Below are 55441 nucleotides of genomic sequence, written 5' to 3' on the forward strand. Positions count from 1 at the left end.
TCCCCGCGCCCGGGGACGCGGACGCGGAGGACGCACCCGACACCGCCGCCGCAGATGCCGAGCTGACCGAGGCCGAGGCTGCGCATGTGGCGGCGCAGGCCGACCGCGATGCCGCCGCCGAACGTTTGTCGGACGCGCGCACCGCCGCCGCGACCGCGGAGGCCGCCCTCGAGGGGGCGCGGGGCCGCGCGGGCCGTGCCGACGCCGCGCTGGCGCGGCTGGGCGACGCGACCGAGGAAGAGCTGGCGCAGGGTTTCCGGCAGGCCCGCGGGGCGCTCGAGGCGGCCGAGGCGCTCCTTTCCGAGACGCGCGGCGCGGCGCCCGACCTCGCCGCGGCCGAGGCGGCGCTGAAGCGCGCCACCGCCGTCGACCGGGAGGCGCGCGAACAGGCCGCGCGCCTGCGGCCGGAGATCGCGCGGCTCGACGAACGCATCGCCCGCGCCTCGGGCGAGGCGGTCGAGGAACGGCTGGCCGAAGCGGAACAGGACCTTGCCGTCGCCGCGGCGGATCTCGCGCGCCTCGACCGCGAGGTGGCGGTGCTGGAGCGGCTGGTCGCGGTCCTCGAACAGGCGAAATCCGAGGCGCGCGAGCGCTACTTTGCCCCCGTCGCGGCCGAACTCGGCCCGCTCCTCAACCTGCTCTGGCCCGACGCGGAACTCGACTGGGGACAGGAGACACTGCTGCCCGAGGCGCTGCGCCGCGCCGGCACGACGGAGCCCATCGACATCCTGTCGGGTGGCACCCACGAACAGGTGGCGCTGCTGGTCCGGCTCGCCTTCGCGCGGATGCTGGCCGAGGCCGGGCGGCACGCGCCGGTCATCCTCGACGACGCGCTGGTCTTCACCGACGACGACCGGATCGAGCGGATGTTCGACGCGCTTCACCGGCAGGCGGGCGACCTGCAGATCCTCGTCCTGACCTGTCGGCAGAGGGCCTTCCGCGACCTGGGCGGCCGCGTCCTGCGGCTGGCCGAAGAGGCTATGCCGGGCGCCTGAGCGCCCGGCGCGCGCGGCTCAGGCGATGGCCAGCCGCGCCTCGCGGGCCGCACGCAGCCGCGCGAAATCGTCGCCCGCGTGGTAGGAGGACCGCGTGAGCGGCGTCGCCGACACCATGAGGAACCCCTTGCCGAACGCCGCCTTCTCGTAGCTCGCGAACTCCTCGGGGGTCACGAAGCGGTCGATGCGGTGGTGCTTGGTCGTCGGCTGCAGGTACTGGCCGATGGTCATGAAGTCGACGTCGGCCGAGCGCAGGTCGTCCATCACCTGCAGTACCTGCGGGCGCTCCTCGCCGAGGCCCACCATGATGCCGGACTTGGTGAAGATGCGCGGGTCGAGCTCCTTGACCCGCTGCAGGAGCCGCAGGGAATGGAAGTAGCGCGCGCCGGGACGCACCTCGGGATAGAGGCCCGGCACGGTCTCGAGGTTGTGGTTGAAGACGTCGGGCTTTGCCGCCACGACGATCTCCAGCACCTCGGGGGCGCATTTCAGGAAGTCGGGCGTCAGGATCTCGATCGTCGTGCCGGGCGCGCGGTGACGCACGGCGCGGATCGTCTGCGCGAAATGCTCCGCCCCGCCATCCTCGAGGTCGTCGCGGTCGACCGAGGTGATGACCACGTGGTTCAGGCCGAGCTTCTGCACCGCGTCGGCCACGCGGCCGGGTTCGAACACGTCGAGCGCGTCGGGACGTCCCGTCGCCACGTTGCAGAAGGTGCAGCCACGGGTGCAGACCTCGCCCATGATCATCATGGTGGCGTGGCCCTGGCTCCAGCATTCGCCGACGTTCGGGCAGCCCGCCTCCTCGCAGACCGTGGTCAGGTTGTTGTCGCGCATGATGCGGCGCGTCTCGGCATAGCCCTCGCCGCCCGGCGCCTTCACGCGGATCCAGGCGGGTTTCTTCGGCTGGGCGTTGTCGGGCCGGTGCGCCTTTTCCGGATGCCGCTGGCCCGGGATCTTGAGGTCGCGCATGGGTGCCCCCGGTTGCTGTTCGCTTTGGGGGACCATAGGCCGTCCGCGCCGGTTCCGCCAGTGGGGCGGCCCGCCGCATCGCGGCCTTGTGCGCCGTGCATGTATCTCCTCTTGCCGAACCCGGGATCGTGTCGCGCTCAGCCGATCAGCCGCTGCCCGCCGGCGCCCGGCATCGCGTAGTGGCGCCTGAGCCGCTGGAGCGCGATCCGCAGGACGATCTTGCCCGACCGCGCCGACCATCCCATGCGCCGCTCGGTCGCCTCGAGACCCTCGAGTTCGCAGCAGCAGCGCAGCGCCACGTCCCCGAGCCCCGGCCCGAGATCGCGCAGCGCCTCGCCGATCCGCCGCCGCGCCGCCGCGGGACCGGACAGCGCCGGATCGCCGAAGATCGCCGGGTCCGCGGCGCCCTCGGCGAGGAAGCGGCGCCAGTCGGTGCGCGGCCCCTCGCAGAGCTGCGCAAGCTCGTAATCGGTGCGCAGGCGTTCCCCCGCCATCACGAGGTCGGCGGCCAGGAAGGGCCGACCGGTCTTGTCGCGCCGCCGTGCGAGCGCCGCCATCGGCGTCTCGGGCTGCACCTGGCGTGGCCCGGTGCCGCCCTCCTCGCCGGTGCCCTCGGCCCTGAGGCGCGCCTCGTCCTCGCGCGCCGCGGTCATGCGCCCGAGCGCGGCGCGGCCCTGCGTCGTCACCCGGTAGCGCGACACCCGGCCGGGTTCGTCGCAGGAAATCCAGCCCTTGAGCGCGATCGCCTGGGCAAGCGCGCTGTCGACCACCGCCAGCCGTTCGCTGTCGCCCGTGGCGGTGGTGCGCACGATCACCGACTTGTCCATGTCCTGCGCGACGGCAAGCACCGCGCCCCGCTGGCAGAGCAGGCGCAGGATGCCCGACGCCGCACGGGCAAGTGCCGCGTCGCCGCCCGGGCTGGCCTCGGGCTCCGCCGCGCAGCCGGCGTCGCGCGCCCCCGACCCGGTGACCGATTTCCGTTCCGGCGCCGGGTCGCGGACCGCGCGCAGGTGTGCCCCCCGCGCCTGGCGGGCGGCGAGGTCGCGCAGCGCGGCATCGATCAGCGGATCGTCGCGGCGCTGCTCGATGCGGCGCACCTGGCGCAGCACGGTCGAGGCATGGCAGCCGGATTCGCGGGCCAGCGCCCGGAGCGAGGCACCATGCTCCACGTGCGCGATGTAGCGCGCCGCATCCGCGGGAACCCAGCCCGGAAGGTGCTCCGGACCCGCGAGATTTTCCCCTGAGATCATTCTTGTCCCCAATGTTTTCAACAGACTCATCCACAACCCCTTCGGTCAATCCGCCGGCTCGTCGTTATTATTTCCGGTCGGTTAACGACGGGATCATGATCGGCCATTTATTGCCAAAATCTAAACAGTCTGACCGGCGAATACGGGAGTTTCGTTTGCGCAACACACGCCTCGGGTGTGCCAGCATCGCCAAATCCGGTTAGGGAGCGACGGCGATGACGACAGATATCCACAACTTGTCCACAATGCGGCGGCCGCGCCTGCTGATCCGCACCGCGCGGCTGGCGGCGGACGAGTACCGGCGCGACGTGCACCTGCCCCGGCTGCTGGGCTTCGCCGCCCATGCGGGCGGCCGCGGGCCGCTCGCGCAGCTCCTCGCGGCCGAGGCGCCGCTTGACGCGGCGCGCCGATCTGGCGGCACGGCCTACTCGGTCACGCGGCACGTCGAGCTGCTGTCAGCCATCATCGCCGAGCAGCGGATCGCCCGCGAGCCGCCTGCGGTCATCGCCGCCGAGTGAGCCCGACGGCGCGACATTGCGCAGCGTGCCACGGCGGCGGCGCGCGCGTCGCGGGCGCCCCTTGCGCGGACGTGGGCTTGCGGCTACTGGCACCCCATGGACAGGACCGCCCACGACCGCCTTCTCATCGTCGATTTCGGCAGCCAGGTGACGCAGCTGATCGCGCGCCGCCTGCGCGAACTCAACGTCTACTGCGAGATTCACCCCTACCAGAACGTCACCGAGGACTTCCTGCGGGACTTTGCACCGAAGGCCGTGATCTTCTCGGGCGGACCGGACAGCGTCACCCGCGAAGGCAGCCCGCGACCACCCCGGGCGGTCTACGATCTGGGCGTGCCGATCCTCGGGATCTGCTACGGCCAGCAGGTGATGATGCAGGACCTGGGGGGCCGCGTCGAGGCGGGCGAAGGCACCGCCGAATTCGGCCGGGCCTATGTGACGCCCGGGGCCGACCGCATCGACCTGCTGAACGGCTGGTTCCTCGACGGCACGGGACGCGAGCAGGTCTGGATGAGCCACGGCGACCATGTGGCCGCGCTGGCGCCCGGTTTCGCGGTCTATGGCACCTCGCCCGGCGCGCCCTTCGCTGTGACCGCGGATCTCGCGCGGCGGTTCTACGCGGTGCAGTTCCATCCCGAGGTGCACCACACGCCCAACGGCCGCACGCTCTACGAGAACTTCGTGCGCGATGCGGGTTTCGCCGGCGACTGGACCATGAACGCCTACCGCGAGGAGGCGGTGCAGAAGATCCGCGACCAGGTGGGCGAGGCCAAGGTGATCTGCGCGCTCTCGGGCGGCGTCGACAGCTCGGTGGCCGCCGCGCTGATCCACGAGGCGGTGGGCGACCAGCTGACCTGCGTCTTCGTCGACCACGGGCTCCTGCGGCTCAACGAGGCCGAGGAAGTCGTGGGCATGTTCCGCGACCACATGAACCTCCAGGTCATCCACGCCGAGGAGCAGGAGCTGTTCCTGTCGCAGCTCGAGGGCGTCTCCGACCCCGAGACCAAGCGCAAGACGATCGGCCGGCTCTTCATCGACGTGTTCCAGAAATACGCCGACCAGATCGAGGGCGCGGCCTTCCTCGCGCAAGGCACGCTCTATCCCGACGTGATCGAGAGCGTCAGCTTCTCGGGCGGCCCGTCGGTCACGATCAAGTCGCACCACAACGTGGGCGGCCTGCCCGAGAAGATGGGCCTGAAGCTCGTCGAGCCGTTGCGCGAACTCTTCAAGGACGAGGTGCGCGCGCTCGGACGCGAGCTCGGCCTGCCCGACAGCTTCATCGGGCGCCACCCCTTCCCCGGCCCCGGCCTCGCGATCCGCTGCCCGGGCGAGATCACCCGCGAGAAGCTCGAGATCCTGCGCCGCGCCGACGCGGTCTTCATCGACCAGATCCGGCGGCACGGTCTCTATGACGAGATCTGGCAGGCCTTCGCGGCGATCCTCCCCGTGCGGACCGTGGGCGTCATGGGCGACGGGCGCACCTATGACTTTGCCTGCGCGCTGCGCGCCGTGACCAGCGTCGACGGCATGACCGCGGACTTCTACCCGTTCAGCCACGAATTCCTGGGCGAGACGGCGACGCGGATCATCAACGAGGTGCGCGGCATCAACCGCGTGACCTACGACGTGACCTCGAAGCCGCCGGGAACCATCGAATGGGAATGATCCGGATCGGTCGGGGCATCGTCCCGCATGTCCGGGGCCGTGCCGGCCGATGACCGCCGTCGCGCTCCTGCCCGCCTGCATCGCGGTGCAACTGGCCGTGGCGATCCTCGCCAGCGCGTTCGGGCCCCGCTGCACACGCCGTGACGACGACGCCTCCGCGCAGGCCGGAGGCGACGCGGTCGACTGTGCCGGCATCGCGCACCGCATCGCGGCGATCGCGGCCGAACTCGAGCACACGCGAGAGCGCATGGTCGCCGACCGTGCCCACGCGGTACGGCAGCGCCGGCGCCGCAACGCGGCCATCGCCCTGTCGCTCGCGGCGGCCATCGCGGCCTCGTCGTTCTGGGACGGACCCGGCGGCGCCGCGATCCTCGCCTGCGGCGTCCTCGCCGCGATCGCCGCCGGCCTCACGCACCGCGCGCTCCGCAGTGCCAAGGCGCGCGTCGCCGAGGCCCGCGCCCGCATCGCGCGGCTCGAGGCGCTCGACCAGAGCAACCGCGCGGATTTTGCGGCCCGCCGCAGCGTGCTCGCCCCGTTCCAGCCCGTCCCGCCGGCGCTGCCGGCCTGAGGCCCGCAGACTGACGTCGCGTCCGGCCGGCCCTTGCGGCGGCCCGCGCGGACGGGCAGAACCTGCCTCATGAGTTCCGCACCCACCCTGACCGCCCCCGCCGCGGACACGCTTCGCGCCTGCCTCTGGATGATCGGCGCGATCGCGTCGTTCACCACCATGGCGGTGGCGGGACGCGCGGTCAGCCTCGAGCTCGACACCTTCGAGATCATGCTCTACCGCAGCGTGATCGGCGTCGGCATCGTGGCCGGCGCGGCGGCGCTCACCGGGACGCTCGGGCTCGTGACCATCCGCAGCATGCACCTGCACCTCGCGCGAAACGTCTTCCACTTCGCGGGGCAGAACCTGTGGTTCTACGCCATCGCGGTGCTGCCGCTCGCGCAGGTCTTCGCGCTCGAGTTCACCTCGCCGCTCTGGGTCATCGCCCTGTCGCCGCTGATCCTCGGGGAACGCATCACGCGCATGCGCGCGCTCGCCGCCGCGCTCGGCTTCGCGGGCATCCTGATCGTCGCGCGCCCGACGCCCGACAGCTTCGACCCGAACCTTCTCGCCGCGGCGGGCGCGGCGCTCGGCTTCGCCGGCTCGGCCGTGTTCACCCGGCGGCTGACGCGGACCGAAAGCATCGTCTGCATCCTCTTCTGGCTGACGGTCATGCAATCGGCGTTCGGCCTGATCTGCGCGGGCGCGGACGGCGACATCGCGTGGCCCTCGCTCGCCGCATGGCCGTGGATCGCGTTGATTTCGGTCTGCGGGCTCGTCGCGCATTTCTGCCTGACCACGGCGCTGTCGCTCGCCCCGGCGACCATCGTCATGCCCATCGACTTCACGCGGCTGCCGATCATCGCCATCGTCGGCATGACGCTCTACGGCGAGCCGCTCGACCTGTTCGTGTTCCTCGGTGCCGCGGTCATCTTCGCCGCGAATTATGCGAATATACGCGCCGAGACGATCCATGTTACAAAATAGCGACGTGACGGCACGCAAGAGGTGCATGACGTATCGTCAAAATTGACCGTGTAACAATCCTCACGGTATTTCGATTCCGAGGAGACATCTTATTACCGGGATGAGGGACACACTCATGAAACACCTGTTCTGCACGGCTTCGGCTTTCGCGCTTTCGGCCACGGCCGCCCTCGCGGGTGGCGTCGACCGCTCCGGCCAGCCGATCGGCGTGCTGTTCGAGCAGGGCACCTACGCGGAACTGTCCTTCGGATCGCTCCGGCCCGACGTTTCGGGCAGCGAGGTGTTTCCGCTGCCCCTGCCCGGGGTCGGGGGGTTCGACGACTCGGGCGACATGGCGCCCGACTTCGTCACGTTCTCGGCCGCGTTCAAGCATGACGTGAACGACCGGCTGTCCTTCGCCCTGATCCTCGACAAGCCCTACGGCGCCGAGGTCGACTACGACGATGGCACGGGCTACTTCGCCGCGGATTCGACCGCGACGCTGCATTCCTTCGCGGCCACCGCGATCGGGCGCTACAAGTTCACCGAACGCATCAGCGTGCATGCCGGCCTGCGCTACCAGGAGCTGTCCGCAAAGGCCGTCGTGCCGTTCGTGAACGGCGTGGACCCGTCGACCGGCGGCGGCCTGCCGGGCGTGCCCTCCCCCGGCACTCCCTACGAGGCTTACGGCAAGCAGGACGGCGGCTGGGGCTACGTGCTGGGTGGCGCCTACGAGATCCCGGACATCGCGCTCCGCGTGGCGCTGACCTACAACTCGCGCATCGACCACGAGCTCGACACCACCGAGACATCGGCCCTCGGCCCGGATTTCGAGACAAAGACCGACATCACCACGCCGCAATCGGTCAACCTCGACTTCCAGACCGGCATCGCCCCGGACACGCTGCTCTTCGGCGGCGTCCGCTGGGTGGAATGGTCCGAGTTCGACATCACGCCGCAGGCCTACGAGACGCTGACCGGCGGCGCCTCGCTCGTGTCCTACGAGGACGACACCTACACCTACACGCTGGGTGTCGGCCGCCGCTTCACCGAACAGTGGGCGGGCCAGGTGTCTGTGGGCTACGAGAAGCAGAACGGCGGCTTCGCCTCGAACCTCGGGCCCACGGACGGCCAGTGGAGCCTCGGGCTCGGCGGCAGCTACACCATGGACAAGATCGAGATCTCGGCCGGCGTCCGCTACGTCTGGATCGGCGATGCCGAGACTCAGGCGGGCCCCGCCGCGCCGGTCGCCGAATTCGAGGACAACAGCGCCGTCGGCGTGGGCTTCAAGATCGGCTACACGTTCTGAGCCTCGCCGACCTCGGCGGCGTGACGATCGCGGGCGGGGTCATCCCCGCCCGTTTCGTCTTTGGTGATCCCGGCCTTGCGCAGGATCCGGGTCGCCTTCCGGAATGCGCCGGCGCAGGATCGCCGCCATGACGCCACAGACCTCCCTTTCCTCGCGCACCTGGATCGAGCTCGCCGCCCTGGCCTGCATCTGGGGCGCGTCCTTCCTGGCCATCCGCACCGCGCTCGACGAGATCGCGCCGCTTGCGGCTGTGGTCTGGCGCGTGGGGCCCGCGGCCTGCGTGCTCTGGCTCGTGGTGGCGCTGCGCCGATTGCCGGTTCCGCGCGCGCCGCGGGTCTGGGGCGCCTTCCTCGTCATGGGCCTGCTCAACAACGTCGTCCCCTTCGGGCTGATGGCGTGGGGGCAGCTCCATGTCTCGACCGGGCTCACCTCGATCCTGAACGCGGCGACGGCCATCTGGGGCGTGCTGGTCGCCTCGCTGGTCTTTGCCGACGAGAGGCTGACGCTGCACCGCGCCGCGGGCGTCTCCCTGGGATTTGCCGGCGTCGCCACGGCGATCGGCTGGGAGGCCATCGCCGATCTCGATCTCCAGAGCCTCGCACAGATCGCGATCCTCGGCGGGACGCTGTCCTACGCGCTGGCGGGCGCGTGGGGGCGGCAACACCTGCGCGGGCTCGCGCCCGAGGTCGCGGCCGCCGGCATGCTGACCTGCGCGACGCTCCTCGCGCTGCCGCTCACGCTCGCGCTCGAGGGACCGCCGCCCGTGGACCTTTCCCCGCGCACCTTCGCCGCGATCGGGTACTACGCCCTCGTCGCGACGGCGCTTGCCTACCTCCTCTACTACCGCGTTCTGGCCAAGGCCGGCAGCGGCAACCTCATGCTGGTCACGCTGATGATCCCGCCGGTCGCGATCACCCTCGGCGCGCTCTTCCGCGGCGAGACGCTGACCTCCGGCGCGATCGCGGGCTTCGCGTTGCTCGCGGGCGGCCTCGTGCTCCTCGACGGGCGCGTGCTGCGGCGCCGGACCCGCGTAAGCGTTTGACGGCGCGCGGTGCCGCCGCTACCCATCGCCGGACCAGCAAGGCGGACCGGGGCGCAGATGATCTACGAGACGGCACAGGACTGGCGCGCCGCGCCGCGCAAGCGGGTCCTGCTTTTCGCGATGTCGGGCCTTGGCAAGACCCATGTCTCGAACGTCTTGCGCGAGGCGGGCGACTGGTTCCACTACTCGATCGATTACCGCATCGGCACGCGCTACATGTCCGAATACATCTCGGACAACGCCAAGCGGAAGGCGATGGAGGTACCGTTCCTGCGCGACCTGCTGCTGTCCGACTCGATCTACATCGGCTCGAACATCACCTTCCGCAATCTCGGGGCGGTGTCCGCCTACCTGGGCAAACCCGGCGACCCCGCGCGCGGCGGTCTCGACATCGACACCTACCGGCGGCGGCAGGACCAGTTCGCCCGGGCCGAGCGCGAGGCACTGCTCGACACCGGCTATTTCATCGACCGCGCGGCGGATCTCTACGGCTATCCGCATTTCGTCTGCGACACCGGCGGATCGATCTGCGAATGGGTCGATCCCGAGGATCCCGCGGACCCGATCCTGACCGAGCTCTCGCGCCATTGCCTGATGGTCTGGATCGAGGGGTCCGAGGACCACACCGCCGAGCTTGTCCGCCGCTTCGACCGCGACCCCAAGCCCATGGCCTACCGGCCCGATTTCCTCGACCGGGTCTGGCGCGACTACCTCGTGCAGATGGACGTGGCGCCCGACAAGGTCGATCCCGACGCCTTCATCCGCTGGACCTACGCGCAGGCGCTCGCGCACCGTCAGCCGCTCTACCGCGCGATGGCGCGCAACTGGGGCGTGACCGTCGACGCGGGCGCGCTGGCGCAGGTACGCGACGCCGCCGATTTCGAGGAGGCCATCGCGAACGCCCTGCCCGGCTGAGGCCGCGCCGCGGTGAAACCCGGCATGCGCGCAGTGCGTGGCTGCCCCTGCGTGCGATGCCCGAGACCTTGAGGCCCGAGACCGCGACGTCTACATCCATCCACGCGCCAGAATAGGGTTCCCGATGCCGATCAAGCTGCCTGCCGACCTGCCCGCCTATGCCGTCCTCGACCGCGAGGGCGTCATGGTCATGGCCGAGGACGCGGCGGCGCGGCAGGACATCCGGCCCCTGCGCATCGGGCTCCTGAACCTGATGCCCAAGAAGATCGCGACCGAGAACCAGTTCGCGCGGCTCATCGGCGCGACGCCCCTGCAGATCGAGCTGTCGCTCATCCGCATGACCAGCCACGAGACCAAGAACACTGCCGCCGAACACATGGAAAGCTTCTACCGCCCCTTCGCCGAGGTCGAGGCGAGCGGCGAGAAGTTCGACGGGCTGATCATCACCGGCGCCCCCATCGAGCACCTGCCCTACGAGGAGGTGACCTACTGGGACGAACTCGAACGCGTGTTCGACTGGACGCAGACCCACGTGCATTCGACCATGGGCGTGTGCTGGGGCGGGATGGCCATGATCCACCATTTCCACCGCGTGCCGAAACACGACCTGCCGAGGAAGGCGTTCGGCTGCGTGCGCCACGTGAACCGCGCGCCGGCCTCGCCGTATCTGCGCGGCTTCTCCGACGACATGGTGATCCCTGTCTCGCGCTGGACCGAGCTCCGCCGGGAGGAGATCGAGGCCGCGGGCCTGCCCGTCCTCATCGACAGCGCCGAGACCGGCCCCTGCCTCGTGGAGGATGCGGGCCACCGTGCGCTCTACATCTTCAACCACCTCGAATACGATTCGGGCACGCTGAAGGAGGAGTACGACCGCGACGTGGCGGCCGGGAAACCCATCAACGTGCCGGCGAACTACTATCCCGCCGACGATCCGACGCAGGCGCCGCAGAACCGCTGGCGCAGCCATGCGCACCTGCTCTACGGCAACTGGATCTCCGAGATCTACCGCACGGTACCCTACGAGATCGACCGCATCGGCACCGGGCAGTCCGCGGAGCTGACCGCGTGACCGTCCGGGCGCTTCTCGGCGCGGCGCTCCTCGCGCTCGCGGGATGCGGGGCCGACGATCGCGGCACGACGCGCCGCGCCGCCGGCACGGATGCCGCCTACCCGCCCATCGGCCGGCTGGTCGACGTGGGGGACGGCCGGCAGGTCCATGCCTACGTGACCGGATCGGGACCCGACGTGGTGCTGATCCACGGCGCGAGCGGCAATGTCCGCGACTGGACCTTCCGCGTCGCCGACCGGCTGTCCGACCGCTACCGCGTGATCGCCCTCGACCGGCCCGGGCTCGGCTACACCGACCGCGCGGGGCCCTCCTACGAGGGCGCGTTCACCGCACGCGCGGAAAGCCCCGCGGTTCAGGCAGAGATGCTGTCGCAGGCGGCACGCGCGCTCGGTGCCGAGCGCCCGCTGGTGGTCGGCCACTCCTATGGCGGCGCGGTTGCCATGGCCTGGGGCCTCGACAGGCCCGCCGCGGGCCTCGTCGTGGTATCCGGTGCGACGATGCCCTGGCCCGGCGGTCTCGGACCGCAATACGCGGTGCTTGGTTCCTCAGTGGGGGGCGCGGTGCTCGCGCCGGCGATCTCCGCGGTGGCGGGCCGCGGCATCGTCGATCGCGCGGTCCAGGTGATCTTCGCGCCGCAGCCGGTGCCCGAGGGCTACGTGGACCATCTCGGCGTGGCGCTGACGCTGCGGCCGCCGACGCTGCGCGCCAATGCGCGCCAGATCAACACGCTGCGGCCGCACGTGGTCGAGATGTCGCGCCGCTACCCCACGCTCGACCTGCCGGTCGAGATCGTGCACGGCGACGCGGACGAGATCGTGCCGCCCGACATCCACGCCCGGCCCCTGGCAGAGGTCCTGCCCGACGCGCGGCTGACCATGCTGCCCGGCATCGGCCACATGCCGCACCAGGTCGCGCCCGACGCCGTCGTTGCAGCGATCGACCGTGCGGCGCGGCGCGCGGGCCTGCGTTAATCCCTTTCACATCCGCGCCACAGGGCCTACGTCTTGCCCGAGAGGCACGACAGACGGACGGGCGAGGCATGACCGACAGCGACCTTCCCCTCGACGGCGCGATCAGCGCCTTCCACGACCGCGAGGCACCGGCCGAGATCCGCGCGGCGCTCGCCGAGGCGGACAAGGACGACATCCTCGCCGAGAGCTATCCCTACGACACGCGCATGGACCGCAAGGCCTACGAGGACGCGCTCACCGCGCTGCAGGTCGAGCTCGTCAAGCTGCAGGCGACGGTCAAGGCCACGGGGGCCCGCATCGCGATCGTGTTCGAGGGGCGCGACGCCGCCGGCAAGGGCGGCACGATCAAGCGGTTCCGCGACTACCTCAACCCGCGCGGCGCCCGCGTGGTGGCGCTGCCGAAACCCTCGGACACCGAGGCGGGCCAGTGGTACTTCCAACGCTACGCCGAGCAACTGCCCGCCGCGGGCGAGATCGTGTTCTTCGACCGCTCCTGGTACAATCGCGGCGTCGTCGAACACGTCTTCGGCTTCTGTACCGAGGCGCAGCGCGAACATTTCTTCGCGCAGGTTCCGGATTTCGAGCGCATGCTCACGAGCGACGGCATCCACCTCTTCAAGTTCTGGCTGAACGTGGGCCGCGCCGAACAGCTGCGCCGCTTCCTCGCGCGCGAACGCGATCCGCTCAAGCAGTGGAAGCTGTCCTGGATCGACGCCGAAGGTCTGAAGCGCTGGGACGCCTACAGCGCGGCCATCGCCGAGACGCTGGCGCGCAGCCACACCGACCACGCGCCCTGGACGGTGATCCGTTCCGACGACAAGCGCCGCGCGCGGCTCGCCGCGATGCGGCAGGTGCTCTCGGCGCTCGACTACGACCGCAAGGACCACGCGGCGGTGGGCACGCCCGATCCCCGCGTCTCCGGCGGGCCCGGGATCTGGAATGCCTAAACGCGGCTATCATCACGGCAACCTGCGGCAGGCGCTGGTCGACGCCGCGCTCGAGCTGATCGAGGAGAAGGGGCCGACCGGCTTCACCCTGTCCGAGGCGGCCAAGCAGGCCGGCGTGACGCCGGCCGCGGTCTATCGCCATTTCGACGGGCGCGAGGCCCTGATCGCCGAGGCCGCGCGGCAGGGCTACGCCGTCTTCGCCGACCTCATGGAATACGCCTACGAGAGCGGCCAGCCGTCCGCGCTCGCGGCCTTCGAGGCGACGGGCCGCGCCTATCTCGCCTTCGCCAGGAAATATCCGGGACACTACATCGCGATGTTCGAGAGCGGCATCTCCGTCAACCGCTCCGCCGATCTCGCCGCCGTGGCGCACCGCGCCTGGGGCGTGCTCGAACGCGCCGCGGCGGACCTGTCACAGCACATCCCTGCCGACCGCAGGCCCCCGGCCTCGATGTTCTCGGCGCATATCTGGGCCATGAGCCACGGCGTGGTCGAGCTCTTCGCCCGCAACTCCCCCGGCAACACCTCGCCCTTCCCGCCCGAGGACCTGCTCGAGACCGGGATCGGCGTCTACCTGCGCGGGCTCGGCCTCATCCCTCCGGACAGCTGAGCCGCCTGCAGCGTCTCGGCGATCGTCTCCTCGAGCGTCTTCAGGAGCGCGTCGTTGTCGAAACGCTCCACCGCGACCTCGCGGGCACGCGCACCGAGCGCCTGACGCTCGGGCGATCCGAGCGCGAGAGCCCGCTGCAGGGCCTCGCGGTAGCCCTCGAAATCGTGCTCCTCCACGAGAAAGCCATTCGCGCCGTTTTCGATCGCCTCGGGGATGCCCGCATGGCGCGTCGACACCGTCACGCAGCCGCACGCCATGGCTTCCTGGATCGAGGTCGGCAGGCCCTCGGTGTTCCCGTTGCGGGCCGTGACCGAGTGCTGAAGATAATACTCCGAACGGGCGAGATGCGCGCGCACCTCCTCGTGCGGCAGAGCGCCCGGAAGACTGACGCGGTCGCCGATCCCGAGTTCGGCCACGAGCGCCCGTGCGGGTTCGAGAAGCTCGCCGTCGCCGATCATGGTCAGGTGCGCGCCGGGGCCTGCCGCCTCGGCGAACGTCCGGATCGTCAAGAGCGGAGATTTCTTCTCGACGAAGCGGCCGACCTGAAGGCAGGAACCCGGCACCTTTTCGCCCGGCTGGAACCGTCGCACGTCGACCCCCGACGGAATGGCGTGGGCGTTCGGATGCGTCGCCCCCACGCTCGCAAGGTTGTCGAGAAGGAAGCGCGAGACGGCGAAGACCCCCATGAGCCTCGGCATCATCGCCCTGTAGGCCCGTTGCACGTGGCTGTGACGGATGCGCGACGACGCGTCCGATCCACGGAAGTAGCAGAAGACGGGAATCCCGAGCGCATTGGCGATGGGCGCGATCGACACGCCCTGCGGTCCGAACTCGGCAAGGATAAAGTCCGGCTGCCGGGATCTCAGGTAGTGCTTGAGGCGGGACCGCGCGCTGCCCCACGGCATGCGGCTGGTGCCGTGCCGCGCGTGGTTCCACGCCCGCGCGAAGGGTCTGCGAAGCGCATCGACGGCCGGCCTGTCCCGCGGCTCCATCTCGAAGAAGCGCCCGTCCTGCGGCGCCTCACCGGTCAGGGTGTCCGCGACCACGCAATCCGCGCCACCAAAGAGGTGCTGGATGTGCCGGTTCACGAATGTCTGGCCGGGAGAGTAGTATTTCCCGACGACGATGCAGGCTTTCATCTGCGTCCCCTTCTGGCGGTATGGTCGTAGAGTTCCGTGACGAGCGCGTGCACCTGCCCGGCAACCGTTTCGGGCCCGAGCGCGATGTCCAGCGCGCGCATTCGCTCAAGTGCGAGGGACCATTCCGCGCCCCCGAACCCGGCCTCGGCGCGCTCGAAGACCGGGACCGGATCGTCGCCTTCATGAAAGTAAGGATAATCCGCGCCCAGCAGCCGCTCCGCATCTGGCGTGTCCCGCGCGGCGAGGATAGCCGCGCCGAGCGCCGCGGCGGTTGCACCCTTGACGAAAGGCTTCATGGCGCCGGCCTGGCCGGGCCGCCAGGCGCGCACGGCATAGTGCATCGCGTATCCGGACAGCTTCGGCAGGGCACGGTCGAGCTCGCCCGAAGTCCGCGCGTTCAGGACGTCGATCCTGCTCGCGATCGCAGGCGGAATGGAGGTGTTCTCGGGATCGCCCAGATAGACGCAGCCGAACTCGGACGCGCGCTGCCGTGGCAGGTCCCGAAGCCGCAGGTCGGCGGCGTGCAGCACGAGACGCGCCCGCGCGCCGACTGCCGGCAGCGCCGCGACCGCGTCGAATTGGGCATAGGAACAGCAGACGTGCCGGTCCGCGCCCTCGAGGCGCATGCTGTCCCGGGGCTCGTCCACATGGTCGTAGCAGAGGCCCCGCGTTCGCCAGCGCAGGATCGCCGCCGCGGTGGACCCGAGCGCGCGCACGGCCGTCTTTGACACGAGGTAGACCGCATTGCCCGGAACCGACAGAGCCCAGCGGATCTGGGCGCCGCGTCCGTGGGTCCGACGCTCTGGCAGTTCCAGCACGCGGACGTCGAGGCTTTCGGTCAGGTAGCGTGCGAGAAGGGCCTGCATCTGAAACACGCGCATCGCCGTAGAGCCGGTGTCGCGCTTCCGGGCGGTGTAGACCAAACAGAGGGTCGGGCGGTGTTTCACGGAACGCGAATCCGGTGTCGGAACGCAGTGCGCGCCGATCCGGGGATCGGCGCGCATGTCTGTCTTCGCGAAGAGCGCGGGATCAGCGCTTCGAGAACTGGAAGGAGCGGCGGGCCTTGCGGCGGCCGTACTTCTTGCGTTCCACGGTCCGGCTGTCGCGGGTCAGGAAGCCTGCCGCCTTCAGCGCCGGGCGCAGCGCGGGATCGTAGAGCTGCAGCGCCTGGCTGATGCCGTGCTTGACCGCGCCGGCCTGGCCCGAGAGCCCGCCGCCCTTCACGGTCGCCATGACGTCGAACTCGCCTTCGACGCCGGCCACGGTGAAGGCCTGGTTCAGGATCATCTGCAGCACCGGCCGCGCGAAGTATTCGTTCAGCGGCTTGCCGTTCACGGTGACCTTGCCGGAGCCCGGCTTGATCCACACGCGGGCGGTCGCGTCCTTGCGGCGGCCGGTCGCGTAGGCACGGCCGAGGGAATCGCGCTGCGGCTCGCGGGTCATCTGGACCTCGGGCTGTGCGCTCTCGAGGCCAGCGGCCTGGCCCAGGTCTTCGAGGGAGTTGATCTGATCAGCCATTTACTTCGCCACCCGGGTGTTCTTGGAGTTCATGCCCTTGACGTCCAGCACGGCGGGCGACTGCGCCTCGTGCGGATGCTCGGTCCCGGCATAGATGCGCAGGTTGGTCAGCTGCTTGCGGGACAGCTTGTTGCCCGGCAGCATGCGCTTCACCGCCTGGAACACCACGCGCTCGGGGTGCGCGCCCTCGAGGATCTGCTGCTTGGTGCGCGACTTGATGCCGCCCGGATGCCCGGTGTGCCAGAAGAAGTGCTCCTGGCGCTTCTTGCCGGTCAGCTGCACCTTGTCGGCGTTGATGACGATGACGTTGTCGCCCATGTCCATGTGCGGCGTGAAGCTCGGCTTGTGCTTGCCGCGCAGGCGCATCGCGACGATCGAGGCGAGGCGGCCGAGAACGACGCCTTCGGCGTCGATCACGATCCACTTCTTGTCGATGTCCGCGGGCGTCGCAGAGAAGGTTTTCATGACGGGGTATCCCCTGGTTTGTCTCGTGTCTGTCGCACGGGGTCGCGGCAGGGCCTGCCCCGTGAAATCCGATGGGCGGGTTATAAGCATCCGCAACGCACGGTCAAGCGCGCGTTCTTCCAATTTACCAATGAAAATCAGACACTTGAAATTTAGGTAACTGAATACCCCAAGTTTCTCGACCGCCTCAGACCGCGATGCGCTCGGGCGGCTCGTCGAGAAGCGCGCGCACCCGTTCCATCGCCGCGGCGAAGCTCGCCAGCGACACCTGCGCGTTCACGGCGATCCGCACGGCATGCGGTGCCGCGCCGTCGCGGAGGGCGAAATCGTCCGCGGTGCGCAGCTGGACGCCCTGCGCCTCGGCCGCCTGCACGAAGGCGGCGGCACGCCAGCCTGCCGGCAGGTTGAGCCACACGAACGGCACGTCGTCGCGCCAGGTCAGGTCGAAGGCGCCGAGCACGTTGACCGCGACGCGCACGTAGCGGCCGTATTCCGCACGGATCGCGGACATCACCGCGCGCGTCTCCGGACGGCCGAGGAGGTCCTCGACGAGATCCGCGAGCGGCCGCGAGAGCCCGAAGAAGCCGTGTTCGGCGGACCGCCGGAGCCCCGCCGCCTGGTCGCGCGGCGCGACCGCGAAGCCCACGCGCAGGGCGGGCGTCAGCCCCTTCGACAGCGAGGTGACGTACCAGCCTGTCCCGGGCAGAAGCGCGCGGTAGGCCGGTCCCGCCTGTGGCCCGAGGCGGTAGCAATCGTCCTCGAGCACGTGGAAGCCGCGGCGCCGCGCGACCTCGGCGATGGCTTCGCGCCGGTGGGTCGGCGTCATGAGGCCGGTCGGGTTGTGCACCTCGGGGCTCGTGCACAGAAGCTGTCCGCCCTGCGCCTGCGCGATCTCGTCGAGCGCCTCGGGGACGATCCCGTGCGCGTCCATCGGCACCGGCACGACCTCGGCCCGCAGGAGGTCCGCGGCGCGGCGGAAGCCCGGATAGGACAGCGCCTCGACCATCACCACCGGCCGCGGCCCGCGCAGCACGGTCTGCATGACCATGGACACGCCGGACTGGCCGCCATGGCAGAGAACAAGGTCCTCGTGGTCGAGCGGCCCGAGCGTCACGCCCTCGAGCCAGCGCACCACCGCCTGCCGCGCCGGCGCGTAGCGCGCTCGGGAAGGATAGTTCAGCAGGTCGTCCGCCGGCCGGGCCGCGAGCCGGGCGAAGGCGTTGTGGATCAGCGCCGCCTGCCCCATGTCCGGAACGCTCGGCCCGAAAAGCGCGATCCGGTCGGCATCCTCCGCCGGGTTCGCGCGCGGCACCCATTCGACGGCCGCGCCCGCATCGGGCGGGGCGCGCCGCGCCACGAAGGTCCCGCGCCCCACCTCGCCCTGCACCGTGCCGTCATCGGTCAGGAGCGTGTAGGCCCGCGCCACCGTGCCCGGGGTGATCCCGAGCCTCCAGGCGAGATCCCGGACGGGCGGCAGCCGGTCGCCCGGTGCCAGCGTCCCCGCCGTGATGGCGGTGCGGATCGCCGAGGCAACCGCGCGGTATTTCGGTCCCGCGCTGCAGTCGGTCTCATAAGCGGAGAGAATTGTATCCATCACAATGTTTCCATCGACCGGGGGACGCCGAGAATGTATCAATTTATTGTGGCGATGGCGCTACATTGTGTCAATACAATTCGGCCATGAAAGGATTACGCCGATGTCCCTCGCACCCCATCATGCACAGACGTCCTATCTGGGCCGGCAGAGCCGGCTCGCGCTCCCCGCGGCGATGGCGCTGTCGGTGGCGGTGACACTCGCGAAATGGTCCGAGCGCCGGCGCTCTCGACGGGCCCTCGCGATGCTCGACGACTACATGCTGAAGGACATCGGCCTCGATCGGTCGGCCGCCCGCAGGGAGGCCAGCCGTATGTTCTGGCAAGGCTGATCCCTGGCCTTCCGGAACCTCTTCCTCTGAGCCGCCTGCGGGCGGCTCTTTTTTTTCCGCGGCGCGGCCCGTCCAGCGCCCCGGGGCGGCGGCCCCTTCCCTGCGGCGGCCGAAACCAATAAGACGCCCCCGAGCGACACCAGGGAGCATGGGATGCAGGAGCCGGCCATCACGCCAGAACTCGTGGACGCCCACGGGATCAGACCCGAGGAATACCAGCGCATCCTCGAGATCATCGGCCGCGAGCCGACCTTCACCGAGCTCGGCATCTTTTCGGCCATGTGGAACGAGCACTGTTCCTACAAGTCGTCGAAGAAGTGGCTGCGCACGCTGCACACGACCGGCCCGCAGGTGATCTGCGGTCCGGGCGAGAACGCGGGCGTCGTGGACATCGGCGACGGCCAGGCGGTGGTCTTCAAGATGGAGAGCCACAACCACCCCTCCTACATCGAGCCCTACCAGGGCGCGGCGACCGGCGTGGGCGGCATCCTGCGGGACGTCTTCACCATGGGCGCGCGGCCCGTCGCCGCGATGAACGCGCTGAGCTTCGGCCGGCCCGACCATCCCCGCACCCGGCGCCTCGTGCACGGCGTGGTCGAGGGGATCGGCGGCTACGGCAACGCCTTCGGCGTTCCGACCGTGGGCGGCGAGGTGCGCTTCGACGCCGCCTATGACGGCAACTGCCTCGTGAACGCGTTCGCGGCGGGCCTCGCCGATGCGGATGCGATCTTCTACTCGGCGGCCTCGGGCGTCGGCCGCCCGGTGGTCTATCTCGGCGCGAAGACCGGGCGCGACGGCGTCGGCGGCGCAACCATGGCCTCTGCCGAGTTCGACGACACGATCGAGGAGAAGCGCCCGACCGTGCAGGTGGGCGATCCCTTCACCGAGAAGCGCCTGATGGAGGCCTGCCTCGAGCTCATGGCGACCGGCGCGGTCGTGTCGATCCAGGACATGGGCGCGGCCGGCCTCACCTGCTCGGCGGTCGAGATGGGCGACAAGGGCGGCCTCGGCATCCGGCTCGACCTCGACCGCGTTCCGGTGCGCGAGACGAACATGACCGCCTACGAGATGATGCTGTCCGAAAGCCAGGAGCGGATGCTCATGGTCCTCGACCCCGCCCGCGAGGCCGAGGCGCGCGCCGTCTTCGACAAGTGGGACCTCGACTTCGCCATCGTGGGCGAGACGATTCCCGAGGACCGGTTCGTCATCGTGCATGGCGGCGTGGAAAAGGCAAACCTGCCGCTGTCGGCGCTGTCGGGCACCGCCCCCGAATACGACCGCCCTTGGGAGCCGACGCCGCCGCGCGATGAACTCTGGGAGGTGCCGCAGATCGACCCGCTCGACGCGCTGCGCCACCTCCTGCAGAGCCCCAATTACTGCGGCCGCGCCTGGGTGTTCGAGCAATACGACAGCATGGTCATGGCCGACACGGTTCAGGGCCCCGGCTGGGGCGCGGGCGTGATCCGCGTGCACGGGACCGGCAAGAAGCTCGCCTTCACCTCGGACGTGACGCCGCGCTACGTGCGCGCGAACCCCGAACAGGGCGGCCGTCAGGCGGTGGCGGAAGCCTATCGCAACCTCTGCGCGGTGGGCGCGCGGCCGCTCGCCGCCACGGACAACCTGAATTTCGGCAACCCCGAGAAACCCGCGATCATGGGCCAGTTCGTCGGCGCGATCCGGGGCATCGGCGAGGCCTGCAAGGCGCTCGACATGCCGATCGTGTCGGGCAACGTGTCGCTCTACAACGAGACCGACGGCCGGGCGATCCTGCCGACGCCCACCATCGGCGCCGTGGGCCTCATCGCCGCGGACGAGGAGCCGATCCTCGGCCGCGCCCGCGAGGGCCACGTGGCGCTGCTCGTGGGCGAGACGCAGGGTCATCTCGGCTGCTCGGCGCTCCTTGCCGAGGTCTTCCTGCGCGACGAGGGCGACGCGCCGCCGGTCGACCTCGAGGCCGAGCGGCGCAATGGCGAGTTCGTGCGCGCCAACCGCGACCTCATCCGCAGCTGCACCGACCTCTCGGACGGCGGCCTCGCGCTCGCCGCCTTCGAGATGGCGGCGGCCTCGGGCGTGGGCGTGGTGCTCGACGAGGCCGACACCGCCAAGCTCTTCGGCGAGGACCAGGCGCGCTACCTGATCGCCTGCAACTTCGACTGCGCGGAAGAACTCATGACGCGCGCCGGCGCCGCGGGCGTCGTGCTGCGGACGGTCGGACGGTTCACCGGCGATACCGTGCGCATGGGCCGCACCGAGGCGCCGCTGTCGGAACTGACCGACCTGCACGCCGGGCGCTTCGCCGAGCTTTTCGGCTGAGACGGTCAGACATGCGCGCCCGTCAGGGCGCGCGCATCTCCTGCCGGCGCATCGGCATGGCGTCGATCGTGTCGAAGAGCGTCCGCAGGGCCAGCGGCTCCTCCGACCGCAGCTTCACCCCGCCATCCTTGCCGACCAGCACCGCGAGGAACCCCTCGGGCGCGAAGCGCGCCCGCAGTGTACCGTCGGCGTCGGGAGCGGTGTCGCTCAGCACGACGATGTCCCGCTCGGCGAGGCCCGCCCCACCAGAGCGCAGCGCCGCCATCTGCGCGCGGTAGGCCGGATCGTCGGGCGACGGCGCGAACAGCACCACCGGGCGGTGTTGCCAGCGATGGGCGTCGAGCCCGGCGAGGCCGGCCGGCAGGTCGCGGAACGTGTCGGCGGCAAGGGGGACGCCTGCAAGCGTCAGGGCGGTGACCAGCGTGGCGACGCGGCGCATGGGCCTATCCTCCTGCATGTGGTCCGGTTGTCCGGGCCATGGACGCGACCGCGCGCCCCGCGGAAGGTCGCGGGGCGCGCTTTGGTGCGTAAGGCTCCGGCGGGGATCACCGATCGGCCAGAAGCGGCGTGATCCGGCGCACCACCGCGCGGCGGTTCGCACGTTCCGACTCCTCGGTCTCGACCAGCAGGTCCTGCTCGCCGTAACCCTGCACCACCATGTTCTCTGGCGGGACGTCGAAATATTCCGTCAGCGCCAGCGCCACGGATTCCGCCCTGCGGTCCGACAGGGCGAGGTTCATGCTCGCCGCCCCGGTCGCATCGGTGTGACCCTCGATCAGGAACACCTCGTTCGGCTGCTCGTCGATGATGTCGCGCATCGCGTTGCCGAGCGCCGCCAGCGCCTCCGCCTCCTCGGCGCGGATCACCGCGGAGCCGGTCTCGAAGTTGATCGAGGCCACGTTGATCTCGGGCACGAGGTAGCGCACGCGCTCGATGTTGCGCACCTGGTTCAGCGAGAAGCTGCGCCCGATATCCGCGGCTTCGGTCCGCGCCAGCGCGGCACGCAGCTCGTCCTCCTGCGCGGTCGACAGGTCGATCTGCTGGCGCGCCTCGGTCCGGACCTGCGGCAGCGTGTTCACGTCCACCTGCGAGAAGCTGCGCGTGTCGTCGAACAGCACGACCGTCTCGCCCGAGGCGAGCGTCCGGGTCCGGCGCAGCACGCGGCCGTCCGCAGCGCGGATGGTCTCGACCTCGGTGCCATCCTCCCGCACCACGACGTTGCGGGTCGAGCCGTCGTCGTAGCGGTAGGTGGTCACGTCCGCGCCCGGCTGGCGCAGGAGCGCGTCGTCGTTGCGCAGGACGCGGTACTGCCCGTCGCGTTCGACCACGATGCGGTCGCCGGTATCCGAGACGACTTCCTCGTTCGGGCGCAGGATCTGCTGCACCGCGACCGTGCCGAGCGCACCGAGCGCCGCACCGCCGAGGAGCGAACGCAGCCGCTCGGCATTCTCGCCGTCGTCGTCATCGTCGTCGTCGTCCTCAGCACGCGCCGCGGCGTCCTCGCCCTGGCTGACCGTGGTCTCGAACTCCTCGTCCGAGGACCGCGCGGTCTCGTCGGTCACCGTCTCCTCGAGCACTTCCGCGCCCTCGGTACCGCCGGCGGCGGCCGCGGCCGACTGCGCCGCCTCGTCTTCCTGGGCGACGTCCTCGGCGGCCTGCGTTTCGGTGTCGCCTGCCTCGGAATCGGTCCCGGCGGTCTCCGCATCCGCGTCCGCGCCGGTCTCGGCTTCGGCCTCCGCGTCGGCCTGGGCATCGGCTTCGGCCTCCGCATCGGCTGCGGTGTCCGCATCCTCACCCGCGTTGCCGTCCGCGGCATCGGCAGCCTCGCCTTCCTCCTGCTCGCGGAGCGCGTCCTCGAGCTCCTGCGCGTCGGTGCGCTCGTCCTCGGCGGCGTCGTCCGCGGTCGTCGCCGCGTCTTCCGATCCGGACGCCTCCGGGGCCGCGGGGTCGCGGTCGCCGACGAGGCTCGAACCGTCGTCCGGCGCGCTCTCCGTCTCGGCCTCCGTCTGGGCCCCGGTCTCCGCACTGTCGTCGGCGGCTGCCGCGTCCGGCGCGGCGGCCTCGGCCCCGCTGTCCGTGGTCTGGTCGGGCTCCTGCGCCTGCGCGTCAGCCTCGGCTTCGGCGCCGCTGCCCGCCTCTTCGTCCGTGCCGGGTTCGGCCAGAGGCGCGAGCGACGATCCGCCCTCTGCCTCGGTATCCGCCTGTGTCTGGGTCTCAGCCTCCACCTCGGCGCCAGTTCCGGCCTCGGCCTCCGCCTCGGCTTCGGCGTCGGCCTCGGCCGCCGGCGTCTCGGCAGGCGCCTCCTCCGTGGCGGGGGCCCCGTCCTCGGCGGCCTGCGGTGCGACCTCTCCGGTCGCGGTGGCTGCCGCCGCGCCCGCGCCCTCTTCGGTCGGAGGCGCGTCCGCGGCATCCCCGGTCGCCGTCTCGCTGGTCTCGGCCGGCGCCTCGCCCGCCTCGGGAGCCAGCGGCGTGTCGGGGGCGGCCTCCTGCGCCTCCTGCCCTGCCTCCTCCTGCTGGTCCTCGGCCTCTTCCTCGGCCTGCTCCTGCGCCTCCTGCCGCTGCAGCAGGAGCTCCTCCTCGGTCGGCGGCGTCGCCTGGTCCTGCGCGAGCAGCGGCGCGGGCGCCGCGAGGCTCAGGGCCAGGGCGATGGCGGTCGACGTCTTCAGGATGCCCTTGGTCATAGCGTCTCCTTTCGCTTGCTGCACGCTGCAGCATCGCCATGACAACGTTCCGGCAGGCGCGCCGGTTTCCGCGCCCGTGTCCGCCGTTCCGCAGGAAGTCGCCGAAAGTGTTACAGGTTGCGCAGCAGCCGCGCCTTCTCGCCCACGTCGTCGTCGCGCGAGATCGCCTCGGCCAGCTCCTCGAGCGAGCGGATCGAGTGGCCGGCGCGGAAGCTGTCCACGTGCGGCAGCATCGCCCGGATGCCCGTCGCCTTGGGCGCGAAGCCGTCCCAGCGCAGGAGCGGGTTCAGCCAGATCAGCCGGCGCGCGGAGAGGTGCAGCCGCTCCATCTCGTGCGCGAGCGCCCCCGCGTCGTCCCGGTCGAGCCCGTCGGTGATCAGGAGCACGACCGCGCCCTGCCCCATGACGCGGCGCGACCAGTCGCGGTTGAAGGCGTGCAGGCACGCGCCGATCCGCGTGCCGCCCTCCCAGTCCTGCGCCTCGGCGCCCGCCGCCTTGAGCGCCTGGTCGACGTCGCGCTTGGCGAGGTGGCGGGTGATGTTCGTGAGGCGCGTGCCGAAGGTGAAGGCGTACACCCTGGCCCAGCCCGCCCCCTTGTGGTTCGAGACCGCATGCAGGAAATGCAGCACCATGCGCGAATACTGCGACATCGACCCCGAGATGTCGCAGAGCACCACGAGGTTCGGCCAGCGCGGCCGGGGCGCGCGCCGCGCGAGCATGTGCACCTCGCCGCCCTGCCGCATGGCGGCGCGCATGGTGCGCCGCCAGTCCGGCCGTCGGCCGGTCCGCGACGGCATGGCGCGACGCGAGGCGATGGGTTTGACCGGCAGCGTCAGGCGCGCCAGCATGCGCTTGGCCTCGGCGATCTCGGCGGTCGACATCTGCTCGAAGTCGAGGCTGCGCAGCTTCTCCTCGCGCGACATGGTCTGGCTGGCGTCGATCTCGATCGGCAGTTCCTCGTCGTCCCCCGCGCCCTCGGGCGGCTCGGGCATGTCGGGCATGTGGCCGTCGAGGAGCGCCTCGGCCGCGCGCTTCTCGCCCGCGTCGGCGGCGCGGTCCTCCTGCACGCCGCGCACCGCGGGCAGCATCATCGCCATCATGTGCTCGAGATAGCGCGGATCGCGCCAGTAGAGGCGGAAGACCTGGTGGAACACCGCGCGGTGCTCGGGCCGCGAGACGAAGCAGGCGGAGAGCGTCCAGTAGAAGTCGGTGCGGCTGGTGAAGCCCGCCGCCTCGACCGCGCGGATCGCGTCGATCACGCGGCCCGTGCCGACCGGCAGCCCCGCCTTGCGCAGGGCGCGCGCGAAATGCGTGATGTTGTGCGCGAGCCGCGGCGTCTCGGGGAGCGTCAGGGGGGCGTATTCAGGCATGGCACCGTTCCGTGGGGGCGCTGCCCCCACACCCCCGGGATATTTCGGCCAAGAAGAAGACGGGGGACGGGGACAGGCGCCGCGCGGGGGTCATCAGGCGAGCTGCGCGCGCGCCTCGTCGAGGATGCGTCGCGCCTCCGAGCCGTGCAGTTTCTGGATGTCGTCCTGGTATTTCAGGATCGCGCCGAGGGTGTCCGAGATCACCTCGGGCGAGAGGTCGATGACGTCGAGGGCAAGCAGGCACTTGGCCCAGTCGATCGTCTCGGCGACGCCCGGCTTCTTGAAGATGTCCTCGGTCCGGAGCCGCTGCACGAAGGCCACGACCTCGCGCGAGAGCGTCTCGGAGGCCTCGGGCGCGCGGGCGGCCAGGATCTGCGTCTCGCGCTCGAAGGTCGGGTAGTCGACCCAGTGGTAGAGGCAGCGCCGCTTGAGCGCGTCGTGCACCTCGCGCGTGCGGTTCGAGGTCAGCACGACGATGGGCGGCTCGGGCGCGTGGATGGTGCCGAGCTCGGGGATCGTCACCTGGAAGTCCGAGAGCGCCTCGAGCAGGAAGGCCTCGAACGGCTCGTCGGTGCGGTCGATCTCGTCGATGAGGAGGACCGGCGCGCCGCCCGGCTGCGGGCGCATGGCCTCGAGGAGCGGGCGCTCGACCAGGAACTCCTCGGAGAAGAGCTCGGTCCGGAGCGCGGCGCGGTCGGCGCCGCCCGCGGCCTCGGCGGTGCGGATCGCCACCATCTGCGCCGGGAAGTTCCACTCGTAGACCGCCGAGGAGGCGTCGAGCCCCTCGTAGCATTGCAGGCGGATGAGCCGCCGGCCGAGCGCCTGCGCGAGCGCCTTGGCGATCTCGGTCTTGCCGGTGCCGGCCTCGCCCTCGAGGAAGAGCGGGCGGCCGAGCTTCAGCGCCAGGAAGACCACGGTGGCGAGCGCGCGGCCGCAGACATAGCCGGTGTCGCCGAGCAGCGTCTGCACGTGGTCGATGGAGGTGGCCTCGGTCATGGATCGCTCCCCTTGCAATCCCCCGTTGCTCGCCGCTTGGCCGCGCCGGGTCAATAGCCCGTTGGTCGCAAGCCGCCGCACGCGCGAATTGACTGGACGCGGGCCCGGTGCGATTGTCGCGCCGGTCCGGCCGGTGCCGGGCCGCCCGGCGGAGTCCGGGCCGAGTGCGGGAACGGTGGGCCGGAGCATGGCCCGGGGCAGGCGAAGGCAGCAGGATCATGGCCGGACGCCACATCGCGGAGCGGCGCCCATGCGCGTGACCGCCATCACCTGCGTGAAGAACGAGGGCCCCTTCCTGCTGGAATGGATCGCCTGGAACCGCCTGATCGGCGTGACGGACTTTCTGGTCTACTCGAACGACTGCACCGACGGCACCGACGCGCTGCTCGACGCGCTGGCGGCCGCGGGCATCGTCGCCCATCTGCCGAACCCCGCGCGCGGGCGCCGCTACCAGATGGAGGCGCTGAAGGCCGCGAAGACGCATCCCGCCGTCACCGGCGCCGACTGGGCGTGGATCGCCGACGTGGACGAGTTCCTGAACATCCGCGCGGGCGACGGCACCATCGCCGCGCTCGTCGCCGCCTGCGGCGACCCGCAGGCGATCTCGGTCAGCTTCCAGTTCTTCGCCAACGGCGGGGTCGAGACCTTCGAGGATCGCCCGGTGGTGGCGCAGTTCGACCGCAGCCACAATCCCGACATCTGGGGCACGGACACCGCGATCGAGGTCAAGACGCTGGTGCGCCGCGACTTCCCCCTCGGCTATTACGGCGCGCACCGGCCGTTCCACGACCCCGAGCTGCCGCCGGAGCGCCAGCCGGCCTGGACCGACGGGTCGGGCCGGCCCGTGCCGCGCGCCTTCCGGCTGCAGACCGCGCGCCGGCGGCTGCGTGCCTTCCCCGCCCGCGGCGCCCGCCTGCACGCGACGCTCAACCATTACGCGCTGCGCTCGCTCGAGAGCTACCTGGTCAAGACCGACCGCGGCGACGTGAACCGCGCGCACCGGGCCTTCGACGCGACCTACTGGCAGGCGCGCAACGATCCCGCCCACGAGGACCGGAGCATCCAGGACCGCCTGCCCGCGCTCGCGGCGGAGATCGCCGCGCTGAAGGCGCTGCCGGGCGTGGGTGCGCGGCACGCGGACGCGGTCGCCGCCCACCGGGCGCGGATCGCGGCGCTGATGGCCGATCCGGAGTACCGCGACCTCGCGCGGGCGCTGCGCGCGGCGCCGCGGATCTGCGCGCGGGAGGCGGAGCTCTGCGCGCGGCTCGGGGTGGCATGACGCGGGCCGTCGTCGTCAATCTCGGCCTGCCCAAGACCGGCACCACGACGCTCGCCCGGGCGCTGCGGCGCGCGGGCTACCGCACCGCCGACTGGAAGATAAGGCCGCGCCAGACCCCCCGGACCGAGCTGCACGACGCTTTCGTGGCGCGCATCCTCTACGAGGACTACTTCGCCTCGGGCGACCCGCTGGCGCGGCTCGGCGGGTTCTCGGCCATCACCGAGATGAGCGCGATGGTGCCGCCCGACCACGTGCTCTGGCCGCAGACCGACTGGGGGCTCATCGACGCGATCCGCCGCCATCACCCGCAGGCGCGGTTCCTGCTGTCGCACCGGGCGGCGGCGCTGACGGCGGACAGCATGGTGCGCTGGCGCAACCTCGGCTCGCAGCGGCTGCCGAAACATGGCGTGCCGGGCCTGCCGGCGGGGTTCGGGCATGCGCGCGGCGAGCTCGCGCGGTGGATCGACGCGCATGCGGCCTTCGTGCGGCGGGTGTTCGCGGGCGATCCGGCGCTGCTCGAGTTCGACGTGGGCGATCCGGGCGCGCCGGCGGCGATCGGCGCGCATCTGGGCTGCAGCCTGCCGTGGTGGGGCCATGCCAACCGCACCGCGCCGGGTGCAGGCGACGGAACGGGGGCCGGCGCGGCATGCACGTCCACCTGCTGATCGGGCCGTCCGAGCGGGCGGCGGCGCGGCTGCGCGCGGTGCTCTCGGACCAGGCGGGCGCGCTCGGGCGGGCGGGCATCGTCGCGCCCGACTGGAATCCGGTCCGGCTCTACCTCGCCTGTTCGGACCCGGACCGCGCCGGCGTCGTGCGGTTCGCGCGCGGCTACCGAACCCGCGGCGCGCAGGCGCGGCTTCTCGCGGAACTCGAGGCGCAGATCGACGCGCTCGGCGCCACGGGCGCAGGCACGCTCGTGATCGCGAGCGGCCATCTCGGGCGGCTGATGCCCGGGGCGGAGGAGCTTGCGCGGCTCCGCACCCTTCTCGGGCGGGTCGCCACGGGGTTCAGCGTCACGGCGCATGTGGAGGCGCAGGCGCGCCACCTCGCCCGCACCTATCCCGAACGCGTGGCCGAGGGGCGCATCGCGCCCCTGTCGCGGGAGATCGCGCTCGCGCGTTCGGGCGCGCCCTGGTGGCAGGCGGCGCTGGCGGCGGCGCCGCAGGGGCGACCCTATCTGGGCCTCTTCCCGACGCTCGAGGCGCCGCCGCACTGGCTCGACTACGCGGCGCTGCTCGCCGCCTGGGAAGGCACGTTCGGCGCGGGATCGGTGACGCTGCGGCCGCTCGAGCGCGACCGGCTGGCGGGCCCCGAGGCGGCACGCGTGCTGGCCGAGGCGCTGGGGCTCTCGGTGCGGCTCGGCGTCATGCCCGGGGCGCCGGTCCGCGCGGTGCCGAACGGGCCGACCACGGCGCGGCTGCGGGCGTTCAACGCGCTGCTCCTGAGATACGCGGCGCAGGCCGGGATCCACGTGCCGCGCGAGCTGCGCCGCCGGTTCGCGGGCGAGATGGCCACCGCGGGCGCGCCGCTCGACCCGGGCGCGCTGTCGGCGGTGTCGGAGCGGTTCCGCGACGACAATGCCCGCCTCGCCGCCCGTTTCCCGGGTCTCGGGCCCGCGCTCGAGCCGCCGCCGCCGGCGCCGGACTGGACCGAACCCGATCCGGCCTTCGGTTTTCGCGCGACACAATACCTCGCGGCCTTCCTGCCGGCCCTCGAGACGCACGGGGTCCCGGTCGCCCGGCTGAAGGAGACCGACCGCGCCGAGGATGCCGCCCTTGCCGCACTGGCCGCGCCCGGTGCGGACGCGCTCCTGTCGCCCGGAGCGCGCGCGATCCTGCCGCCGCTCGCACGGATGAACGTGGCGCGGCTGCAGCGCTCGGCCTACGCGCCGCACGACCGGCTGGGCACGGTGGACGAGACGGCGGCCGCCCCCGCCTACCCGGTTGCGCCGCCGCGCGTCCTGCCCGAGGGCAGCACCGGGCGGGTGATCGTCGCCTGCATGAAGAACGAGGCGCCCTACATCCTCGAATGGGTGGCCTATCACCGGGCGATCGGCGTCGACGGGTTCCTGATCTACACGAACGGCTGCGAGGACGGCACCGCCGAGATCCTCGACCGGCTCGACGCGATGGGGATCGTGCACCACCGCCCGAACGACGACTGGACAGGAAAGTCGCCGCAGCAGCACGCGCTGAACCGCGCCCCCAAGGAGGACGTGGTGCGGCGCGCCGACTGGCTCATCCACATCGACGTGGACGAGTTCATCAACGTGCGCTGCGGCGACGGCACCCTCGACGCGCTGCTCGACCGCGTGCCGGGCGCCACCAACATCGCGATGACCTGGCGGCTCTTCGGGCACAACGGGATCACGCGTCTCGACGACCGGTTCGTGATCGAGCAGTTCGACACCTGCGCGCCGAAATACTGCCCGAAGCCCCACACTGTCTGGGGCTACAAGACCATGTTCCGCAACATCGGCGCCTACGCGAAGCTGTCCTGCCACCGGCCGAACAAGCTGGCGCCGGGCGCCGAGGAGCGGGTGCGCTGGGTCAACGGGTCGGGCGCCGACATGACCGGCGAGGCGATCCGTCGCGGCTGGCGATCCTCGCGCGCGTCGATCGGCTACGACCTCGTGCAGCTCAACCACTACGCGCTGCGCTCGGCCGAGAGCTTTCTCGTCAAGCGGCAGCGCGGGCGCGCGCTGCACGTGGACCGCACGATCGGGCTGAACTACTGGATCCGCATGGACTGGTCGGACGTGCGCGACATCACCATCCAGCGCAACCTGCCGCGGCTGCGGGCCGAACACGACCGCCTGCTGGCGGACGACGCGCTGCGCCATCTGCACGATGCGGGGCTCGACTGGCACCGCGCCAAGGCGCGCACCCTGCAGGCCACGCCCGAATTCGCCGATCTCTACCGGCAGGCCGTCGAAATCCGGCTGACCGGGACCGAGCGCGTGGCCTACGCGCTCGCCCTCGACACGGAGAGCTGAGCCCATGACCGCCGATCCCTTCCTGCGCTCGCGCGGGCTGAAGATCCCCAAGGACGGCACCATCGTGCGCGGCCGCATCCGCGGCGCGCTGAAGTCCGGCGGCTACGAGGGCAAGGAGGCCGAAGCGGTCCTGAAGGTCGTGACCGGGGGCGACCGCGTGCTCGAGCTCGGCGCGGGCATCGGCTACATGTCGACGCTGATCGCCAGCAAGCGGCCGGTCGACCGGGTGGTGAGCTACGAGGCGAACCCCGCGCTCATCCCCTTCATCCACGCGATGCACGCGGCCAACGACGTCACCAACGTGACGGTGCACAACGCGCTCCTGTCGGACGGGCCGGGCGACCCGGTGCCCTTCTACGTGCGGCAGAGCTTCCTGTCCTCCTCGATGGACCGCGAGAGCGATCCCGACGGCATCGTGGCGACCGAGATGGTGGCGCGTCACGACATCCACGCGGTGCTGGCGGAGCTGCGCCCGCAGGTGCTCGTCTGCGACATCGAGGGGGCAGAGGCGCGGCTCCTGCCCGCGGCGGACCTGTCCTGCCTGCGCGCGGCGGTGATCGAGCTGCACCCGCAATGGATCGGTCAGGCCGGCGTGCAGGCGGTCTTCGACGCGTTCCACCGCGGCGGGCTCACCTATTTCCCGCGCTGGTCGGACGCCAAGGTCGTCTGCTTCCGCAAGGGCTGGTAGGCAGATGCGGATCCTCGCGATCCTCTGCGTGCGCAACGAGGGGGCATTCCTCCTCGACTGGCTCGCGCACCATCTCGCGGTCGGGGTGACGCATATCCTGGCCTATTCCAACGATTGCGAGGACGGCACCGACGCGATGCTCGACGCGCTCGCCCGGACGGGACCCCTCACGCATCACCGCAACGAGGGACCGCACGGGCCGAAGGGCATCCAGTTCACCGCGCTGAACCACGCGGCCTCAACGCCCGAGGCGGCAGCGGCGGACTGGATCCTGCCGCTCGACATCGACGAGTTCGTGAACGTGCATGTGGGCGCCCGCACCCTGCCCGACCTCATCGCCGCGGTGCCCGAGGCGACGGCGATCACGCTGACCTGGCGGCTCTTCGGCAGCGGCGGGCTGCGCCGGTTCGAGGACGTGCCGGTGCCCGAACGGTTCGTGCGGGCCGCGCCAGACGTCGTGTTCTGGCCCTGGCGCGCGGCGATGTTCAAGACGCTCTACCGCAACGACGGGACCTACGGACGGCCCGGCGTGCACCGCCCCCGCGCGCCCGACGCCGCCCGCATCGCCGGCGCGCGCTGGGTCGACGGCAACGGCCGCCCCCTGCCCCCGGGCTTTGCGACCGCGCGCATCTACTCGGATTTCGGCAAGCCGAATTTCGGGCTGGTCCAGCTCAACCACTACCCGCTCGGCTGCGCCGAGAGCTACGTGCTGAAGGCCGCGCGCGGCCGCGCGGTGCACGGCGCCGACCGGCTGGGGCTCGACTACTGGGCCGAGCGGAACTTCGACGCGGCCGAGGATCGCAGCATCCTCGGCGTGGCAGACCGCGTGCGGACGATCCGCGCGTCGCTCGCGGCCGATCCGGCCCTCGCGCGCCTGCACGAGGACGCCGTCGCCTGGCGGCGCGCGCGCTTCGACGCGCTGATGCTGGACGAGTCGTACCGTGCCCTCTACGGTCGGCTGCTGATGACGCCGCCTGCCCGGCCGCTCGGGGCCGCGGAGGCGCGCGAGCTGCTGGCCTGGGGACGTGCGGCGCGGGAGGCGGACGGGTAATTTCCACACCCGCGGCCCAATTCTGCCCGAAAGCGCGGACAGTTTCCTCGCCAAACGCGCCGACGGAGAACCAGGCGCCAGGAGGACGAGCGCGATGAGCGACGCACAGGACCAGGCCGGGGAAGACCTCCTCGAACTCGACTACCCCGCGTGGCGCGCGCGCATGGCGGCGATCGGCGCCGAACAGGGATTTCACGAGTCGCTGGGCGAGGCGCACCACGCCCATTTCGTCGAAACCGAGGGCGCGACGCTGCTGGTGAGCTTCGAGAGCTTTCCGGCCATCCGCGCGCTCAGCGACAGCGGCCTGCCGCTCGGGGCCGAGGTCGCCGAGGCTCAGGGCTGGTCGCACCTCGCCGTGGTCAGCGCGCGCGACACCTGGTTCCGGGCTCCCGAGATCTACGCCTTTTTCGACCAGCTGAACGACGACGCGTTCTTCGACGAGTTCGACACGATCCTGTTCTACGGCGCGGGCCCCTGCGGTTACGCGGCCTGCGCCTATTCGGTGGCGGCGCCCGGCGCGCGGGTGCTGGCGCTCCAGCCGCAGGCGACGCTCGACCCGCGGGCGACGGAATGGGACGACCGGTTCGTCGCCATGCGGCGGACGTCCTTCACCGACCGCTACGGCTACGCCCCCGACATGATCGACGCCGCGGATCGCGCCTACATCGCCTACGACCCGCGCGAGCCGCTCGACGCCATGCATGCGGCGCTCTTCGCGCGGCGCAACGTGCTGCGGCTGCGGATGCCGTCCATGGGGGCGGCGCTGCAGGCGGACGTGATCGGGCTCGACATCTTCCGTCCGCTCCTCGAGGCGGCCATGCACGGCACGCTCGACACCGCGGCGTTCGGCCGGCTCCTGCGCGGCCGGCGCGGTTACGGGCCGTACCTGCGGCGGCTTCTGGCGCGGCTCGACGCGGACGAGCGCCCCGACCTCGCGGTACTGCTCTGCCGGAACGTCACCAACCGCATGCGCGCGCCGCGCTTCCGCAAGCGGCTCCTCGCGCTCGAGGCGGCGGGCCACGGACGGCCCCGGGCCCGCGCGCCGGAACCGGCGGAGGACGACGCCGACGCGATGCCCGGCACGGCGGTCGCCGGCCGCTGAGGCAAGGCACTGGTGCGCGTCCCCGTGCTCTGCTAACCGCTCGGCCCATGACCGAGCGCCTGACCCTCCGCCGCCCCGACGACTGGCACCTGCACCTGCGCGACGGCGCGATGCTCGCGGCCGTCCTGCCCGAAAGCGCCCGCCATTTCGGCCGGGCCATCATCATGCCGAACCTCGTGCCGCCCGTCGTGACCGCCGCGGATGCGCGTGGCTACCGCGACCGGATCCGCGCGCACCTCCCCGAAGGGTCGGGCTTCACGCCGCTGATGACGCTCTACCTGACCGAGGACACTGACCCCGACGACGTGGCCGCGGCCGCTGCGGACGGGCTCGTCTCGGCGGTCAAGCTCTATCCCGCGGGCGCCACCACGAACTCGGCCTCGGGCGTGCGCGACTTCGACCGGGTGCGCCCGGTGCTCGAGCGGATGGCCGAGATCGGGCTGCCGCTCTGCGTGCACGGCGAGGTCACCGACCCGGCGGTCGACATCTTCGACCGCGAGGCTGTGTTCATCGACCGCGTGCTCGATCCCGTGCGCCGCGCGACCGCCGGCCTGCGCGTGGTCATGGAACACGTGACCACCGCCGACGGCGTGGCCTACGTCCGGGACGGCGGTGCCGACATCGGCGCGACGATCACCACCCATCACCTCGTCATCAACCGCAACCACCTGCTGGTGGGCGGCATCCGACCGCACTATTACTGCCTGCCCGTCGCCAAGCGCGAGAGCCACCGGCTCGCGCTGCTCGAGGCGGCGACGGCCGGCGCGGGGCGCTTCTTTCTCGGGACGGACAGCGCGCCCCATCCCGACACCGCGAAGGAAAGCGCCTGCGGCTGTGCCGGCTGCTTCACCGCGACGAACACGCTGTCGGTCCTCGCCGAGGTCTTCGAGCGCGCGGACGCGCTCGACCGGCTCGAGGCCTTCGCGTCGCTGAACGGGCCCGCGTTCTACGGCCTGCCGCCCAACGAGGACCGCATCACGCTCGAACGCGGCGCGCCGGTGGATTACCCGCGCAGCATCTCCGCCGGGGACGAGACGGTGACCGTGTTCGACCCGGGCTTTCCCCTTCACTGGCGCGTCGCCGCCTGACCCATCCGAGGGCCTGCCGATGATTCCCACGACCTTTCCGCATGCCGACGAGATCGCCCGCCTGACCGCGCGGGCCCTGCTCGAGGTCGGCGCCGTGCACTTCAACGCCGAGACGCCGTTCACGCTCGCCTCGGGCCTGCCCTCGCCCACCTACGTGGATTGCCGGCGGCTCATCTCCTTTCCGCGCATCCGCGCGACGCTCATGGACTTCCTGACCGTGACGGTGATGCGCGACGCGGGCTTCGAGGCGTTCGACAACGTCGCGGGCGGCGAGACCGCCGGCATCCCCTTCGCCGCGCTCGTGGCGGAACGGCTGGCGCTGCCCATGACCTATGTGCGCAAGAAGCCCAAGGGCTACGGCCGCAACGCCCGGATCGAGGGCGCCATGACCGAGGGCCAGCGGGTGTTGCTGGTCGAGGACCTGACCACCGATGGCGGGTCGAAGCTGTCCTTCGTCGACGCGATCCGCGAGACCGGCGCGACCTGCGCGCACACCGCGGTCATCTTCTATTACGGCATCTATCCCGAGACGGTCGACCGGCTGGGCGCGCACGGCGTGAGGCTGCACCATCTCTGCACCTGGTGGGATGTCCTGGCCGAGGCGCGGCGCGCCGAAAGCTTCGGCGCGGCGACGCTCGACGAGGTCGAGACCTTCCTGCGCGACCCGCGCACGTGGCAGGCGGCGCGCGCCCCCTCCTGACGGGGATAAGTACATCTCATGGGCGTATTGCCGCCACGTCACCTTCGTGTTAGCGTATACAAGATGAAGGAACGCCATACCGGGTGACCGCTAGATGGTGTAGCCATCTCGGTCACATTCCGCCGACGCGGAAATCCACAGAGATATACATTTTGCCGTTAACGATGTCTTTGCAATATGCCGTCCTTCCAACGGGCAGACGGAAGAATCGGGGGACGAGGTGAACCAGGTTTCGGTGTTCAATCCGACGGGCGCGGATGTGGCTGAGCCCGAGACGATGCCGCACTCGGTCGAGGCGGAACAGCAGCTGCTGGGCGCCATCCTGACCAACAACGACATCTACGACCGCATCGCCTCGATCATCACGTCCAAGCATTTCTACGATCCCGTGCATGCGCGCATCTACGAGGTCGCGGCGGCGCGCATCGCGCGCAACCAGCTGGCCTCGCCGGTCACGCTCAAGGCGTTCCTGCAGGACGACGAGGGCCTGAAGGAGCTCGGCGGCGCGGCCTACCTCGCCCGCCTCGCCGGCGCGGCGGTGTCGTCCTTCGCGGTGCGCGACTACGCGCAGATGATCTACGACCTCGCGGTGCGGCGGGAACTCATCTCGCTCGGGCGGGACATCTCGGCCAAGGCGGCCAAGATCGACGTGGCGCACGAGCCGCGGGAACAGATCGTCGAGGCCGAGCAGGCGCTCTACCGCATGGCCGAGCAGGGCCAGGGCGAACAGGGGTTCGTGTCGTTCCTGCGCGCGGTGACCGACGCGGTGAATGTCGCCAATGCCGCCTACCAGCGCGAGGGTCAGCTGTCGGGCATCTCGACGGGCCTCGTCGATCTCGACAAGAAGCTCGGCGGCCTGCACCCTTCGGACCTCCTCATCCTCGCGGGCCGGCCTTCCATGGGCAAGACGTCGCTCGCCACCAACATCGCCTTCAACGTCGCCAAGGCCTATCGCCGCGGCACCAAGCCCGACGGGACCGAGGGCGCGGTCGAAGGCGGCGTCGTGGGCTTCTACTCGCTCGAGATGAGCGCCGAGCAGCTGGCCGCGCGGATCCTGTCCGAGGCGGCCGAGGTGCCGTCCGAACAGATCCGCCGCGGCGACATGACCGAGGAGGAGTTCCGCCGCTTCGTCGAGGCCGCGAAGAGCCTCGAGGCCTGCCCGCTCTACATCGACGACACGCCGGCGCTGCCCATCGCGCAGCTTGCGGCGCGTGCGCGGCGGCTCAAGCGGACCCACGGGCTCGACGTGCTGATGGTCGACTACCTGCAGCTCGTGCGCGGCACCGGGCGCGGCGACAACCGGGTGAACGAGATCGCCGAGATCTCCATGGGCCTCAAGGCCATCGCGAAGGAACTCAACATTCCGGTGATCGCGCTGTCGCAGCTGTCGCGCCAGGTGGAAAGCCGCGACGACAAGCGGCCGCAGCTGTCGGACCTCCGGGAATCGGGCTCGATCGAGCAGGACGCCGACGTGGTGATGTTCGTGTTCCGCGAGGAATACTACAAGGAACGGGAAAAGCCCGGCGACCACGACCTCGAGAAGATGGCCCAGTGGCAGGAGGAGATGGAGCGCCTGCACGGCAAGGCCGAGGTCATCATCGGCAAGCAGCGCCACGGCCCCATCGGCACGGTGGAACTGTCGTTCGAGGGCCGCTTCACCCGCTTCGGCAACCTCGTGAAGCCCTGGCAGAACGGCGGCACGGACGCGTTCTGAGCCGGCCGGCCGCGGCGCCCGTCCGTGAGGCGGGATCCCCCGACTTATCCACAGGCTGCCGGGTTCCGCCAAGACCAGGCTTGAAATCCGCCAACACGTTGACCAAGTGCCCGATTCGCCGCGCCGACCGCCGGCCTTTCCCTGCCGTTGCGGCACCCGCGCCGGCCGGCATCCGCGGTTTCCTGCACAGGCGCGTTTTCGGCTTGACCCGGGCGGTGAAGATGCCACACCAGCGGCCATGGCAACCGCTCTGCTGACCGTCGATCTCGACGCCCTCGCGCTGAACTGGACCAACCTCGACCGCGCCGGAGGCGGGGCCGAGACCGGTGCCGTGGTCAAGGCCGACGCCTATGGCCTCGGTGTCGCGCAGGTGGCACCCGCGCTGGCGCGGGCCGGCGCGCGGCGCTTCTTCGTGGCGCTGGCCGAGGAGGGTATCGCGCTGCGCGACGCCCTCGGACAGGGCCCCGAGATTTTCGTCTTCAACGGGCACATGCCGGGCGACGCCGCGACGATCCGGGATGCCGGGCTCGTGCCGCTCGTCAACTCCATCGACCAGATGGTGATGCATGTGGAGGCGCTGCCCGGCCACCCCTTCGGCATCCAGCTCGATTCCGGCATGAACCGGCTCGGGATGGAGCCCGCGGAATGGGCGGCGCTCCGCGAGATCGCGCTGGCGCAGAACCCGCGGCTCGTGATGAGCCACCTCGCCTGCGCCGACGAGCCCGACCACCCGATGAACCGCGTGCAGCTCGACGCCTTCCGCGAGATGACGGACGGCATCGAGGCGCCGCGGTCGCTGTCGGCGACGGGCGGCATCCTCCTGGGCGCGGCCTACCATTTCGACGTGACGCGGCCGGGCGTGGGCCTTTACGGCGGGCTGCCCTTCGTCGACGCGCAGCCGGTGGCGCATGTGGACCTGCCGGTGATCCAGGTCCGCGACGTCGCGCCGGGCGAGACCGTGGGCTACGGCAACACGTGGACGGCCGGGCGGCCCACCCGCGTCGCCACCGTCGCCGGCGGCTACGCGGACGGCATCCACCGCATCATGGGACCGCACGCCTACCTCTATGCCGGCGAGACCCGCTGCCCGATCGTCGGGCGCATCTCGATGGACCTGATCGGCGTCGACGTGACCGACGCGCCCGAGGTGCCGGCGACGCTCGAGTTCCTCGGCCGGCACCAGTCGGTGGACACGGTCGCAGACGCCGCGGGCACCATCGGCTACGAGGTGCTGACCGCGCTCGGGCCCCGCTACGCGCGGCGCTATACCGGCGGATGACGGGCGCGCCCCAACCGGTGCGCGGGTGAGCTCGCTCCTCGATCCCGCGCCGGCCGTCCTGGCCTTTCTCTTCGTGAAGCGGTTCGTCTTCGTCGAGGCGGTGACGCTCGTCGCGCTCGCCCGCGTCCTGTTCGGGCGCGGACCGGCCCGGCTGGCGGCGGCGCTGTCGGTGCTCCTCGGCGGCGCGGCGACGCTCGCGGTCTTCGCCCCAGCGCTCGGCTTCGCCGGGGGCGCGTGGTTCGGACCGGTGGCGCGGGCATTGAACCTCTGGAACGGCATGGCGGTCCCGCTCGTCGTCTCTGCGCCGCTCGTCATCTCCGCGGTCCTGCCCGGCACGGAACGCAGCCGCGCCGTCGACGCGGCGCATTTCGTGCTGCTCGCGGGGCTCCTCGTGCTCTGGGCGGCGACGTGGGTCGCCTGACGGCGCGGCGGCTCCGGGTCACGCTCGCGCTCGTCCTCCTCGTGCTCTACCCGGTCGCCTGGATGGCGCCGCTCCTGCGCGCGGGATTGCTGCCGCTTTTCGGAATGTCGGAAATCAGCGTGCTGAGCGGCCTCGAGTCGCTCTGGGCAACCGATCCCTTTCTTGCGCTGATTGTCCTGATATTCGCAATTGTCGCTCCATACGTGAAACTCGCCCTGCTCCTCGCCGCGGAAGTGCGCAGGCAGGGTCCGTTTCTCGCGGCGGCAACCGTCTGGATCGGCCGCATCGCCATGGCCGACATCTTTCTCGTCGCACTCTATGTCGCCGTCGCCAAAGGCATCGGCGTGGGCCGGGTCGAGACCGGCTGGGGCCTTTATCTGTTCACGTTCTGCGTGCTGTCGGCGCTGGCGCTCGGCGTCGCCCACCCGACCCGGCGCCCCTGACCGGCCGTTTCCAGCGCGACAACAAAGACACGCGACTCGCGCGAATGTGGTTGCACCGGGAATTCAATGGCTTCTCGCAAGAAACTTATCGCGAATCCGCGCGTTCGGCATAAAATCGCCGCATAGGCTGCGCGACGGAAAGACGAGGGGCCGATTATGAACCAGACATTTCGATCCGGCTATTTGATTGTTCAATATCTCATGCAACGGCTGGCGGTCCTGCTCATCGGGGCGCTGGCGCTGGTCCTTCTGGCCTATACCGCCGCCTGCCTCGCCGGACGCGCGGACTGGCTGTCGATGCCGCTCAGCTTCGGCGACGCGGTGATCGAGGACGCGGGCCCGGCCATCCAGGCGATGATGACGGCGCTGGCCGTGGGCCTCTGCTTCTTCCTGCCCACCAATGCCCGCGTCATGGCGCTCGAGACCTCGCACCGGCGCTTCCACATCGGCATGCAGGACGTGGCGCATGCCTACCAGGTCGCCCACCGCGCCGACCGCGAGGGCGTGTTCCGGCTGCGCCACGAGTTCGATTCCATCCGCGAGCGCATGGTGTTCCTGCGCGAGCATCCCGACCTCTCCGATCTCGAGCCCTCGGTGCTCGAGGTGGCGGCACAGATGAGCCACCTGTCGCGCGAGCTGGCCGCGGTCTATTCGGACCGCAACGTGGCGCGTGCCCGCGACTTCCTCGTCCAGCGCCAGCAGGAGGTCGAGGACTTCAACCTCCGGCTCGACCACGCCAAGGCGGTGGCGACGGAGATGCGGCGCTGGCTGGACCGGGTCGAGATGGACGAGGCGGTGGCCGAGGCGCAGCTCGCCCGGCTGTGCGACGAGCTGACCGAGATCCTGCCCGAGCTGCACGACGACGCCGATCCGGGCGCCATCGTGGCCGACATGCCGGACGCCGCCGCGCCGGCGGCGCGGGCCGAGGACGACGGGGACGACTGGATCCCGCCCGCGGCCCACCGGATCGACCCGCACCAGGACGACCCGCGCATCGTGCGCCTCCTCAACCAGCGCGCCGCCGAGTAACGCGCCGCCGGGACGTGGCGTGCGCCCTTGCGGCGCCCCGTCCCGGCGGCCTACATGCCCGCCATGGCGCGCGTTCAATCCTCCTTCGTCTGCTCCTCCTGCGGCAACGTCACCTCGAAGTGGTCGGGCCGGTGCGAGGCCTGCGGCGCGTGGAACACCATCCACGAGGAGGCGCCGGCCACCTCGGGCCCACCGTCGAAATCGGTGACCCGCGCCAAGGGCCGCAACGTGCCGCTGACCGACCTCGCGGCCGCCGAGCCGCCCCCGCCCCGCACGGCGAGCGGCCTCGACGAACTCGACCGGGTGCTGGGCGGCGGGCTGGTCCCCGGCAGCGCGGTGCTGGTCGGCGGCGACCCGGGCATCGGCAAGTCCACGCTGCTCCTGCAGGGGGCCGCGGCGTTCGGTCTCGCGGGCCTCTCGGTCGTCTATGTCAGCGGCGAGGAGGCGTCGGCGCAGGTGCGGCTCCGGGCGGAACGGCTTGGGCTCGGGACGGCGCCCGTGCGGCTCGCCGCAGAGACGAACCTGCGCGACATCCTCACGACCCTCGACGGCGAACGGCCGGATCTCGTGGTGGTCGATTCGATCCAGACCATGTGGGCCGACAATGTCGAGAGCGCGCCGGGCAGCGTCGCGCAGGTGCGCGCGGCGGCGCACGAGCTCACGAGCTTCGCCAAGCGGCGCGGCGCCTCCGTCATCATGGTGGGCCACGTCACCAAGGACGGCCAGCTGGCCGGTCCCCGCGTGGTCGAGCACATGGTCGACACGGTGCTCTACTTCGAGGGCGAGCGCGGCCACCAGTTCCGCATCCTGCGCAGCGTCAAGAACCGCTTCGGTCCCGCCGACGAGATCGGGGTCTTCGAGATGACGGGCGGCGGGCTCGCCGAGGTGGCGAACCCCTCGGCGCTGTTCCTGTCCGAACGCGGCACGCCCGCGCCGGGCTCGGTGGTCTTTGCCGGGATCGAGGGCACGCGGCCGGTCCTCTGCGAGCTGCAGGCGCTGGTGGCGCCGACGCCGCAGGCGCAACCCCGCCGATCGGTGGTCGGTTGGGACGGCGGGCGTCTCGCCATGATCCTCGCCGTGCTCGAGGCGCGCTGCGGCATCCCCTTTGCCGGGCTCGACGTCTACCTGAACGTGGCGGGCGGCATGAAGATATCGGAACCGGCGGCGGATCTGGCCGTCGCCGCGGCGCTCCTGTCCGCGCGCGAGGACGTGGCGCTGCCGCCCGAAACCGTGGTCTTCGGCGAAATCAGTCTCTCCGGCGCGCTGCGCCCGGTGACCCAGACCGAAAACAGGTTGAAAGAGGCGCGGAAACTTGGTTTCACCGCGGCGATCGCGCCCCGTGGCGGCAAGGCCGGGGACGCATCGGGGCTGTCCCTCACCCAGATGGGCGATCTGACGGCCTTCGTCGGTGATGTATTCGGCGCGGGCTGACGCGCATCGGGCAGGTCCCCCGCAAGACGCGCGGGACAGGACAAGGAAGAGGCAGGCCGATCATGGAAGGTTTCACCGTCATCGACGCCGTCGTGGGCGTCGTCATCGTTCTGTCGGCATTGCTGGCATATTCACGCGGACTGGTGCGCGAGGCGCTCGCCATCGCCGGCTGGGTCGCCGCGGCGATCCTCGCCTTCATGTTCGCGCCGCAGGTGCAGCCGCTCGTGCGCGAGGTGCCCGTGATCGGCGAGTTCCTGTCGGACAGCTGCGAGCTGTCGATCATCGCGGCCTTCGCGGCGGTCTTCGCGCTGGCGCTGATCGTGGTCTCGCTGTTCACCCCGGTCTTCGCGAGCGTGGTGCAGCGCTCGGCGCTCGGCGGGCTCGACCAGGGGCTCGGCTTCCTCTTCGGCGTGGCGCGCGGCATCCTGCTCGTGGCGATCGCGTTCTTCGTCTACGAGACGGTGATCACCGCGCAGGACATCCCGATGGTCAACGACAGCCGTTCGGCAGCGGTCTTCTCGCGCTTCACCGACCGGATCGAGGAACAGAACCCCGACGCGGCGCTCGGCTGGATCACGACGCAGTACGAGGAACTCGTGGGCGTCTGCGAGGCACCGGGCACGAACGACGCCTGATCCGCGCGACGCAGACGGAAAAAGGGCGGGCGCATCCCCATGCGCCCGCCCTTTTCATGTCAGAGGATCATCGCCCGGATGCCGTAGGCGACGATCCCGAGGGCACCCACCGAGAGCGCCCAGATCAGCACGAACCATCCGACGCGGCGCATCAGTGATAGCCCTCCCCGGGCTTCAGCTTGCCGCGGAACACCCAGTAGGCGTAGGCCGTGTAGGCGAGGATGATCGGCACCAGCACCGCCGCGCCGACGAACATGAAGAGCTGCGACTTGGCCGGGCTCGCCGCGTCGTAGATCGTGATCGCGGGCGGGATGATGTGCGGCCACATGGAGATGCCGAGCCCCACGAAGCAGAGCAGGAACAGCGCGAGCGTCAGCACGAAGGGCAGCCAGTCGCGTTCCTCGGCATCGATCGACTTCCAGAGCTGCCAGGCCAGCACCGCCACGAGGATCGGCACCGGCGCGACGACGAACGCGGCGGGGAACGAGAACCAGCGCGCGAAGTATTCCTGTTCGAGGAACGGCGTCGCGAGGCTCACCGCCACGATGCAGGCCACGGTGGCGATGCCGAAGGCCCGCGCCATCCGGCGCACGCGCACCTGGATCTCGCCGTCGAGCTTCATGTTGAGCCAGGTCGCCCCCATGAAGGCGTAGCCCACGACCACCGAGACCCCGCAGAGGATCGAGAACGGCGTGAGCCAGTCCCACCAGCCGCCGCCGTAGGAGCGGCCGTCCACCTCGATGCCCTGCAGCAGCGCGCCGAGCGTGATCCCCTGCGCGAGGGCCGCCACGGTCGAGCCGCCGATGAAGGCAGCGTCCCAGAACACCTCCTGGAAACGGCCGACCGCTTTCCAGCGGAACTCGAACGCGACGCCGCGGAAGATCAGCGCGAGAAGCATCGCGATGATCGGCGGGTAGAGCGCCGGCAGGATGATGGCGTAGGCCAGCGGGAAGGCCGCGAAGAGCCCCCCGCCCCCCAGCACCAGCCACGTCTCGTTGCCGTCCCAGACCGGAGCGACCGAGTTCATCATCAGGTCGCGGTCGTCCTTCTTGCGGAAGAACGGGTAGAGGATGCCGATGCCGAGGTCGAAGCCGTCGAGCACCACGTAGACGTAGACCGCGAAGGCCAGGAGCAGCGCCCACGCGATGGTCAGGTCGAGGGAGATCGAGATCGCGTCCATCATGCAGGCCTCCTCACTCTGCCGGTTGCGTGCTGCCGGAACCCGCCGGCCGCGGCCGCTGCTGGGTGCCCGGAACGATGCCCGAGGCGCGCAGGGGTCCGTTGTCGGGATCGTCGCGCCCGGTCGGCACCACCTCGGGCGTGCGGCTCATGAGCTTGAAGAGGTAGCCCACGCCCGCGCCGAACACCGCGAAATAGATGACGATGAAGGCGATGAGCGAGCCGCCCACGGCGCCCGCGTCGAGCGGCGACGCGGCCTCGGAGGTCAGCATCTCGCCGTAGACCACGTAGGGCTGGCGGCCCACCTCGGTGGTGATCCAGCCGGCGATCACCGCGACGAGGCCCGAGGGTCCCATCGCGAAGGCCGCGCGGTGCAGCCAACGGTCGTCGTAGAGCCGGCCCTTGTAGCGCGTCCAGAGCGACCAGAGCCCGAGCCCCGCCATCAGCATGCCGATCCCCACCATGATGCGGAACGACCAGAACACGATCGCCACCGGCGGCTCCTCGTCGTCGGGCACGGTGTCGAGCCCGGGCATCGAGGCGTTCCAGCCCTTGTTCAGGATCGGGCCCCCGATCTTGGGGATGGACAGCTCGTACCGCATCTCGCCGGCCTCCTGGTCTGGAATGCCGAACAGGATCAGCGGGACGCCGTTGTCGTAGCTCTCGAAATGCCCCTCCATCGCCAGCACCTTGGTCGGCTGGTACTCGTAGGTGTTGAGCCCGTGCTCATGGCCGATGACGATCTGCAGCGGCGCGACGATGGCGGCCATCCACATGGCCATCGAGAACATCTTGCGCACGCCGTGGTTCGCCCGCCGGCCGCGCAGCAGGTGCCACGCGCCGACGCCGCCCACGATGAACGCGGTCGTCAGGTAGGCCGCCGTCAGCGTGTGCACGAGGCGGTAGGGGAAGGACGGGTTCAGGATGATCGCCCACCAGTCCTCGGGCACGTACTGCCCGGCATCGTTGATGCCGTAGCCCGCGGGCGTGTGCATCCAAGAGTTCACCGACAGGATCCAGGTCGCCGAGATGGCGGTGCCGACCGCGACCATGAGCGTCGCCACCATGTGCAGGCCGTTGCCGACCTTGCCTCGGCCGAACAGCATGATCCCGAGGAAGCCCGCCTCGAGGAAGAAGGCGGTCAGCACCTCGTAGGCCATGAGCGGCCCCAGTACCGGGCCGGTCCGGTCCGAGAACACGGACCAGTTCGTGCCGAACTGGTAGGACATCACGATCCCCGACACGACGCCCATGGCGAAGGTGATCGCGAAGATCTTCACCCAGAAGTTGAAGAGGTGCAGGTACGCCTCGTTCTTCGTCCAGACGTACCAGCCGTTCAGCACCGCGAGGAAACTCGCGAGGCCGATGGTGAAAGCGGGAAAGATGAAATGGAACGCGACGGTGAACGCGAACTGGATCCGTGCCAGCGTCACCGCGTCGAATCCGAAGAAGAGGGAGTCCATGGTCCGGATGTCCTCGTGATCGTCTCAGTTGACGCACACTTAAGTCGCGTCTCGGGGATGTCCGCCGGGATGCGGCCACTGGACGCAGAAAAACGAAGCGGTTTCGCAACCATTCGTGACGCGGGCGTGACATGTCCGGCCGCGTCCCCTAAGTAGGCCACGAAAGCCAGCCGGATTCGGGATCCTCCTCCTTGTCCAAGCGCATGCCCCCTGCCCATCCGTTCGACTTCGCGGCCGCCGGTGACGGCGACGACGACCACCTGCACGAAGAGTGCGGCGTCTTCGGCGTGGTCGGTGTCACCGATGCCGCCAACTTCGTCGCGCTCGGGCTGCACGCCCTGCAGCACCGCGGCCAGGAGGCCGGCGGCATCGTCACCTACGACCCCGAACAGGGTTTCAACTCGGCCCGCCGCTTCGGCTACGTTCGGGACAATTTCACCAGCCCGTCGGTGATGGAGACCCTGCCGGGCTCGCTCGGCATCGGGCACGTGCGCTATTCGACCGCCGGCTCCAAGGGTCCGACGCAGATCCGCGACGTTCAGCCGTTCTTCGGCGAGTTCTCCATGGGCGGCGCGGCCATCGCGCACAACGGCAACATCACCAATGCCGAGGCGCTGCGCCGCGAGCTGATCGAGCGCGGCTCGATCTTCCAGTCCTCGTCGGACAGCGAGTGCATCATTCACCTGATGGCCCGGTCGCTCCAGCGCGACATCCCCGCCCGGATGGAGGATGCGCTGCGCCGGGTCGAGGGCGCGTTCTCGGTCGTGGCCATGACGCGGACGAAGCTCATCGGGGTACGCGATCCGCTGGGCGTGCGGCCGCTCGTCCTCGGACGGGTCGGCGAGGGATGGTGCATCGCGTCGGAAACCTGCGCGCTCGACATCATCGGCGCCGAGTTCGTCCGCGAGATCGAGCCGGGCGAGATGGTCGTGGTCACCCCCGAGCGCGGCGTCGAAAGCGTGCGGCCCTTCCGCCCGCAGCGCCCGCGCTTCTGCATCTTCGAGCACGTCTACTTCTCGCGCCCCGATTCGCTGATCGGCGGCCGGTCGGTCTACGAGACGCGCCGCCAGATCGGCGTCGAGCTTGCGCGCGAGGCGCCGGTCGATGCCGACCTCGTCTGCCCGGTGCCGGACAGCGGCACGCCCGCCGCCATCGGCTTCAGCCAGGAATCGGGCATCCCCTATGCCATGGGGATCGTGCGCAACCAGTACATGGGCCGCACCTTCATCGAGCCGACCGAGCAGATCCGGAACATGGGCGTCCGGCTCAAGCTCAACGTGAACCGCGCCCTGATCGCAGGCAAGCGGGTCATCCTCGTCGACGACTCGGTGGTGCGCGGCACCACCTCGCGCAAGATCAAGGAGATGATCCTCGACGCGGGCGCGGCAGAGGTGCATTTCCGCATCGCGTCGCCCCCGACCGCATGGCCGTGCTTCTACGGCGTCGACACGCCGCAGCGGGAAAAGCTGCTCGCCGCGACCATGTCCGAGGACGAGATGCGCGACCACCTCGAGGTCGACAGCCTCAAGTTCATCTCGCTCGACGGGCTCTACCGCGCGGTGGGCGAGGCCAAGGGCCGCGACCCGAACCAGCCGCAATATTGCGATGCCTGCTTCTCGGGCGAGTACCCGGTCGAGCCTTCGGACATGATCCGCAAGGGATTCCAGCTGAAGGCCGCGGAATAGGCACGTGCCGCTTCTCGACCTCGACGCGCGCTGGCGCCGCTTCAACGATCCCGACCGTGCCTGCCCGTGCTGCGGTCAGACGTTCGCGGGCATCTTCGATCTCGGCTTCGAACATCCCGAGGACTGGCCGCATCCGCCCGCCGAGGGGACCGAGGTCGCGGTCGGCGCGGACAGGCTCAACGCCGATCTCTGCCGGCTCGGCGAGCGGCGCTTCCTGCGCGGCGTCCTGATGCTGCCGGTCCGGGGCGCGGACGACGCGCTCGCCTACGGCCTCTGGGCCGAGGTCGCGCACGAGGATTTCTACCGCTATCTCGACGCGGCACTCGACGAGGGCCCGGCCTTTGCAGGCGCGCGCGGCCACCTCGCGAACCCGGTGCCGGGCCTCGAGACCGCGCCGGTCGCCTGCGACCTCGTCCCGGGCGATGCGGGCGAGCGGCCGCAGCTCGTGGCCTCCGAGGGAGCGCTCGTCGCGGCACAGACCGACGGCATCTCGTTCGACACGCTTCTCGACCTCTACGAGGCGGCCGGCCACGACCTGCGCCCGCACCTTGCCGCCGACTGAGGCGCGGTCCTCGGCGCCCTTCCGCCGGCCTGCCCATCCTCCCGCGCCTGTGATCGCGGTCGCCGTTTCACTCCGCCGCGGCGCGGCGTAACCCGGCGGCTCCGACACGACACGGAGGTGCCAGATGACACAGGAACAGACCCCCGCCAACGTCGCACGAGAGGCCACGGTCGGCGCGCGCGTGAACCTGCGCGAGACGGTGCTCCTCGGCGTGACAGGGACCGAGGCCGCGCCCTCGGCGCTGCTGCGGCTGCCCGGCGGCAAGGTCGCCAAGGTGGCGACCGGCACGCGCGTCGGCGACCGGATCGTGGTCGCCATCGACGCCACGCGCATCGCACTGGCCCGCGGCGGACGGGCCGAGTGGATCGAGATCCCCGGCAGTTGACAACGCCCCGGACGCGGGCCACTCACGGCGCCATGGAAAAACCCGTTGCCCTCGTCACCGGAGCCTCCCGCGGGTTCGGATTCGCCCTTGCCGAAGCGCTGGCCGCCACCCACCACGTGGTGGCCGTGGCGCGGACCGTGGGGGCGCTCGAGGAACTCGACGACCGCATCCAGGCGGCGGGGGGCGCCGCGACGCTCGCGCCCATGGACATCACCAAGCCCGACGCGATGGCGCAGCTCTGCCGGTCGGTGCACGACCGCTGGGGCGGTGCCGCGCTCTGGTGCCACACGGCGATCCATGCCGCACCCCTGTCGCCGGCCGATCACGTCGCGGCCAAGGACTGGGCCCGCTCGGTCGAGGTCAACGTCACCGCCATGGGTCATCTCGTGCCCTACATCTCGGCGCTGATCGGGCAGTCGGGGCGCGCGGTCTTCTTCGACGATCCCGACGTCGCGGGCGCCAAGTTCTTTGGCGCCTACGGCGCGACCAAGGCCGCGCAGATGGCCTTTGCCCGATCCTGGGCAGCCGAGACCGTGCGCATCGGGCCCAAGGTGCACATCGCGACGCCGCGGCCGATGGCGACCGCGACCCGCGCACGGTTCTTCCCGGGCGAGGATCGCGCCGCGCTGGCAGATCCCGCGACCGAGGCGCGCCGGCTTCTCGACGGGATCCTCGCGACGCCCGCCTGAGATCAGGCAGGCGCGCGCACGCACGCCCCGAAGCTTGCCCCCGCGCGCCACATTTCCTAGGAAGGCGCAGGCACAAGGGCAGGTCCACATGCGTATCCTCATCACCAACGACGACGGCATCAACGCGCGGGGTCTCGAGGTCCTGCACGGGATCGCGACGGAGCTCGCCGGCGCGGGCGGAGAGGTCTGGACCGTGGCGCCCGCCTTCGAGCAGTCGGGCGTCGCGCACTGCATCTCCTATTCCCGGCCGATGATGGTGAGCGAGCTCGCCCCGCGGCGCTTCGCCGCGGAAGGCAGCCCGGCCGATTGCGTGCTCGCCGGCGTGCACGACGTGCTGCGCGACGATCCCATCGACCTCGTCCTGTCGGGCGTGAACCGCGGCAACAACTCGGCCGAGAACGTGCTCTATTCCGGGACCATCGGCGGCGCGATGGAAGCCGCGCTGCAGGGCATCCCGGCGGTCGCGCTGTCGCAATATTACGGCCCCGCCAACGCCCATGCCGAGGATCCGTTCGAGGCCGCGCGCGTGCACGGTGCGGACACCGTGCGCCGGCTGCTGGCCTTCGGGGATGCCGGCGGCGCGGAATACGGGCTGTTCTACAACGTCAACTTTCCGCCGGTGCCCGCCGCCGAGGTCAAGGGCACGCGCATCGCGCGGCAGGGCCGCCGTGCCGGCACAGGTTTCGGCGTCGAGCCGCAGCTGTCCCCCGCAGGGCGCCGGTTCCTGTGGATCCGCGGCGGCGACCAGCAGCGCGCGACCGCGCCCGGCACCGATGCCGAGGCGAACCTGTCGGGCTACATCTCGGTCACGCCGATGCGTGCGGATCTGACGGCGCATGACGCTCTCGACCCGCTGTCCAGCGCCTTCGCGTGATGGAGGACGCCGAGCGCAAGATGCAGTTCCTCTACACGTTGCGCTCGCGCGGGGTGACCGACCGCGCGGTGCTGACGGCGATGGAAAAGATCGACCGGTCGCAGTTCATCCGCCACTACTTCACCGACCGCGCCTACGACGACATGCCGCTGCCCATCGCCTGCGGGCAGACGATCTCGCAGCCGTCGGTCGTGGGGCTGATGAGCCAGGCGCTGCAGGTCAGCCCGCGCGACAAGGTGCTCGAGGTCGGCACCGGGTCGGGCTACCAGGCCGCGATCCTGAGCCAGCTCGCGCGGCGCGTCTACACCGTCGACCGCCACAAGCGGCTGGTGACCGAGGCGCGCGAGGTCTTCGAGCGGCTCGGACTTGCCAACATCACCGCCTTTACCGCGGATGGCAGCCACGGACTGCCCGACCAGGCGCCGTTCGACCGCATCCTCGTGACCGCGGCGGCCGAGGATCCGCCCGGCCCGCTCTTGGCCCAGCTCAAGATCGGCGGTATCATGGTCCTGCCCGTGGGGCAGTCGGATACGGTCCAGAGCCTGATCCGGGTCACGCGGCGCGACGAGGGCTTCGACTACGACGAGCTGCGCCCGGTGCGGTTCGTGCCGCTGGTCGAAGGGCTCGGCAAGGATGGCTGAGCGGATGGCGCGGACAGCGACGACGGACCCGGCGGCTTCTGGCGGCCGCCCGCGCGCGGACCGGCCGAAGGAGCGACGGGCGGCACGGACAGGCAAGGCCGCATAACCCATGACGCCCCGGCCACAAGGGGCGCACCCGAGGATATCGAGATGAAGCAGTTTCCCATGACGTTCCGCAGTCCGTCCCCGCGCCGGATGGGCGCAGCCGGGATCGCGCTCGCCGCCCTGGCCGCCTGCCAGGGGCCGCTCGACCTCGACATGCGGGGGCGCATGGGCGGGCCGCTCGACACCTCGCAGGCGGCGATCGGCGCGACTGCGCCCCGCCCCGAGGCCGACGATCGCGGTGTCATCTCCTACCCCAATTACCAGGTCGCGGTCGCCCGGCGCGGCGACACTGTCGCGACGCTGTCGACGCGGGTCGGCCTGCCGGCGCAGGAGGTCGCGGCCTTCAACGGAATCCAGACCGGCGACACGCTGCGGCAGGGAGAGATCGTCGCCCTGCCCCGCCGCGTGGCCGAACCCTCGGCCGCGACCGGTGCGCCCGCGACCACCCCCGCGCCGCTGCCGGGCAGCAGCCAGATCGACGTGACGACGCTTGCCTCGAACGCGCTCGACCGTGCTCCGGCCGCATCGTCCGACACACCGCGGACGCCGGCGCCCGCGACGCAACCGGCGCCGGGCGGGGTCGAGCCGATCCGGCACCAGGTCAAGCGCGGCGAGACCGCCTTCACCATCGCGCGGCTCTACAACGTGACGCCGCGGGCGCTGGCCGACTGGAACGCGCTCGACGAGAACTTCACGCTGCGCGAGGGCCAGTACCTGCTGATCCCCGTGACGCCCGAGACCGGCGCGGCGCCGCAGGAGCGTGCCGACGCCGTGACGGCTCCCGGTTCGGGCTCGCCCACCCCCGAGCCGCCCTCGGCGTCGAAGCCGCTGCCGGCCGAGCAGCCGAAACCCCAGGCCGAGGCCGCCGCCGCGGCGGCCGCATCCGCCCCGAAGCCGGACGTGGGCCAGACGACCAGCGCCGCGACTTCGGACAGCGCCATGCTGATGCCCGTGTCGGGCAGCATCATCCGCGAATACGCCAAGGGCCGGAACGACGGCATCGACATTGCGGCGCCTGCAGGCACCGCCGTGAAATCGGCCGAGGCCGGCACGGTCGCGGCGATCACGCGCAACACCGACGGCATCCCGATCCTCGTCATCAAGCACGACGACGACCTGCTGACGGTCTACACCCACATCGACGGCATCCCCGTCAAGAAGGGCGACCGCGTGACCCGCGGCCAGACCATCGGCAAGGTACAGCCGGGCGACCCGCCCCGCATGCATTTCGAGGTCCGCGACGGCTTCGATTCCGTCGACCCCATGCTCTACCTGCGCTGAGCCTGACTGAGGCCGGGCCCGGCGCGTTCCGACGCGCCCGGGCCCTGTCAGATCGACACGCCGCGCCGCCCCGCGAGGTCGGTGAAATACTGCCACGCCACACGGCCTGACCGCCCGCCGCGGGTGGCCTGCCACTCGATGGCCTCGGCGCGGAGCGTGTCGTCGTCGATCCCGATCCCGTGCGCGTCGCAATAGCCGCGGATCATGGCGAGGAACTCGTCCTGGCTGCACGGGTGGAACCCGAGCCAGAGCCCGAAGCGGTCCGACAGCGACACCTTCTCCTCGGTGGCCTCGGAGGGCGAGATGGCGCTCGAGCGTTCGTTCTCGATCATGTCGCGCGGCATCAGGTGCCGGCGGTTCGAGGTCGCGTAGAACAGGACGTTGTCAGGCCGTCCCTCGATCCCGCCGTCGAGCACCGCCTTGAGGCTCTTGTAGTGGGCGTCGTCCTGGCTGAACGAGAGGTCGTCGCAGAACAGCAGGAACCGCCGGTCGGAGCGGCGCAGCACGTTCAGGAGCCGGCCGACCGAGGGCAGGTCCTCGCGCTGCAGCTCGACGATCTTTAGGTCGGGGCCCTCGGCCCGCACGGCCGCGTGCACGGCCTTGACCGCGCTCGACTTGCCCATGCCGCGCGCGCCCCAGAGGAGCGCGTTGTTGGCGGGCAGCCCGCGCGCGAAGCGGCGCGTGTTCTCGAGGAGAGTCGCCTTGGTGCGGTCGATGCCGAGCAGAAGGTCCAGCGACACGCGCGAGACCTGCGCCACCGGTTCCAGCCGGTCCGGCGCCACGTGCCAGACGAAGGCCTCCGCGCCGTCGAGGTCGGGTACCGGCGCAGGCGCCGGCGCCATCCGCTCGAGCGCACCGGCGATGCGCTCGAGCGTCTTCAGGGTCTGCTCTTCGGTCACGTCCTGCCGTCTTCTCCGCTGTCGTCGTCCTCGTCCTCGAACCAGACGCCCTGCGCCTTGAGTTCGGCGATGCGCTTGCGCTCGACCCGGCGCACGAGGAGGATCGACACCTCGTAGAGCCCGTAGACCACCACGAACAGGATCAGCTGCGTGATCACGTCGGGCGGCGTCACGAGGGCTGCCAGAACCAGGATGCCGACCACGGCGTACTTGCGCACGTCCGCGAGGCCCCGCGCCGAGACCAGCCCGGCCTTGCCCATGAGCGTCAGCAGCACGGGCAGCTGGAAGCACATCCCGAACGCCACGATGAACTTGATCGTGAGGTTGAGATATTCCTGCGCCGAGCCCTGGAAGACCACCGAGAGGCCCTGTCGCACGCCGTCGCCCACCACCGCGGCACCGTCGTTGCCGAACTGCTGGAAGCCGAGGAAGAAGTCGTAGGCGAGCGGCGTCACCACGTAGAAGGCGAACGCGGCACCCGCCACGAACATGAACGGCGACGCGATCAGGAAAGGCAGGAACGCGCCCTTTTCCGAACGGTAGAGCCCGGGCGCCACGAAGCGCCACATCTGGTTCGCGATGTAGGGAAAGGCCAGCATGAAGCCGCCCAGCAGCGACACCTTGACCGCGACGAAGAAGCCTTCCTGCGGGGAGATGAAGATCAGGTCGCAGTCCTGCCCGCGATCGGCCAGCACCTGGCAGAGCGGCGAGGTCAGGAAGTTGAAGATGGGCGTCGCCACGGTGAAGCAGATCACCATGCCGACGATGAAGGCCACGACCGAGTGGATGAGCCGCGTGCGCAGCTCGGCCAGGTGCTCGATCAGCGGGGCCGAGCTGTCGTCGATCTCGTCGCCGTCACGTGCGCTCATGCGTCATCCTTGCGCGCGGGCGCCTCGGGCGTGCGGATCGAGGCCTCGAGCTCGTCGGCCTTCCGCAACGCCTCGTCGGCCTCGCGCTTCTTGCGTTCGGCCGCGGCGCGGGCGCTCCCGGCCTCGATCTTGCGGCGCTTGGCCTCGGCCTCGGGATCGAGCGGCTTGGTAGACTTCGCGTTGGCCGACGTCCCCGGCTTGCGGTCGAGGCCGTTCATGCCGTCGCTCAGGCCGCGGGCGGCGTCCTTGACCCCGTCCATGGCCGACGACAGCGGGTTCGTCGCCGACTTGAAGCTCTTGGCGGCGTCGCGCATGCCGCTTTCGTCGGCCGCGTCGTTCATGGCGCGGCTGAACTCGCGTGCCATGCCGCGTGCCTTGCCGACGAAACGGCCGACATTGCGGAACAGCACCGGAAGATCCTTGGGACCGACGACGATCAGCGCGACGACGCCGATGACCAGCAGCTCGGTCCAGCCCAGGTCGAACATTTACGCCTTGTCTTTCTGATCCTCGGGGGTCACGTCGCGCGCGGCGTCGGCCTTCTCGTCGTCGTCCAGTTCCTTCTGGCCGTCCGACACGCCTTTCTTGAAGGCGGTGATGCCCTTGCCGACCTCGCCCATGAGGCCCGAGATCTTGCCGCGGCCGAACAGGACCAGCACGACGACCGCGATCAGCAGGAGGCCGGGAAGGCCGATGTTGTTGAGCATGGGTTCTCTCCTCAATGTCGCCCAGTCCCTCGGCAGAGGACGAGGCGGGAATGCGTCCCCGCTATCTAACGGTTCGCAGGCCGCGCGAAAAGCATCGCGACGGGGATTTGCCGCCCCGAAGGCCGATATTTTGCATGCGGACGGGGCGCCCGCGCGCGGGATTTGTCAGCAGCTTGTCAGGTGACAGGTTTATGTCAGGAGTGCAGGATCCGCACATGCTCTTCTGCCCCGAATCACCCGCATGAAACGCGCCGACCGGCTCTACGCGCTGATGACCCGTCTCAAGGACGGCGGCCTGCACCGGGCCGAGGACATGGCGCGCGATCTCGGCGTGTCGCTGCGCACGATCTACCGCGACATGGAGGTGCTGGCGGCCTCGGGCGTGCCGGTCGAGGGAGAGCGCGGCGCGGGCTACACCGCGCGCGCCTCGATCACCCTGCCGCCGCTGAACCTGACCGAACCCGAGCTCGAGGCGCTGCATCTCGGGCTCGCCGCCGTGGGGGCCTCGGGCATGCCCGAGCTTGCCGACCCCGCCCGGGCCCTGTCGCGCAAGATCGAGGCGGTGCTGCCCGAGGACACGGGCCAGGCCGCGCGGCGCTTCGGCTTTGCCACCTATCCCTTCGCCGAGGCGGCGCTGGGGTTCCGGCACATGCCGGCGTTCCGTGCGGCGATCCGCGCGCGCCAGAAGCTGCGGATCGTGCTTGCGGACGAGACGAAGCCGCATGTCGTGCGGCCCCTGCATCTCGACTACTGGGGGCGGATCTGGACCTGCATCGTCTGGGACGAGGAGGCGGGCGACTTCGCCACCTTCCGCATCGACCGGGTCGAGACGCTGACGCCCCTGCCCGGCCTCTTCGTCGACGAGCCCGGCAAGCGTCTGTCCGACTACCGCGGCAGTGCGGCGCGCTGAGGCACGGAGTCAGCCGGCGGGAAAGACGAAGCAGCGGTTGCGGCGGACGCTCAGCCACATGGGCGTGCCGACCCGCGGCAGGAACACGTTCGGCACCGTCGCCCGGAGCACCTGCGCATCGTGGTCCATGCGGAATTCCACGAGGCTTTCGGACCCCATGAAGCGCGCGCGCTCCACCACGCCGCGCGCGGGCGTGCCCTGCAGCGGCGTCGGCAGCGGCCCGCGGCCCGAGCGGTCGAAGTCGATCGACACGTGCTGCGGGCGGAACACGATCTCGACCCGCGCCCCGTCCGCGTGGCCGGGAGCAAGGAACTGCCCGAACGGCGTATCGACGAGCGCCCCCTGAACGACGCCCTCCAAGACGTTGATATCACTGAAGAAGGCAACCGCGGCCTTGTCAACCGGCGCGTTGTAGATGTTGTAGGGCGCCCCGCGCTGCACGATCCGGCCGTCGCGCATCAGCGCGATCTCGTCGGCCATGCGCATCGCCTCTTCGGGTTCGTGCGTGACAAGAAGGACGCTCGTGCCCTCCTCCTTCAGGAGCGCGAGCGTCTCGTCGCGGATGCCGTCCCGCAGCCGGTTGTCGAGGCCGGAGAACGGCTCGTCCATCAGCATCACGCGCGGGCGCGGGGCCAGCGCGCGGGCCAGCGCCACCCGCTGCTGCTCGCCCCCGGACAGCTCGTGCGGCCAGTTGTCGACATAGCCGCCGAGACCCACGCGCCCCAGGAGCTGCATCACCCGCTCGCGCTGCGCGGCCTTGGGCCCCTTCAGGCCGAAGGCCACGTTGTCGCCGACGCTCAGATGCGGAAAGAGCGCGAAGTCCTGGAACATCAGCCCGATCGAGCGCCGTTCGGGCGGCACGCGGGTGATCGTGTCGCAGATCAGCCGACCGTCTACGTGGATGGTGCCCGAATCCTGCATGTCGACGCCGGCGATCATCCGCAGCGTCGTGGATTTCCCGCATCCCGAGGGACCGAGGAGGCACGTGACGTTCCCCGGCAGGATCGACAGCGACACGTCGTTCACGACCGTCTTGCCCTCGAAGCGGCGGGTCAGGTTGCGGATTTCGAGCCGCGGGGTCTGGGCGGTCACGGCGCGCGCGCTCCGGGAGTGTTTCCGATCAAAACTCTAGGGAACGCCCGTAGCAGCGTCCCGCC

56 protein-coding genes are annotated in these 55441 nt (G+C 70.7%); 37 read left to right on the top strand and 19 right to left on the bottom strand.

The window, feature by feature from the left end; genetic code table 11:
• On the top strand, window positions 1–995 hold a 995-nt coding region (locus tag RISW2_RS25065; protein ID WP_043772050.1), incomplete at its 5' end, for an ATP-binding protein.
• A gap of 18 nt (window positions 996–1013) precedes the next feature.
• On the opposite strand, the gene lipA is transcribed toward RISW2_RS25065, so the two are convergent.
• Window positions 1014–1964 (bottom strand): lipoyl synthase, encoded by a 951-nt coding sequence (gene lipA, locus RISW2_RS13350; protein ID WP_043772053.1) that lies wholly within the window; start codon window positions 1962–1964, stop codon window positions 1014–1016.
• A gap of 137 nt (window positions 1965–2101) precedes the next feature.
• Window positions 2102–3214, bottom strand: coding sequence for a DUF6456 domain-containing protein (locus RISW2_RS13355; protein ID WP_051492033.1), 1113 nt, complete (start codon window positions 3212–3214; stop codon window positions 2102–2104).
• A gap of 215 nt (window positions 3215–3429) precedes the next feature.
• On the opposite strand from RISW2_RS13355, the gene RISW2_RS13360 reads away from it, so the two are divergent.
• The 11 genes from RISW2_RS13360 to RISW2_RS13410 all read left to right on the top strand — a co-directional run bounded on the left by RISW2_RS13360 (window position 3430) and on the right by RISW2_RS13410 (window position 13773).
• Window positions 3430–3732, top strand: a complete 303-nt coding sequence (locus RISW2_RS13360) for a DUF6477 family protein (protein ID WP_043772055.1) — start codon at window positions 3430–3432, stop codon at window positions 3730–3732.
• 96 nt (window positions 3733–3828) lie between these two features.
• Window positions 3829–5397: a glutamine-hydrolyzing GMP synthase gene (guaA, locus tag RISW2_RS13365; protein ID WP_043772057.1), complete on the top strand. Its 1569-nt coding sequence runs from the start codon at window positions 3829–3831 to the stop codon at window positions 5395–5397.
• A gap of 49 nt (window positions 5398–5446) precedes the next feature.
• Complete coding sequence (locus RISW2_RS13370; protein ID WP_043772059.1) at window positions 5447–5965, top strand: hypothetical protein; 519 nt, start codon at window positions 5447–5449, stop codon at window positions 5963–5965.
• Window positions 5966–6034: 69 nt separating this feature from the next.
• Complete coding sequence (locus RISW2_RS13375; RefSeq protein ID WP_043772060.1) at window positions 6035–6931, top strand: DMT family transporter; 897 nt, start codon at window positions 6035–6037, stop codon at window positions 6929–6931.
• Between the two features lie 115 nt (window positions 6932–7046).
• Window positions 7047–8219 carry an OmpP1/FadL family transporter gene (locus RISW2_RS13380; RefSeq protein ID WP_043772062.1) on the top strand — a complete coding sequence of 391 codons (1173 nt, stop codon included), beginning with the start codon at window positions 7047–7049 and terminating at the stop codon, window positions 8217–8219.
• A gap of 127 nt (window positions 8220–8346) precedes the next feature.
• Entirely contained in the window at window positions 8347–9261 is a 915-nt protein-coding gene (locus RISW2_RS13385) for a DMT family transporter (RefSeq protein ID WP_043772196.1), read from the top strand.
• 57 nt (window positions 9262–9318) lie between these two features.
• Entirely contained in the window at window positions 9319–10176 is an 858-nt protein-coding gene (locus RISW2_RS13390) for a hypothetical protein (RefSeq protein ID WP_043772064.1), read from the top strand.
• Between the two features lie 124 nt (window positions 10177–10300).
• Window positions 10301–11245 carry a homoserine O-succinyltransferase gene (locus RISW2_RS13395; protein WP_043772065.1) on the top strand — a complete coding sequence of 315 codons (945 nt, stop codon included), beginning with the start codon at window positions 10301–10303 and terminating at the stop codon, window positions 11243–11245.
• Window positions 11242–12216 carry an alpha/beta fold hydrolase gene (locus tag RISW2_RS13400; RefSeq protein WP_043772067.1) on the top strand — a complete coding sequence of 325 codons (975 nt, stop codon included), beginning with the start codon at window positions 11242–11244 and terminating at the stop codon, window positions 12214–12216. The genes RISW2_RS13395 and RISW2_RS13400 overlap by 4 nt, the downstream gene beginning before the upstream one ends.
• Window positions 12217–12284: 68 nt before the next feature.
• Window positions 12285–13163 (top strand): polyphosphate kinase 2, encoded by an 879-nt coding sequence (ppk2, locus tag RISW2_RS13405; RefSeq protein WP_043772069.1) that lies wholly within the window; start codon window positions 12285–12287, stop codon window positions 13161–13163.
• Window positions 13156–13773 (top strand): TetR/AcrR family transcriptional regulator, encoded by a 618-nt coding sequence (locus RISW2_RS13410; protein WP_043772071.1) that lies wholly within the window; start codon window positions 13156–13158, stop codon window positions 13771–13773. Before ppk2 ends, RISW2_RS13410 begins: the two co-directional genes overlap by 8 nt.
• Here RISW2_RS13410 and RISW2_RS13415 read toward each other — a convergent pair.
• The 5 genes from RISW2_RS13415 to RISW2_RS13435 all read right to left on the bottom strand — a co-directional run bounded on the left by RISW2_RS13415 (window position 13734) and on the right by RISW2_RS13435 (window position 18489).
• Window positions 13734–14912, bottom strand: a complete 1179-nt coding sequence (locus RISW2_RS13415) for a glycosyltransferase (RefSeq protein ID WP_043772073.1) — start codon at window positions 14910–14912, stop codon at window positions 13734–13736. The two genes, RISW2_RS13410 and RISW2_RS13415, sit on opposite strands and share 40 nt — an antisense overlap.
• Window positions 14909–15793, bottom strand: a complete 885-nt coding sequence (locus RISW2_RS13420) for a hypothetical protein (RefSeq protein WP_211238700.1) — start codon at window positions 15791–15793, stop codon at window positions 14909–14911. Before RISW2_RS13420 ends, RISW2_RS13415 begins: the two co-directional genes overlap by 4 nt.
• A 148-nt stretch (window positions 15794–15941) precedes the next feature.
• Entirely contained in the window at window positions 15942–16430 is a 489-nt protein-coding gene (gene rpsI, locus RISW2_RS13425) for a 30S ribosomal protein S9 (protein WP_043772077.1), read from the bottom strand.
• Window positions 16431–16895, bottom strand: coding sequence for a 50S ribosomal protein L13 (gene rplM / locus RISW2_RS13430; protein ID WP_043772079.1), 465 nt, complete (start codon window positions 16893–16895; stop codon window positions 16431–16433).
• Between the two features lie 187 nt (window positions 16896–17082).
• Window positions 17083–18489 (bottom strand): aminotransferase-like domain-containing protein, encoded by a 1407-nt coding sequence (locus tag RISW2_RS13435; protein WP_043772081.1) that lies wholly within the window; start codon window positions 18487–18489, stop codon window positions 17083–17085.
• Between the two features lie 103 nt (window positions 18490–18592).
• Here RISW2_RS13435 and RISW2_RS13440 point away from each other — a divergent pair, with 103 nt between their 5' ends.
• Complete coding sequence (locus tag RISW2_RS13440) at window positions 18593–18820, top strand: DUF1127 domain-containing protein (protein ID WP_043772083.1); 228 nt, start codon at window positions 18593–18595, stop codon at window positions 18818–18820.
• A 153-nt stretch (window positions 18821–18973) separates the two neighbouring features.
• Window positions 18974–21133, top strand: a complete 2160-nt coding sequence (gene purL / locus RISW2_RS13445) for a phosphoribosylformylglycinamidine synthase subunit PurL (RefSeq protein ID WP_043772085.1) — start codon at window positions 18974–18976, stop codon at window positions 21131–21133.
• A 22-nt stretch (window positions 21134–21155) separates the two neighbouring features.
• Here the strand turns inward: purL and RISW2_RS13450 are convergent, their stop codons facing one another.
• The 4 genes from RISW2_RS13450 to RISW2_RS13465 form a co-directional block, all read right to left on the bottom strand.
• Window positions 21156–21572, bottom strand: coding sequence for a DUF4174 domain-containing protein (locus RISW2_RS13450; RefSeq protein WP_043772087.1), 417 nt, complete (start codon window positions 21570–21572; stop codon window positions 21156–21158).
• A 106-nt stretch (window positions 21573–21678) separates the two neighbouring features.
• Window positions 21679–23814: an OmpA family protein gene (locus RISW2_RS13455; protein WP_043772089.1), complete on the bottom strand. Its 2136-nt coding sequence runs from the start codon at window positions 23812–23814 to the stop codon at window positions 21679–21681.
• Window positions 23815–23924: 110 nt separating this feature from the next.
• Window positions 23925–25184, bottom strand: a complete 1260-nt coding sequence (locus tag RISW2_RS13460; RefSeq protein WP_043772091.1) for a vWA domain-containing protein — start codon at window positions 25182–25184, stop codon at window positions 23925–23927.
• A 93-nt stretch (window positions 25185–25277) separates the two neighbouring features.
• Entirely contained in the window at window positions 25278–26180 is a 903-nt protein-coding gene (locus RISW2_RS13465) for an AAA family ATPase (protein ID WP_043772092.1), read from the bottom strand.
• 250 nt (window positions 26181–26430) lie between these two features.
• Here RISW2_RS13465 and RISW2_RS13470 point away from each other — a divergent pair, with 250 nt between their 5' ends.
• The 15 genes from RISW2_RS13470 (at window position 26431) to RISW2_RS13540 (ending at window position 42035) form a co-directional block, all read left to right on the top strand.
• Window positions 26431–27459, top strand: coding sequence for a glycosyltransferase family 2 protein (locus tag RISW2_RS13470; protein ID WP_043772094.1), 1029 nt, complete (start codon window positions 26431–26433; stop codon window positions 27457–27459).
• Window positions 27456–28124, top strand: coding sequence for a sulfotransferase (locus tag RISW2_RS13475; RefSeq protein ID WP_043772096.1), 669 nt, complete (start codon window positions 27456–27458; stop codon window positions 28122–28124). The genes RISW2_RS13470 and RISW2_RS13475 overlap by 4 nt, the downstream gene beginning before the upstream one ends.
• Window positions 28106–30454, top strand: coding sequence for a glycosyltransferase family 2 protein (locus RISW2_RS13480; protein WP_043772097.1), 2349 nt, complete (start codon window positions 28106–28108; stop codon window positions 30452–30454). Before RISW2_RS13475 ends, RISW2_RS13480 begins: the two co-directional genes overlap by 19 nt.
• A 4-nt stretch (window positions 30455–30458) precedes the next feature.
• Entirely contained in the window at window positions 30459–31142 is a 684-nt protein-coding gene (locus tag RISW2_RS13485; protein ID WP_043772099.1) for an FkbM family methyltransferase, read from the top strand.
• A 4-nt stretch (window positions 31143–31146) separates the two neighbouring features.
• On the top strand, window positions 31147–32193 hold the full coding sequence (locus RISW2_RS13490; protein ID WP_043772100.1) for a glycosyltransferase family 2 protein: 1047 nt from the start codon (window positions 31147–31149) through the stop codon (window positions 32191–32193).
• A 94-nt stretch (window positions 32194–32287) separates the two neighbouring features.
• On the top strand, window positions 32288–33295 hold the full coding sequence (locus RISW2_RS13495; RefSeq protein ID WP_051492034.1) for a hypothetical protein: 1008 nt from the start codon (window positions 32288–32290) through the stop codon (window positions 33293–33295).
• Window positions 33296–33342: 47 nt separating this feature from the next.
• Window positions 33343–34383 carry a dihydroorotase gene (gene pyrC / locus RISW2_RS13500; protein WP_043772102.1) on the top strand — a complete coding sequence of 347 codons (1041 nt, stop codon included), beginning with the start codon at window positions 33343–33345 and terminating at the stop codon, window positions 34381–34383.
• A gap of 19 nt (window positions 34384–34402) precedes the next feature.
• A complete protein-coding gene (locus RISW2_RS13505) occupies window positions 34403–35083 on the top strand; it encodes an orotate phosphoribosyltransferase (protein WP_043772104.1) in 681 nt (226 codons plus the stop codon).
• Between the two features lie 220 nt (window positions 35084–35303).
• Window positions 35304–36797 (top strand): replicative DNA helicase, encoded by a 1494-nt coding sequence (locus tag RISW2_RS13510; protein ID WP_043772106.1) that lies wholly within the window; start codon window positions 35304–35306, stop codon window positions 36795–36797.
• Between the two features lie 238 nt (window positions 36798–37035).
• Complete coding sequence (gene alr / locus RISW2_RS13515; protein WP_043772108.1) at window positions 37036–38076, top strand: alanine racemase; 1041 nt, start codon at window positions 37036–37038, stop codon at window positions 38074–38076.
• A 25-nt stretch (window positions 38077–38101) separates the two neighbouring features.
• Window positions 38102–38497, top strand: a complete 396-nt coding sequence (locus tag RISW2_RS23995) for a hypothetical protein (protein ID WP_043772110.1) — start codon at window positions 38102–38104, stop codon at window positions 38495–38497.
• 62 nt (window positions 38498–38559) lie between these two features.
• Window positions 38560–38940: a paraquat-inducible protein A gene (locus tag RISW2_RS13525; protein ID WP_156943856.1), complete on the top strand. Its 381-nt coding sequence runs from the start codon at window positions 38560–38562 to the stop codon at window positions 38938–38940.
• 201 nt (window positions 38941–39141) lie between these two features.
• Window positions 39142–39969 carry a DNA repair protein gene (locus tag RISW2_RS13530; protein WP_244437565.1) on the top strand — a complete coding sequence of 276 codons (828 nt, stop codon included), beginning with the start codon at window positions 39142–39144 and terminating at the stop codon, window positions 39967–39969.
• Between the two features lie 63 nt (window positions 39970–40032).
• Complete coding sequence (radA, locus tag RISW2_RS13535) at window positions 40033–41400, top strand: DNA repair protein RadA (RefSeq protein ID WP_043772202.1); 1368 nt, start codon at window positions 40033–40035, stop codon at window positions 41398–41400.
• 62 nt (window positions 41401–41462) lie between these two features.
• Window positions 41463–42035 (top strand): CvpA family protein, encoded by a 573-nt coding sequence (locus RISW2_RS13540; protein ID WP_043772114.1) that lies wholly within the window; start codon window positions 41463–41465, stop codon window positions 42033–42035.
• A gap of 59 nt (window positions 42036–42094) precedes the next feature.
• Here the strand turns inward: RISW2_RS13540 and RISW2_RS24000 are convergent, their stop codons facing one another.
• The 3 genes from RISW2_RS24000 to RISW2_RS13550 are packed head-to-tail and all read right to left on the bottom strand — an operon-like array spanning window position 42095 to window position 44677.
• Complete coding sequence (locus tag RISW2_RS24000) at window positions 42095–42187, bottom strand: DUF2474 family protein (RefSeq protein ID WP_084615395.1); 93 nt, start codon at window positions 42185–42187, stop codon at window positions 42095–42097.
• A complete protein-coding gene (gene cydB, locus RISW2_RS13545; RefSeq protein ID WP_043772116.1) occupies window positions 42187–43218 on the bottom strand; it encodes a cytochrome d ubiquinol oxidase subunit II in 1032 nt (343 codons plus the stop codon). Before cydB ends, RISW2_RS24000 begins: the two co-directional genes overlap by 1 nt.
• A 10-nt stretch (window positions 43219–43228) precedes the next feature.
• Window positions 43229–44677, bottom strand: a complete 1449-nt coding sequence (locus RISW2_RS13550; protein WP_051492035.1) for a cytochrome ubiquinol oxidase subunit I — start codon at window positions 44675–44677, stop codon at window positions 43229–43231.
• Window positions 44678–44880: 203 nt separating this feature from the next.
• Here RISW2_RS13550 and purF point away from each other — a divergent pair, with 203 nt between their 5' ends.
• The 7 genes from purF (at window position 44881) to RISW2_RS13585 (ending at window position 50899) form a co-directional block, all read left to right on the top strand.
• Window positions 44881–46362, top strand: coding sequence for an amidophosphoribosyltransferase (purF, locus tag RISW2_RS13555; RefSeq protein ID WP_043772118.1), 1482 nt, complete (start codon window positions 44881–44883; stop codon window positions 46360–46362).
• 4 nt (window positions 46363–46366) lie between these two features.
• On the top strand, window positions 46367–46924 hold the full coding sequence (locus RISW2_RS23570; RefSeq protein ID WP_051492036.1) for a DUF2199 domain-containing protein: 558 nt from the start codon (window positions 46367–46369) through the stop codon (window positions 46922–46924).
• Window positions 46925–47048: 124 nt separating this feature from the next.
• Window positions 47049–47309, top strand: coding sequence for a hypothetical protein (locus RISW2_RS13565; RefSeq protein WP_043772120.1), 261 nt, complete (start codon window positions 47049–47051; stop codon window positions 47307–47309).
• Between the two features lie 32 nt (window positions 47310–47341).
• Window positions 47342–47998, top strand: a complete 657-nt coding sequence (locus RISW2_RS13570) for an SDR family NAD(P)-dependent oxidoreductase (RefSeq protein ID WP_043772122.1) — start codon at window positions 47342–47344, stop codon at window positions 47996–47998.
• An 88-nt stretch (window positions 47999–48086) separates the two neighbouring features.
• On the top strand, window positions 48087–48872 hold the full coding sequence (gene surE, locus RISW2_RS13575; RefSeq protein ID WP_043772124.1) for a 5'/3'-nucleotidase SurE: 786 nt from the start codon (window positions 48087–48089) through the stop codon (window positions 48870–48872).
• Window positions 48872–49513, top strand: coding sequence for a protein-L-isoaspartate(D-aspartate) O-methyltransferase (locus RISW2_RS13580; RefSeq protein ID WP_043772126.1), 642 nt, complete (start codon window positions 48872–48874; stop codon window positions 49511–49513). The genes surE and RISW2_RS13580 overlap by 1 nt, the downstream gene beginning before the upstream one ends.
• Window positions 49514–49663: 150 nt before the next feature.
• Window positions 49664–50899 (top strand): peptidoglycan DD-metalloendopeptidase family protein, encoded by a 1236-nt coding sequence (locus RISW2_RS13585; protein WP_043772128.1) that lies wholly within the window; start codon window positions 49664–49666, stop codon window positions 50897–50899.
• A gap of 47 nt (window positions 50900–50946) precedes the next feature.
• On the opposite strand, the gene RISW2_RS13590 is transcribed toward RISW2_RS13585, so the two are convergent.
• From RISW2_RS13590 to RISW2_RS13605, 4 genes are read right to left on the bottom strand one after another with little or no spacing between them, the layout of a single operon-like run.
• Complete coding sequence (locus RISW2_RS13590) at window positions 50947–51741, bottom strand: ATP-binding protein (protein WP_051492040.1); 795 nt, start codon at window positions 51739–51741, stop codon at window positions 50947–50949.
• A gap of 53 nt (window positions 51742–51794) precedes the next feature.
• A complete protein-coding gene (gene tatC / locus RISW2_RS13595) occupies window positions 51795–52667 on the bottom strand; it encodes a twin-arginine translocase subunit TatC (RefSeq protein ID WP_043772130.1) in 873 nt (290 codons plus the stop codon).
• Window positions 52664–53155, bottom strand: a complete 492-nt coding sequence (tatB, locus tag RISW2_RS13600; RefSeq protein ID WP_043772131.1) for a Sec-independent protein translocase protein TatB — start codon at window positions 53153–53155, stop codon at window positions 52664–52666. The genes tatC and tatB overlap by 4 nt, the downstream gene beginning before the upstream one ends.
• Window positions 53156–53374 (bottom strand): twin-arginine translocase TatA/TatE family subunit, encoded by a 219-nt coding sequence (locus tag RISW2_RS13605; RefSeq protein WP_043772132.1) that lies wholly within the window; start codon window positions 53372–53374, stop codon window positions 53156–53158.
• A gap of 241 nt (window positions 53375–53615) precedes the next feature.
• Between RISW2_RS13605 and RISW2_RS13610 the strand changes: the two genes are divergently transcribed.
• Window positions 53616–54284 carry a helix-turn-helix transcriptional regulator gene (locus tag RISW2_RS13610; RefSeq protein WP_043772134.1) on the top strand — a complete coding sequence of 223 codons (669 nt, stop codon included), beginning with the start codon at window positions 53616–53618 and terminating at the stop codon, window positions 54282–54284.
• A gap of 9 nt (window positions 54285–54293) precedes the next feature.
• Here the strand turns inward: RISW2_RS13610 and RISW2_RS13615 are convergent, their stop codons facing one another.
• Entirely contained in the window at window positions 54294–55376 is a 1083-nt protein-coding gene (locus RISW2_RS13615) for an ABC transporter ATP-binding protein (protein ID WP_043772136.1), read from the bottom strand.
• Between the last annotated feature and the right edge of the window lie 65 nt (window positions 55377–55441).

The organism is Roseivivax isoporae LMG 25204 (assembly GCF_000521865.1).
Classification (GTDB): Bacteria; Pseudomonadota; Alphaproteobacteria; order Rhodobacterales; family Rhodobacteraceae; genus Roseivivax; species Roseivivax isoporae.

Coding starts and splice junctions, on each gene's coding strand:
- RISW2_RS13465 (WP_043772092.1), bottom strand. CDS start 26,180: ATGACCGAGGCCACCTCCATCGACCACGTGCAGACGCTGCTCGGCGAC.
- RISW2_RS13435 (WP_043772081.1), bottom strand. CDS start 18,489: ATGGATACAATTCTCTCCGCTTATGAGACCGACTGCAGCGCGGGACCG.
- RISW2_RS13585 (WP_043772128.1), top strand. CDS start 49,664: ATGAAGCAGTTTCCCATGACGTTCCGCAGTCCGTCCCCGCGCCGGATG.
- RISW2_RS13490 (WP_043772100.1), top strand. CDS start 31,147: ATGCGGATCCTCGCGATCCTCTGCGTGCGCAACGAGGGGGCATTCCTC.
- cydB (WP_043772116.1), bottom strand. CDS start 43,218: ATGATGGACGCGATCTCGATCTCCCTCGACCTGACCATCGCGTGGGCG.
- guaA (WP_043772057.1), top strand. CDS start 3,829: ATGGACAGGACCGCCCACGACCGCCTTCTCATCGTCGATTTCGGCAGC.
- RISW2_RS13565 (WP_043772120.1), top strand. CDS start 47,049: ATGACACAGGAACAGACCCCCGCCAACGTCGCACGAGAGGCCACGGTC.
- RISW2_RS13455 (WP_043772089.1), bottom strand. CDS start 23,814: ATGACCAAGGGCATCCTGAAGACGTCGACCGCCATCGCCCTGGCCCTG.
- RISW2_RS13375 (WP_043772060.1), top strand. CDS start 6,035: ATGAGTTCCGCACCCACCCTGACCGCCCCCGCCGCGGACACGCTTCGC.
- RISW2_RS13475 (WP_043772096.1), top strand. CDS start 27,456: ATGACGCGGGCCGTCGTCGTCAATCTCGGCCTGCCCAAGACCGGCACC.
- RISW2_RS13540 (WP_043772114.1), top strand. CDS start 41,463: ATGGAAGGTTTCACCGTCATCGACGCCGTCGTGGGCGTCGTCATCGTT.
- ppk2 (WP_043772069.1), top strand. CDS start 12,285: ATGACCGACAGCGACCTTCCCCTCGACGGCGCGATCAGCGCCTTCCAC.
- RISW2_RS13450 (WP_043772087.1), bottom strand. CDS start 21,572: ATGCGCCGCGTCGCCACGCTGGTCACCGCCCTGACGCTTGCAGGCGTC.
- RISW2_RS13355 (WP_051492033.1), bottom strand. CDS start 3,214: ATGATCTCAGGGGAAAATCTCGCGGGTCCGGAGCACCTTCCGGGCTGG.
- RISW2_RS13420 (WP_211238700.1), bottom strand. CDS start 15,793: ATGCGCGTGTTTCAGATGCAGGCCCTTCTCGCACGCTACCTGACCGAA.
- radA (WP_043772202.1), top strand. CDS start 40,033: ATGGCGCGCGTTCAATCCTCCTTCGTCTGCTCCTCCTGCGGCAACGTC.
- RISW2_RS13485 (WP_043772099.1), top strand. CDS start 30,459: ATGACCGCCGATCCCTTCCTGCGCTCGCGCGGGCTGAAGATCCCCAAG.
- RISW2_RS13360 (WP_043772055.1), top strand. CDS start 3,430: ATGACGACAGATATCCACAACTTGTCCACAATGCGGCGGCCGCGCCTG.
- RISW2_RS13505 (WP_043772104.1), top strand. CDS start 34,403: ATGATTCCCACGACCTTTCCGCATGCCGACGAGATCGCCCGCCTGACC.
- RISW2_RS13495 (WP_051492034.1), top strand. CDS start 32,288: ATGAGCGACGCACAGGACCAGGCCGGGGAAGACCTCCTCGAACTCGAC.
- RISW2_RS13440 (WP_043772083.1), top strand. CDS start 18,593: ATGTCCCTCGCACCCCATCATGCACAGACGTCCTATCTGGGCCGGCAG.
- tatB (WP_043772131.1), bottom strand. CDS start 53,155: ATGTTCGACCTGGGCTGGACCGAGCTGCTGGTCATCGGCGTCGTCGCG.
- RISW2_RS13415 (WP_043772073.1), bottom strand. CDS start 14,912: ATGAAAGCCTGCATCGTCGTCGGGAAATACTACTCTCCCGGCCAGACA.
- alr (WP_043772108.1), top strand. CDS start 37,036: ATGGCAACCGCTCTGCTGACCGTCGATCTCGACGCCCTCGCGCTGAAC.
- lipA (WP_043772053.1), bottom strand. CDS start 1,964: ATGCGCGACCTCAAGATCCCGGGCCAGCGGCATCCGGAAAAGGCGCAC.
- RISW2_RS13590 (WP_051492040.1), bottom strand. CDS start 51,741: ATGGCGCCGGCGCCTGCGCCGGTACCCGACCTCGACGGCGCGGAGGCC.
- rplM (WP_043772079.1), bottom strand. CDS start 16,895: ATGAAAACCTTCTCTGCGACGCCCGCGGACATCGACAAGAAGTGGATC.
- RISW2_RS13410 (WP_043772071.1), top strand. CDS start 13,156: ATGCCTAAACGCGGCTATCATCACGGCAACCTGCGGCAGGCGCTGGTC.
- RISW2_RS13550 (WP_051492035.1), bottom strand. CDS start 44,677: ATGGACTCCCTCTTCTTCGGATTCGACGCGGTGACGCTGGCACGGATC.
- RISW2_RS13470 (WP_043772094.1), top strand. CDS start 26,431: ATGCGCGTGACCGCCATCACCTGCGTGAAGAACGAGGGCCCCTTCCTG.
- RISW2_RS24000 (WP_084615395.1), bottom strand. CDS start 42,187: ATGCGCCGCGTCGGATGGTTCGTGCTGATCTGGGCGCTCTCGGTGGGT.
- purL (WP_043772085.1), top strand. CDS start 18,974: ATGCAGGAGCCGGCCATCACGCCAGAACTCGTGGACGCCCACGGGATC.
- RISW2_RS13530 (WP_244437565.1), top strand. CDS start 39,142: ATGCAACGGCTGGCGGTCCTGCTCATCGGGGCGCTGGCGCTGGTCCTT.
- RISW2_RS13525 (WP_156943856.1), top strand. CDS start 38,560: ATGGCGCCGCTCCTGCGCGCGGGATTGCTGCCGCTTTTCGGAATGTCG.
- RISW2_RS13390 (WP_043772064.1), top strand. CDS start 9,319: ATGATCTACGAGACGGCACAGGACTGGCGCGCCGCGCCGCGCAAGCGG.
- tatC (WP_043772130.1), bottom strand. CDS start 52,667: ATGAGCGCACGTGACGGCGACGAGATCGACGACAGCTCGGCCCCGCTG.
- RISW2_RS13580 (WP_043772126.1), top strand. CDS start 48,872: ATGGAGGACGCCGAGCGCAAGATGCAGTTCCTCTACACGTTGCGCTCG.
- RISW2_RS13395 (WP_043772065.1), top strand. CDS start 10,301: ATGCCGATCAAGCTGCCTGCCGACCTGCCCGCCTATGCCGTCCTCGAC.
- pyrC (WP_043772102.1), top strand. CDS start 33,343: ATGACCGAGCGCCTGACCCTCCGCCGCCCCGACGACTGGCACCTGCAC.
- RISW2_RS13605 (WP_043772132.1), bottom strand. CDS start 53,374: ATGCTCAACAACATCGGCCTTCCCGGCCTCCTGCTGATCGCGGTCGTC.
- RISW2_RS13370 (WP_043772059.1), top strand. CDS start 5,447: ATGACCGCCGTCGCGCTCCTGCCCGCCTGCATCGCGGTGCAACTGGCC.
- rpsI (WP_043772077.1), bottom strand. CDS start 16,430: ATGGCTGATCAGATCAACTCCCTCGAAGACCTGGGCCAGGCCGCTGGC.
- RISW2_RS13385 (WP_043772196.1), top strand. CDS start 8,347: ATGACGCCACAGACCTCCCTTTCCTCGCGCACCTGGATCGAGCTCGCC.
- RISW2_RS13610 (WP_043772134.1), top strand. CDS start 53,616: ATGAAACGCGCCGACCGGCTCTACGCGCTGATGACCCGTCTCAAGGAC.
- RISW2_RS13480 (WP_043772097.1), top strand. CDS start 28,106: ATGCACGTCCACCTGCTGATCGGGCCGTCCGAGCGGGCGGCGGCGCGG.
- RISW2_RS13570 (WP_043772122.1), top strand. CDS start 47,342: ATGGAAAAACCCGTTGCCCTCGTCACCGGAGCCTCCCGCGGGTTCGGA.
- RISW2_RS13380 (WP_043772062.1), top strand. CDS start 7,047: ATGAAACACCTGTTCTGCACGGCTTCGGCTTTCGCGCTTTCGGCCACG.
- surE (WP_043772124.1), top strand. CDS start 48,087: ATGCGTATCCTCATCACCAACGACGACGGCATCAACGCGCGGGGTCTC.
- purF (WP_043772118.1), top strand. CDS start 44,881: ATGCCCCCTGCCCATCCGTTCGACTTCGCGGCCGCCGGTGACGGCGAC.
- RISW2_RS13460 (WP_043772091.1), bottom strand. CDS start 25,184: ATGCCTGAATACGCCCCCCTGACGCTCCCCGAGACGCCGCGGCTCGCG.